At 40.4% G+C, this 57,671-nt stretch carries 39 protein-coding genes (1 of these 39 running past the window's edge); 19 read left to right on the top strand and 20 right to left on the bottom strand.

Annotated elements, in window-relative coordinates; translation table 11 throughout:
* Positions 1–68: 68 nt before the first annotated feature.
* The gene (locus VB693_RS16395; protein ID WP_323267186.1) at positions 69–2,009 is read right to left on the bottom strand and encodes an FAD-dependent oxidoreductase; all 1,941 of its coding nucleotides are present in this window, start codon (positions 2,007–2,009) and stop codon (positions 69–71) included.
* A 397-nt stretch (positions 2,010–2,406) separates the two neighbouring features.
* Between VB693_RS16395 and VB693_RS16400 the strand changes: the two genes are divergently transcribed.
* Complete coding sequence (locus VB693_RS16400; protein WP_323267187.1) at positions 2,407–3,879, top strand: BamA/TamA family outer membrane protein; 1,473 nt, start codon at positions 2,407–2,409, stop codon at positions 3,877–3,879.
* 172 nt (positions 3,880–4,051) lie between these two features.
* On the opposite strand, the gene VB693_RS16405 is transcribed toward VB693_RS16400, so the two are convergent.
* Positions 4,052–7,195, bottom strand: coding sequence for a DUF4912 domain-containing protein (locus tag VB693_RS16405; RefSeq protein WP_323267188.1), 3,144 nt, complete (start codon positions 7,193–7,195; stop codon positions 4,052–4,054).
* 551 nt (positions 7,196–7,746) lie between these two features.
* Entirely contained in the window at positions 7,747–8,823 is a 1,077-nt protein-coding gene (locus tag VB693_RS16410; RefSeq protein WP_190704132.1) for a PIN/TRAM domain-containing protein, read from the bottom strand.
* 250 nt (positions 8,824–9,073) lie between these two features.
* Between VB693_RS16410 and hemW the strand changes: the two genes are divergently transcribed.
* The 8 genes from hemW (at position 9,074) to VB693_RS16450 (ending at position 20,281) form a co-directional block, all read left to right on the top strand.
* On the top strand, positions 9,074–10,252 hold the full coding sequence (gene hemW / locus VB693_RS16415) for a radical SAM family heme chaperone HemW (protein ID WP_323267189.1): 1,179 nt from the start codon (positions 9,074–9,076) through the stop codon (positions 10,250–10,252).
* 1,247 nt (positions 10,253–11,499) lie between these two features.
* On the top strand, positions 11,500–12,738 hold the full coding sequence (locus VB693_RS16420; RefSeq protein ID WP_323267190.1) for a sedoheptulose 7-phosphate cyclase: 1,239 nt from the start codon (positions 11,500–11,502) through the stop codon (positions 12,736–12,738).
* On the top strand, positions 12,735–13,568 hold the full coding sequence (locus tag VB693_RS16425; protein ID WP_323267191.1) for an O-methyltransferase: 834 nt from the start codon (positions 12,735–12,737) through the stop codon (positions 13,566–13,568). The genes VB693_RS16420 and VB693_RS16425 overlap by 4 nt, the downstream gene beginning before the upstream one ends.
* 3 nt (positions 13,569–13,571) lie before the next feature.
* Positions 13,572–14,957: an ATP-grasp domain-containing protein gene (locus VB693_RS16430; protein ID WP_323267192.1), complete on the top strand. Its 1,386-nt coding sequence runs from the start codon at positions 13,572–13,574 to the stop codon at positions 14,955–14,957.
* 153 nt (positions 14,958–15,110) lie between these two features.
* The gene (locus VB693_RS16435) at positions 15,111–17,756 is read left to right on the top strand and encodes an amino acid adenylation domain-containing protein (RefSeq protein WP_323267193.1); all 2,646 of its coding nucleotides are present in this window, start codon (positions 15,111–15,113) and stop codon (positions 17,754–17,756) included.
* Between the two features lie 137 nt (positions 17,757–17,893).
* Positions 17,894–19,450 carry an alkaline phosphatase gene (locus VB693_RS16440; protein WP_323267194.1) on the top strand — a complete coding sequence of 519 codons (1,557 nt, stop codon included), beginning with the start codon at positions 17,894–17,896 and terminating at the stop codon, positions 19,448–19,450.
* A gap of 150 nt (positions 19,451–19,600) precedes the next feature.
* Entirely contained in the window at positions 19,601–19,942 is a 342-nt protein-coding gene (locus VB693_RS16445) for a DUF433 domain-containing protein (protein WP_190704151.1), read from the top strand.
* 3 nt (positions 19,943–19,945) lie between these two features.
* Positions 19,946–20,281, top strand: coding sequence for a DUF5615 family PIN-like protein (locus VB693_RS16450; RefSeq protein ID WP_323267195.1), 336 nt, complete (start codon positions 19,946–19,948; stop codon positions 20,279–20,281).
* 117 nt (positions 20,282–20,398) lie between these two features.
* Here the strand turns inward: VB693_RS16450 and VB693_RS16455 are convergent, their stop codons facing one another.
* Complete coding sequence (locus VB693_RS16455; RefSeq protein ID WP_190704154.1) at positions 20,399–20,806, bottom strand: universal stress protein; 408 nt, start codon at positions 20,804–20,806, stop codon at positions 20,399–20,401.
* 90 nt (positions 20,807–20,896) lie between these two features.
* Between VB693_RS16455 and VB693_RS16460 the strand changes: the two genes are divergently transcribed.
* A complete protein-coding gene (locus VB693_RS16460) occupies positions 20,897–22,099 on the top strand; it encodes a phosphoglycerate kinase (RefSeq protein WP_190704157.1) in 1,203 nt (400 codons plus the stop codon).
* A 353-nt stretch (positions 22,100–22,452) separates the two neighbouring features.
* Here VB693_RS16460 and VB693_RS16465 read toward each other — a convergent pair whose 3' ends face one another.
* Positions 22,453–24,447, bottom strand: coding sequence for a potassium channel family protein (locus tag VB693_RS16465; RefSeq protein WP_323267196.1), 1,995 nt, complete (start codon positions 24,445–24,447; stop codon positions 22,453–22,455).
* A 260-nt stretch (positions 24,448–24,707) separates the two neighbouring features.
* On the opposite strand from VB693_RS16465, the gene VB693_RS16470 reads away from it, so the two are divergent.
* The gene (locus tag VB693_RS16470; RefSeq protein WP_323267197.1) at positions 24,708–24,926 is read left to right on the top strand and encodes a hypothetical protein; all 219 of its coding nucleotides are present in this window, start codon (positions 24,708–24,710) and stop codon (positions 24,924–24,926) included.
* 156 nt (positions 24,927–25,082) lie between these two features.
* Here VB693_RS16470 and VB693_RS16475 read toward each other — a convergent pair whose 3' ends face one another.
* Entirely contained in the window at positions 25,083–27,008 is a 1,926-nt protein-coding gene (locus tag VB693_RS16475; protein WP_323267198.1) for a heavy metal translocating P-type ATPase, read from the bottom strand.
* A gap of 113 nt (positions 27,009–27,121) precedes the next feature.
* Between VB693_RS16475 and VB693_RS16480 the strand changes: the two genes are divergently transcribed.
* The 3 genes from VB693_RS16480 to VB693_RS16490 are packed head-to-tail and all read left to right on the top strand — an operon-like array spanning position 27,122 to position 29,888.
* On the top strand, positions 27,122–28,240 hold the full coding sequence (locus VB693_RS16480) for an ATP-binding protein (protein ID WP_323267199.1): 1,119 nt from the start codon (positions 27,122–27,124) through the stop codon (positions 28,238–28,240).
* Positions 28,227–28,772 (top strand): hypothetical protein, encoded by a 546-nt coding sequence (locus tag VB693_RS16485; protein WP_323267200.1) that lies wholly within the window; start codon positions 28,227–28,229, stop codon positions 28,770–28,772. The genes VB693_RS16480 and VB693_RS16485 overlap by 14 nt, the downstream gene beginning before the upstream one ends.
* Positions 28,773–28,775: 3 nt before the next feature.
* A complete protein-coding gene (locus VB693_RS16490) occupies positions 28,776–29,888 on the top strand; it encodes a precorrin-8X methylmutase (protein WP_323267201.1) in 1,113 nt (370 codons plus the stop codon).
* 386 nt (positions 29,889–30,274) lie between these two features.
* On the opposite strand, the gene VB693_RS16495 is transcribed toward VB693_RS16490, so the two are convergent.
* Together VB693_RS16495 and thrC are read right to left on the bottom strand one after the other, a co-directional pair.
* The gene (locus VB693_RS16495) at positions 30,275–30,550 is read right to left on the bottom strand and encodes a MoaD/ThiS family protein (protein ID WP_190704178.1); all 276 of its coding nucleotides are present in this window, start codon (positions 30,548–30,550) and stop codon (positions 30,275–30,277) included.
* A 79-nt stretch (positions 30,551–30,629) separates the two neighbouring features.
* Positions 30,630–31,934, bottom strand: coding sequence for a threonine synthase (thrC, locus tag VB693_RS16500; RefSeq protein ID WP_190704181.1), 1,305 nt, complete (start codon positions 31,932–31,934; stop codon positions 30,630–30,632).
* Positions 31,935–32,497: 563 nt separating this feature from the next.
* Here thrC and VB693_RS16505 point away from each other — a divergent pair.
* The 5 genes from VB693_RS16505 to VB693_RS16525 all read left to right on the top strand — a co-directional run bounded on the left by VB693_RS16505 (position 32,498) and on the right by VB693_RS16525 (position 43,735).
* The gene (locus tag VB693_RS16505) at positions 32,498–35,062 is read left to right on the top strand and encodes a hypothetical protein (protein ID WP_323267202.1); all 2,565 of its coding nucleotides are present in this window, start codon (positions 32,498–32,500) and stop codon (positions 35,060–35,062) included.
* A gap of 107 nt (positions 35,063–35,169) precedes the next feature.
* Entirely contained in the window at positions 35,170–35,736 is a 567-nt protein-coding gene (locus VB693_RS16510) for a hypothetical protein (RefSeq protein ID WP_323267203.1), read from the top strand.
* A 305-nt stretch (positions 35,737–36,041) separates the two neighbouring features.
* Positions 36,042–37,571 (top strand): hypothetical protein, encoded by a 1,530-nt coding sequence (locus tag VB693_RS16515; protein WP_323267204.1) that lies wholly within the window; start codon positions 36,042–36,044, stop codon positions 37,569–37,571.
* Positions 37,568–41,308, top strand: coding sequence for a TonB-dependent receptor (locus tag VB693_RS16520; RefSeq protein WP_323267205.1), 3,741 nt, complete (start codon positions 37,568–37,570; stop codon positions 41,306–41,308). Before VB693_RS16515 ends, VB693_RS16520 begins: the two co-directional genes overlap by 4 nt.
* Positions 41,309–41,347: 39 nt before the next feature.
* Positions 41,348–43,735: a hypothetical protein gene (locus tag VB693_RS16525; RefSeq protein ID WP_323267206.1), complete on the top strand. Its 2,388-nt coding sequence runs from the start codon at positions 41,348–41,350 to the stop codon at positions 43,733–43,735.
* A gap of 1 nt (position 43,736) precedes the next feature.
* Here the strand turns inward: VB693_RS16525 and VB693_RS16530 are convergent, their stop codons facing one another.
* From VB693_RS16530 to VB693_RS16585, 12 genes are all read right to left on the bottom strand, one after another.
* Positions 43,737–44,726 (bottom strand): NAD-dependent epimerase/dehydratase family protein, encoded by a 990-nt coding sequence (locus tag VB693_RS16530; RefSeq protein ID WP_323267207.1) that lies wholly within the window; start codon positions 44,724–44,726, stop codon positions 43,737–43,739.
* A 278-nt stretch (positions 44,727–45,004) separates the two neighbouring features.
* The gene (locus VB693_RS16535) at positions 45,005–46,006 is read right to left on the bottom strand and encodes a glycosyltransferase family 2 protein (protein WP_323267208.1); all 1,002 of its coding nucleotides are present in this window, start codon (positions 46,004–46,006) and stop codon (positions 45,005–45,007) included.
* Positions 46,007–46,008: 2 nt separating this feature from the next.
* Complete coding sequence (locus VB693_RS16540; RefSeq protein ID WP_323267209.1) at positions 46,009–47,049, bottom strand: polysaccharide deacetylase family protein; 1,041 nt, start codon at positions 47,047–47,049, stop codon at positions 46,009–46,011.
* Positions 47,050–47,057: 8 nt separating this feature from the next.
* Positions 47,058–47,783, bottom strand: a complete 726-nt coding sequence (locus VB693_RS16545) for a methyltransferase domain-containing protein (RefSeq protein ID WP_323267210.1) — start codon at positions 47,781–47,783, stop codon at positions 47,058–47,060.
* Positions 47,780–49,444, bottom strand: a complete 1,665-nt coding sequence (locus VB693_RS16550; protein WP_323267211.1) for a glycosyltransferase — start codon at positions 49,442–49,444, stop codon at positions 47,780–47,782. The genes VB693_RS16545 and VB693_RS16550 overlap by 4 nt, the downstream gene beginning before the upstream one ends.
* A 57-nt stretch (positions 49,445–49,501) precedes the next feature.
* Entirely contained in the window at positions 49,502–50,623 is a 1,122-nt protein-coding gene (locus tag VB693_RS16555) for a glycosyltransferase family 2 protein (protein ID WP_323267212.1), read from the bottom strand.
* 119 nt (positions 50,624–50,742) lie between these two features.
* Positions 50,743–51,771, bottom strand: coding sequence for a glycosyltransferase family 2 protein (locus tag VB693_RS16560; protein ID WP_323267213.1), 1,029 nt, complete (start codon positions 51,769–51,771; stop codon positions 50,743–50,745).
* Positions 51,772–52,055: 284 nt separating this feature from the next.
* Positions 52,056–53,069, bottom strand: coding sequence for a glycosyltransferase family 2 protein (locus tag VB693_RS16565; RefSeq protein WP_323267214.1), 1,014 nt, complete (start codon positions 53,067–53,069; stop codon positions 52,056–52,058).
* Complete coding sequence (locus tag VB693_RS16570) at positions 53,044–54,237, bottom strand: glycosyltransferase family 4 protein (protein WP_323267215.1); 1,194 nt, start codon at positions 54,235–54,237, stop codon at positions 53,044–53,046. The genes VB693_RS16565 and VB693_RS16570 overlap by 26 nt, the downstream gene beginning before the upstream one ends.
* 133 nt (positions 54,238–54,370) lie before the next feature.
* Positions 54,371–55,438: a glycosyltransferase family 4 protein gene (locus tag VB693_RS16575; RefSeq protein ID WP_323267216.1), complete on the bottom strand. Its 1,068-nt coding sequence runs from the start codon at positions 55,436–55,438 to the stop codon at positions 54,371–54,373.
* 328 nt (positions 55,439–55,766) lie between these two features.
* Positions 55,767–57,077 (bottom strand): ABC transporter ATP-binding protein, encoded by a 1,311-nt coding sequence (locus tag VB693_RS16580; RefSeq protein WP_323267217.1) that lies wholly within the window; start codon positions 57,075–57,077, stop codon positions 55,767–55,769.
* Between the two features lie 2 nt (positions 57,078–57,079).
* A protein-coding gene (locus tag VB693_RS16585) for an ABC transporter permease (RefSeq protein ID WP_323267218.1) crosses the window boundary here: on the bottom strand, positions 57,080–57,671 show its 3' portion. Its footprint extends 218 nt past the window's final position; the window shows 592 of its 810 coding nt (coding positions 219–810); its start codon lies off the right edge, out of view — the gene reads right to left on this strand; its stop codon occupies positions 57,080–57,082.

Below are 57,671 nucleotides of genomic sequence, written 5' to 3' on the forward strand. Positions count from 1 at the left end.
TTTTTAAATAAAACCTCCTAGCTCACATCATTGCTAGGAGGTTTTATTTTATCTTAAATTTAGAATAGTCATATTTGCAATAGTCCCTCTGGATTTACTGATAGAAGCGATCGCCTCTGCAAACCTTCGCGGTGTAAAATCTCATTGGCTGCTATTAATCCGCTACTAACGGCGCGTTCCATTAAACCGCAGGGGAAGGGCATTTTTACCCAATCACCAGCAAACAATAAATTGGTAATATCTGTACTAGTTTCTGGCCTGTCTGCATAACTATGAGGTGGATAACCAGAAAAATTACGTTGATTTACCAATTCTCGATGCAGTACCTTAGCTTGCTTTAACTCAGGAACTATCTCATAGAGTTCTTCTTCAAAGCTGGTGAACAAAGCTTCTTGGCTGGGGTATTCTTTTTCTTTATAACAGTAAGCGTGTAACTCAACCACACTACCACCAGTGCGTTGCGACCAATCAATGAATTGTTGTTGGATGCGATGATATAGAGTGATACTATCGGTTAACTGGTAGCCAGATAGAGACGTAAAATTACTCTGTTTCCATTCAAAGTCGCGGTCAAACCAGAAACGACATACCGCAAAAGGATCAGCGATACTCAGGTTTTCTACTTGCGATCGCACAGTTTGATCAAGATCGCCACTAATCTGCTTAAATAGTTGTTTAACTCCCGGCACATCAGTAGCAAAGACATAATAATCTGCGGTGATTGTCTGTGGAGCAGGTGAGTGAGAATTTATTGCTACTAATTGCAATTCATCATGTTTTTTATTCACAACTTGCAACTTCTGTAAATTGCGTTGAGCGGGGCCTTTCAAAACTTTACCATCAGCAGCAAATACTGCACCATGACAAGGACAATGAAACTTTCCATCTGCGGCTTTTTCGACAGTACAACCTTGATGAGTACAAGTTAAAGAAATTGCTTCTTGACTACCAGAGGTTAAAGCAAAAACTTCATCTGCTGCACCAAAGTATTCTGTGTTTTTATCAGATATAACTGAGTTAGGCTGCACCCAAAAGGGTACATGACGCTGATTGCTACCTAAATAATATTTTAAGCTGTGAATTTTACCATTTTCAGCGACGATTTCACTCACTGTTACATCAGTAAAAATTGTCCCTTTCTGCTTTTGTATTGATTTGATCATGGGTTGAATTAAACTTGTCCCCATATCATCTTTAGTACCACTAAAAGCCAAGCCTTCGGGGTTGCCAAAAAAATAAAAATGGAAGAACTGCATGAGTTCTCCCACACTCATCATATCGGGTGCATTTAAACTAGATTTGGCAAAGGGGAGAAAATACAAATCATATAAACCTTGAGGAAATTCGGTTGCTACCCAATCAGCAACCGAAATATTGTCAAAGCGTTGATAGTTTTTCTCTCGCTGAAATCCTGTAATGGCTTGGAATACTTGTAGATGTTTGATTTTAGTTAAATTAATTCCCCATTGCAAGCGATTGGGAGAAGCGATCGCTAAATCGATAATATTCCAAGGAAAGGCTGAACTACTAGGGCGAAATACTTCCGGCTTGTATTGATCACCACGATAAAGAACGGCATAGAAATTTAAAGATTGAAAATTATCATTTATGCCTAGTTCTGTAACTATGCTGTTTAAATTATAATATTGCGGAAAAAAGCCATGAAAGCCATGTTCCATCATAAAGGTTTCACCAGCCGCTTCTATTTGCCAACTAGCAATTTTGCCTCCAAGTTGGGGAGATTTTTCTAATAGAGTGACAGTAAATCCCCTGTGACTTAATTCATAAGCACAAGCTAAACCTGCCAAACCTCCACCAATCACTACTACACTTTTCGATTGGTTCAATGTCCTTGGTAAATTGAGAGTATCCTGTTGAAATACTGCTGGTTTAGGCTTGGTAAACCGGGAGTAACCCGTAACCCCTGCAATTGCACCTATACCAAACACCTTTAATAAAGTGCGACGGGAGATAGTTGAAGATTCCGGCGAATTAAATGGTAGACTCATCGGTTAAAAACTTAACTTTTCACTTCGGAATTACTGGGATGAAATGCTAGCTGTCAATCAGCAGATTTCTAGAGGATTTGTAACAAATCCTCTGAGATCGCAAATGGATTTATTTTTGCAGAATCGAGGAAATTGTCAACTCATACTAGTAATTCAAAATACAAAAAATAAAATGCAAACTTTGGTATTCTAATGAATAAATTGAGTATCTGCAAACCTTGCTTTTTTCAATGAATTTTGCTGAGTAGCAAATAATTGCTCAAAACGGCATTAATTTGCGTTGGCGTAACCGCCCACCGGAGGTGATCGCTATCTGAGTAATTAACCCAATTTGTACTGGGTAATTGCTTACACTGGAGATATAAGGCAAAATTAGTCACAGTAACTTGTTGCCAATATGCGTATTTCAACAGTTGTAGTTTTTATCGTGGGGATATTGCTGGGATGGGAACAGCTAGTCCTAGCGAACTCACCAGCAGATATTCCAAATGGGACTAGTGCTGTAGAAATCAACGGGTATGCTAAATATGGAGGCTATGTAGAAGTACCCACAACGATTGAGTTTTCCCAGAGAATTGTTCGAGATATTCAAATTCGCTTTATTGATGAACGGGATAGGTCGGTTGATGACCAAGGAAAACCGATTCGAGGACGTACACAAAGAGACTTTCTTCTGGGTATTTTAAAACTCAAACCAGGTGAAGTATTCCGGGAAGATGCACTAGAAGCAGACTTACAAAGATTGCGGACATTAGAATCTGTGGATTTTGTTAGGGCTTTTCCCCAAGAAAACAGCCTTGGTGTCAGCATCGTCTACGATATCAAAGAACGACGCTTTCCCACTTGGAATTTTGGTGCGGGGAGTAACAGTGATATCGGGCTTTACGGTCAAGTACGCTATCTAGATGCGAATATTAGTGGTGTCAATGACCAATTAAACACTACAGTTCAAGTTAGCGGCAAAGATGTTCAATATTCTAGCCAGTTTATTAGTCCTTACCGTGCAGCAGAACCAGAACGCTTTGGTTATAGTCTCAAAGTTTTTCGCGATCGCAAATTATCTCCAGTCTTCGATGATGATATCAGACTAGCCAACGGTGATCGAATCCGGGAAGGTAGATTTGGCGGTTCTTTGACCTTGTTGCGTTCCTCTGAGGATTGGGATACAGCTTTAGGTTTTAACTACACCAGAATTAGTCTGCGTAACCAAGATTATGATGTCGCCCCAGAAGATGAATTAGGAAATCAGCTTTCTGTCAGTGGTAAGGGGATTGATGACTTATTTACTGTATCTTTTAGTGTAAATCGAGATCAACGCGATCGCCGCAACAATCCGAGACAAGGATCAATCCTCACCCTCAGCACCGCCCAAGCAATTCCCATAGGATTAGGTAATATTTCTAGCAACCGACTACAAGGAAACTACATTCAGTATCTACCAGTAAATTGGCTAGGTAATGATAAGTTTTCTGACACTCCCGAAATGATAGCTGTAAATTTCCAACTGGGTACAATCCTTGGCGATTTTCCTCCAGCCGATGCGTTTAACCTTGGTGGTGCAAATTCTGTACGAGGTTATGGTTACGGAGAACTTGCCAGTGGTCGTAGTTATGGTTTAGCGTCTTTAGAATATCGTTTCCCGATTATTGAGTACATTGGTGGAGTTGTATTTACAGACTTCGCCTCAGATTTTGGTTCTGGTAAAACCGTCATCGGAGAACCTGGAGTAGTGCGAGATAAACCCGGAAGCGGTTTTGGCTACGGCTTAGGAATGCGCCTCAGTTCACCCTTTGGCATATTGCGTGGTGACTTAGGGGTAAGTGACCAAGGAGAAGTAAGATTAGAATTCACCACAGGTCAGAAATTTTAACATTTGAATTAATTACGAATTAGTATGAGGTATTGGCGTGAAGCCATAGCTTTAATACGACGCATTTTCACTCTTTCTCTTATTACTGCACCGATACTAACCTCTGTGCCTCCGTGTCTCTGTGGTTTAAATTAATTTATACTTACCACAAAGACACAGAAGTCAAGCAATTTTAGCTTTCCAAAGTTTCCTGAGAAAACTTCTTGTGCAGGCTAGTAGTTTGTTTCCCATTAGCAGCCGATACAGTGATGAGGTAATCAATTAAATCTTCTGAGAAGGGAACACGTAAATGGAATGTACCATCTGATTTGAGTGTGATAGGTTTACCCGCAATATTGACTGTTGCACCCGGTTCTGTTGCTCCGTGGATAATTAACTCAGCATCAGCTACAAACCAAAAGTCTCCGTAGGGACGACTAAAGACATGAACATTAGCTGAACGAGTTATATTTACCCAACGTTCCCCATCGGTAAAGTAGCCAATTTCTACCATGTAATCACGATCGCTATGGGGAATTGCTATGTAGCGATCGCGAATAATTTCTTCACATTCATATTGCTGTATTAATGGGGGAGTTTGATAACTCAGGTCGATATTAGTGACATCATACAGCCGTAGTGCCAATTGAGAAATACCCGCATCCCGCAACATTTGTTGACGCATCTCAGAAATTTGCCAGGAAACATAAGCCCATTTAGGAGTGCGAGAGATGAAGAAAATTTGACTTTCTTCATCTTCTATGGAGTCATCTACAACTAGATTTTCTATGTAAGGACGACTGAAGACACGCACAACATCGGAACGAGCTATTTTCACCCAGCGATCACCTGCTGTTATATAACCAATTTCTACCATGTAGTTGCGATCGCTCTCTGGAATCGATGCATAGCTATCAGTGATAGCTGCTTCATATTCGTACTGCTGTACCAAAGAGGGGTCTTGATAACTCAAGTCAATTTCTGTCACATCATAAAGTCGCAATGCTAATTGTGAGATGCCATTATCTCGCATTTGCTGGCGATCGCCGTGAGAAACATACCAAGAAACATAAGCCCATTCAGGACTACGGGGTTTGAGAAAAATACTGCTCTCTTCGTCGTTATTTGCGACGTTGGCAGGTACTACATCCACTGTTGGTAAACTTTCTCCTGTGGTATCTGTTGTTTCTGGGTCGGGAGTATCCTGAATCCCATAAATACCCACCGCCGCCGCCCCAATGCCTAAACCTAGTGCTGCTGCACTACCAGCTAAATTTTCTAAATTAGTTGGAGGAGTATATTCTGTTTCTTCAAGTGTCTCATAATCGGGTGGTTCAGCCTCATCTGCCACCAAATTCAACGCATCTTCTGGAATCTCGGCCAACTGGGGTGGAACAGTCGGTAAATCTTCCCCATCCTCATCAGATAATTGAGGTGCAATTAACTCAGTGGTAGCATCTGTCTCATCAAATAGGGAGGTAATATCAACATCGGTTGCGTCGTCTAGCTGGGTTTCGCTAGACCATTCTATCTGCTCATCTGCCGTGTCTAAATCGCCAGGTATCACAACTGGCACATCAGCAAATGTGTCTGTGACTGCTAATTCAGTAGTAGCTTCCGACTGCTCAAAGATAGATTCTATATTGGTTGCATCTGGCTGGGGCAATTCCGTGTTGAAATCACCAGCTAATCCTTCATCTACAATGTCTAAATTGCCTTGAGTCACATCTACATCTATATCAACAGGTGCATCCGTAATTGCTGGTGTTGATAATTCTCCTGCACCCGTAGTTTCTGGCTCTTCAGTCATAGCCCAGATGCTGGTTTCTATTTCCGGGCTAGCAGTAACTTCCGCCTCAATATTTGACTCACTCGATAAAGTCTCTGGAGTCTCATTTGTCACATCTTGAGTATTGCCAGTTTCTACGATTTGCGGATAGGAAGTGTTCACGATAGCAGCTGGTGCTTCCATATCCCAAGGAGATTGCTCTAACTCAGGCGGTAGGGGTAGGGGCGATTGAGTTACGTTGTCTTTAATATCTGAACTTTTGTCTGCATGGGCTAGAGTCCCCGACGCTGAGTCATTCAGAGTAGATTCTTCCCCAGATGCTGACGGTCGCCGCATAAACCACATTAGCGATCCACCAATAGCACCTATGGGTAACAGCAACCACCACAGCAAGTTTCGTCCATCGGTCTGGGGATTTTCAGGAGGTGCTATCACTGATGGCTGAGTGATGTTATTTACTGTAGAAGTGCTGTTACTATCCAAAAAAGGAGAAGCTGTGGCAGCTGGTGTAGTTATCGTCAAGGGCGCAGAGGTAACTTCCTCTGTGGGGGAATTAGTGGCTGCTGCGGCTTCTGTAGTAGCGGTTGGTGTTGTTTCCGGAGTGCTAGTAGGATTAGTAGCTGTGAGAAATACTGATGATTCACCTTTAGCGATCGCTTCTGCCTCAGCTATTCTCGCTGCTTCTATAGCCTGCTGTCCTTGGGGTGCTAAAGCAAATCCCAAAAAAGCTGCTACGCCAGGACTCGGATTTTTTTTGTAAACGTAAACAAAAGGCTGAGAAAAAGGATACTTCGGATCATCTGGTAAAGTGTCATGTAACTTCAGAACACGTACACCAGGGATTTTTGATACTTGATTAGCTCTGGCATAGCTAATCCCATCCTTACCCAATTGTTTAACAATTTCTGCGGTGTCATCCTGTGCTATTTGGGTAGCAGTCGCGCCTGTAGCAAACTTAGTACCTCGAAACACGGGATAGTTACTCAGTGCTTCCCGTGTGCCGCTATTATCTGGGCGATCAATTACCCGAATCTTACCGTTTGCGTTTCCCAATCGTGACCATCTCGTAATTCTTCCCTGGAAAATTCTGGCAAATTCCCGATCAGTCAAGCTGCCCTTAAAGGGATTGTCTGCTCCTACTATGATCGCAATTTTTTCTCGGTGCAATCGAGCTTGTTCCAAACCTTGAGCCTTTTCTTGTGGAGTCAGGCCTCGACCAATTGCCGCTATGTCGATTTGTCCATCTAACAGAGCTTTAATCGCCGCTTCCGTTCCATTGGCGGCAACTGCCACTTTTGTACCAGAGAAATTTTGCTCAAAACTCTGTTGCAAGTTTTGATTAAAGGCAGCAAAGCCACCAGAACCATCAATCTTCACCGTAGTCCCATCTACCACAGTTTGTGGCAATGGGAAAGAGGGTGTTTCAGTTCCAGATTGTGCCAGCACTGAGGCGGACACTAAAAGGTTTGTTGCTACGGGAGAGGTAGTTAAGGCTAGCAATAATGCCAGACGGACTATCCCACTATCTTGTTTTTCTTGTTGCCACATATGCTGCTTATCAAGGTACAGGAAACAGAAAGCCGACGAGTCTAAAATTCATATTTTCATGCAGGAGGAGACGCGCTCATTATACATCTGGTGTCAATTTTCTTTTAAGTCTCCCAAAATTTCTTTTAGTATAATTGAATACTTATGTTTTATGGGTATTAAGTAGTCTAATATAAAACTTTTGCTTATTATAGACAGTTAAATTAATTATCATAATCTAGAATAAGCGAGGAAAATCATCACAATTTTTATCATCTCTACTGTTCTGTTAAACCTACTTTGACGGTTGGAGAGACGCGATCAATCGCCGTGTCTACAGAATATCTATCTATTCATCAATTATTTCTTGACAGACTACTACTTCTTGCGCTTCTGAGCTTTCCACGTTCCACCAAAAACGTAAAATGGGTTATTCTCACTCGCATCAGTCCAACATTCAGGACAGACAAAAACCCACTCTCCGCCTGCTTCAATTTTGACCCTATACAAAATCGGTGCAGGTTGACTGCACCGATTGCATAGTTTAACTCTATTTCCAACAGACATTTCCCTCACGCCAATGCTGAAGCTTGGGGTTTGGCGAAAATCATCCGTCCGGCTGTGGTTTGCAGTGCGCTGGTGACTACTACCCGCAGTTCACCACCTACATAGCCTCTACCTTCTTCGACGACAACCATTGTGCCATCGTCTAAATAACCAATACCTTGGCTGGGTTCTTTACCCTCTTTGAGAATTTTGAGGTCGAGATTATCTCCAGGTAAATAGGTAGGACGGACAGCGTTTACTAAGTCGTTCACATTTAACACTGGCACTTTCTGCACGCTGGCAACTTTAGATAAGTTGTAGTCATTGGTGAGGAGTGTGCCGTTAATTTCTTGGGCAAAGCGCACTAATTTGGCATCTACCGTAGGAATATCGTCATAATCAGATGGGTTGATAATAATTCGATCTGGATATGATTCCTTAACGCGGTTCAATATTTCTAGTCCACGCCTTCCCCGCACCCGTTTTTGGTCTTTACTCGCATCAGCGACTTGCTGCAATTCTTGTAAGACAAACTGTGGAACGATGATTTGGCCTTCTAGAAATCCGGTTTCTAGTAGTGTTTCAATCCGACCATCAATAATACAACTGGTGTCTAAAACTTTGGTGCTAGCGGGTTTGAGTGTCCCTTCCGCTACCATTGTTTCAACAGTATTAGGATTAATAAATCGCAATAAACCCCGTCCGTGGGTGTCGGCTAAATTCATGCCGGTAACGGATAGGATAATACTACCAACCACTGCTACTAGTGGTTTAATAAAACTAAAGTCTGCTGGAATGGGCAGTAAAAATAGCGGTGCTAGCATTAAGTTTGCTAACAATAACCCAATGACTAAGCCAATAGCACGGGTTAAAATTACTTCCAGAGGCATTTCTCGGACTTGGGTTTCTAAGCGGCGGTAACTTGTTTGAAAACTCAGCCCGATCGCACCGCCAATGATGGCGGCAAAAACTGCAACAGTTAGGCGTAGAGCGTCCAGATTCGTAACGCGATCTAATGACCCAGTGGGTAGTAAATCGGTGCTGTAGAACCCGATGCCTGCTGCTGCCAGGATAAATGAGAGAATGATAATGGCATCAAGCATGGTTATGATGTATTCCTGCGACTGTTTTACCTAATCGAATCCAATATTGTAAATTTACTCCTTGAGAGAAACTAATCAATATTTACTTAGACTAGGGTTTGATGCAGGGAATGTCTGCAAATATTATAACTAAAGTGCTTTCTCTTAATATTTTTCATAGTTTTGTTAAAAACCGATAGAAAGTTGTAAAGAAACTACGCATTCTCATTATTTCTAATTTTCTGTTAATTAAGTGAATTTTTTCATTAATATGCCAAAAGTTAATAACTCTAGCATTGTCAGTTCTGCCTATGTACACATTCCGTTTTGCCGACGGCGGTGCTTTTATTGTGATTTCCCGGTGTTTGTAGTGGGCGATCGCTCGCGGGGGGAAACGTCTGGTACTATCTCTCAATACGTTGAGATGCTCTGTCAAGAAATTTCTACTTCCCCAGCCTTTGGTCAACCTTTAAAAACAATTTTCTTCGGCGGTGGGACTCCCTCACTGCTATCCACGCCTCAGTTACAAAAAATTATAGAGGTGCTAGAGAAGCGGTTTGGTCTGGCTGCTGACATGGAAATTTCTATGGAAGTAGACCCAGGAACATTTGATTTAGAGCATATCACAGGCTATTGTAGCGCAGGCGTGAATCGTGTAAGTTTGGGTGTACAAGCGTTGCAAGCAGAATTGTTAAAATTGGCAGGGCGATCGCACTCGGTAGCAGATATTTTTGCGGCTGTAGAATTAATTCACCAAACCCAAATTACCGAATTTAGCATAGACTTGATTTCTGGGTTGCCGCATCAGTCTTTGGATCAATGGCAGGATTCTCTCACCAAAGCAGTAGCCATTAACCCTACTCATATATCTATATATGATCTCACCATTGAACCAGGAACTGCTTTTGGTCGTTACTATCAACCTGGAGACAAACCTTTACCCACAGATGAAACCACAGTCACAATGTACCGCATGGCGCAACAAGTCTTAACATCTGCGGGTTATGAACATTACGAAATTTCCAACTACGCCCAAATCGGGCATCAATGTCAACATAATCGTGTCTATTGGGAAAATCGACCCTATTACGGCTTTGGGATGGGAGCGGCGAGTTATCTAGAAGGTAAACGCTTCACTCGTCCCCGTACAACTAAAGAGTATTATCACTGGGTAAAAACTGGCTGTGTGATTGATTGTGAAGTCACACCCCCAGAAGAAATATTATTAGAAACTTTAATGCTGGGATTGCGTTTAGCTGAGGGTGTGAGTTTACCCGCACTCACTCAGAAATTTGGTCAACAGCAAATAGAAGCAATTCATCAATGTTTACAACCTTATTTTGCCAAAGGCTGGGTAGAAGTTGTAGACGATAGATTACGTTTACTCGACCCAGAGGGGTTTTTGTTTTCTAATGTAGTGTTAGCAGATTTATTTAATCAGTTGGGATAATCATACTCAATTGTGTATAGTATCTAATTTGTCAATAAGCAATAATACTTAAAACAGTGTTTAATACTATTGAAGCTGTAAAAATCATCAAATTTTTAAATTCTCAGGTGTAGGGGCAATACGTTTCGGGTAAGATAATTTGCCAAAATAATAACGCCTGTAGAGACGCTGCATTGCAAAGTCTCTACCCAACCCAGCCATAACGTTAACCGAACCGTATTGAGTGTAGGAGTGCAAGATATACCTTTGGTCTAGGTGCAATGTTTTACGAACAATGTTATGTTTAGGAATGTAAAGTTACTCTTAAGCTATTCGGGCAGTTATAAAATCTGCTCAATGGATCTGAAAACCATGTCCCAAAGTATTTACAGCCTGTAATTTCTTTGGATTCAGTATGGTATTCTTGGCTTAAAAATGAGGGTTAATTCATAAAGTTTTATTGCATATCTTTGCTGAAACTTTAACCATACCTTAAAGTTCATAACTCCTTGTCTGTATCAACCAAAATAAAGACGCGAAATATTCTAGTGTTTTATCTTGGTGTAGATAAGTCTATAACTGTAATCAAATGTAGCAAGAGTATCCTCTTTTTTTAATTTAATTGGGGTCAATTTATGCTGCAAATTTGCAGGAAAATATTCTCTGAATTAGATTCAAAATCTATCATTTAGCAAATCCTAATTTTGTTTGAGGTGCTGGATAAAAAGTATGAAAAAGCTTGGTTATAAGTTCCTGAAAGTTCAGAATTTTTAATATATCCTATAGAAAATATCCGAAAAATCGATCCAATATTTTACAAACAATGTTATGTTTAGTAATGTAAAGAAAACTTAAGTGATTCGGGCAGTTTAAAGATACTGTCACAAGACTCTTTACAAAAGGTCTAGAGCTAAAAGTCTGTTTATTTTGACTACAGCCTAGTAACCAAAAATTAAAAGGAAGAGAAAATTAACGCAAGTTTTCTTATCCAAATTACAGGAGCGACTAAGTTTAACCAAGACTTAACATAATGATTACTATTCCTTTAAGAGCAAACTCCATATGAGTTTGGGAATATTTATTGGCATGATTTAAGTCTTGGATATCATCAGCAACTGTTACGCAACGCCTTGTTTTATGAACTTAAGGTGTTGTGTATAATGCGAATTTCCAGCAAGCTCTGCTTAACTAGAAGCCAATAATTTTTAGTTAGGACGAGTGTATTAACCCAGTAAAACAGGCTATTTTTGTATCCAAAGGACTAAAAAATGAGCATCGTCCAAGCAAAGTTTGAAGCTACAGAAACAGCTTTCCATGTAGAAGGCTACGAAAAAATTGAGTACGATTTAGTGTATGTCGATGGAGTTTTTGCCATTAAAAATCAAGAACTTGCAGATGTCTATAAAAGTTTCGGGCGATGTTTAGCTGTTGTTGACGCAAATGTGAGTCAGTTTTACAGTAGTCAAATGCAGAAATATTTCCAGCATTATGGCATTGAATTGACGCTGTTCCCCATCACAATCACTGAACCAAATAAAACTATTCAAACTTTTGAAAAAGTTATAGATGTCTTTGCAGATTTCAAATTAGTTCGCAAAGAACCAGTCTTAGTAGTGGGTGGGGGTTTAGTTACAGATGTTGTCGGTTTTGCTTGTTCTACCTACCGACGCAGCAGTAATTACATCCGTATTCCTACTAGCTTAATTGGACTAATTGATGCTAGTGTTGCCATAAAGGTAGCAGTTAACCACAAGAAGCTGAAAAACCGTCTAGGTGCTTATCACGCTTCTCGCAAAGTTTTCTTAGATTTTTCCTTCCTGGGTACTTTACCAACAGACCAAGTACGCAACGGTATGGCGGAATTAGTCAAAATCGCCGTAGTTGCTCACAAAGAAGTATTTGAGTTGTTGGAGAAGTACGGGGAAGACTTACTACATAGTCATTTCGGCAATCTTGACGCAGCTAGTCAGACGCAAGAAGTAGCACATCAAGTCACCCATAAAGCTATCAAAAAGATGTTGGAGTTAGAAGTACCTAATCTCCATGAATTAGACCTAGACAGGGTAATTGCTTATGGTCACACTTGGAGTCCGACATTGGAACTTGCGCCGCAGATACCCATGTTCCACGGTCACGCAGTCAATATTGATATGGCTTTTTCTGCCACCATTGCAGCACGTAGAGGCTATATTACCACTCAAGAACGCGATCGCATTTTAGGGTTGATGAGTCGCATAGGTCTAGCACTAGACCATCCCCTGTTGGATGTAGAGTTATTATGGCGTGCAACCCAATCAATTACTCTGACTAGAGACGGGTTGCTCAGAGCTGCAATGCCAAAACCTATCGGTGAATGTCACTTCGTCAATGACCTAACAAAAGAAGAATTAGCCGCCGCTTTAGCTGAACATAAAGAACTTTGCAGCAACTATCCCCGTGGTGGCGAGGGTGTAGATATGTATCCCCTCAGCAGCCAGAAAGAACTCGTAGGGAGTGCTAAATCATGACTAATTTGATCGCACCACCGACAGCTAGACCTGTCACACCCTTGGGAATCTTGACCCAGAAGTTAGAAGCCATTGTTCAAGAAGTTAACCAACACCAAGATTTACCTGCTGATTTGGTAGCTGAAATTAACCAAGCATGGCAGTTAGCAGCAGGTATCGACCCTTATCTAGAAGAATGCACCACCGAAGAATCAGTAGCCTTGGCTGTACTGGCAAAGATAACAGCCATAGAAGCTTGGGGTGAACGCTTTACCGCAGGTGCAACTGTACGACCTCTAGAACAGGAAATGCTCTCTGGTCATATAGAAGGACAAACCTTAAAGATGTTTGTTCACATGACCAAAGCGCAAAGAGTTCTAGAAATCGGGATGTTTACCGGTTATTCTGCCTTAGCGATGGCAGAAGCCTTGCCAGCAGACGGTGTATTGGTGGCTTGTGAAGTAGACCCTTACGCAGCAGAAGTTGCAAAGACAGCTTTTGGTCAATCTCCCCACGGTGCAAAGATACGTGTGGAATTGGGTGCAGCCTTAGCAACCTTAGAGAAACTAGCGGCGACTGGAGAAACTTTTGACTTGGTATTTATCGATGCCGATAAAAAAGAGTATATAGCTTACTTCCAAATGCTGCTAGATACGAGTTTGTTAGCACCGCAAGGTTTTATCTGTGTCGATAACACACTCCTACAAGGAGAGGTGTATTTACCTGCGGAACAGCGTAGCGTCAACGGTCAAGCGATCGCTGAATTTAATCATACCGTAGCCCTCGACCCCCGTGTTGAACAGGTTTTACTTCCCCTGCGCGATGGTTTGACGATTATCCGCAGAGTGTAAACTATGACACAATCTATTTCATTTAATTCCTCCCCTGCTACGCCGTCTCTAGGTTTAGAGATGAAAATAGCCGCAATTATCCAAAATATCCTGACTTTGGCTTTGTTATTATTAGCATTGCCAGTCAACGCTGCGATCGTTTTTATATCTTTGTTTTTGGGTGCTATTTTGCGTCCCAAAACTGCGAAAACCAGCAACCCCAAAAATATCCTCATCAGTGGCGGTAAAATGACCAAAGCTTTGCAACTAGCAAGGTCATTCCACGCGACTGGACATCGGGTTGTCCTCCTGGAAACCCATAAATATTGGTTAACTGGCCATAGATTTTCTCAAGCGGTGGATAAATTTTATACAGTTCCCGCACCAGAGAAAAACTCAGAAGCCTATATCCAAGCCTTAGTGGATATAGTCAAACGAGAAAACATAGATATCTATGTTCCCGTCACCAGTCCCATCGGGAGTTACTACGACTCCCTAGCCAAACCTGAGTTATCGCGTCATTGCGAAGTATTTCATTTTGATGCAGATATCACCCAAATGCTGGATGATAAATTTGCACTAGCGGAAAAAGCGCGATCGCTTGGTTTATCAGTACCCAAATCCTTTAAAATTACCTCTGGCGAACAAGTCATCAACTTCGACTTTTCCGGCGAGACCCGCAAATACATCCTCAAAAGCATTGCTTACGACTCAGTGCGGCGTTTAGACTTAACCAAACTTCCCTGCGCCACCCCAGAAGAAACAGCCGCCTTCGTCAGAAGTTTGCCAATCAGTCCCGAAAAACCGTGGATTATGCAAGAATTTATCCCTGGTGAAGAATTCTGCACCCACAGCACCGTTAGAAATGGCGAACTAAGACTACACTGCTGCTGCGAATCATCAGCGTTTCAAGTCAACTATGAAAACGTTGAAAACCCTCAAATCATGGAATGGGTGAAACACTTCGTTAAGGAACTCAAACTAACAGGACAGATTTCCTACGACTTCATCCAAGCTGAAGACGGTCAAGTATACGTCATCGAGTGTAACCCCCGCACACACTCAGCAATTACCACCTTCTACAACCACCCCCAGGTTGCACAAGCCTATCTGGGAATAGAACCAATAGGTGAAACCTTACAGCCATTAGTAACCAGCAAACCAACTTACTGGACTTATCACGAAGTCTGGCGTTTGACTGGTATTCGTTCCTTCACTCAGTTGAAGAAATGGATGCTAAATATTTGGCGTGGAACTGATGCAATTTTACAGTTAGATGACCCCCTCCCCTTCTTGATGGTGCATCACTGGCAAATTCCTCTGTTGTTGTTGAATAATCTCCGTCAACTGAAAGGTTGGACGCGGATAGATTTCAATATCGGTAAATTGGTGGAATTAGGGGGAGATTAAGAATTTTCATTTCACGCAGAGACACGGAGGCGCGGAGGAGAGATCAAACTCTCTTTCTTCATTCTTACTCTCTGCGTCTGGTGCGCCTCTGCGTGAGTAAATAACCCCCCAATTCCACAAAGCCGTTAACCGACGTTCTTCCCCTCATCAAAAATGCAAACCACACAAATAAATCTCAACGCCACACAAAGAGACTACGACCTATCTCAAAGCTTACATGAGTTATTGACAGCACAAGTAGAACGTACCCCCAACGCCATAGCTGTAACATTTGAACAGCAACAATTAACATATCAAGAATTAAATACTAGAGCTAATCAACTAGCACATTACTTACAAACACTAGGAGTCAAACTAGAAACATTAGTTGGTGTTTGTGTAGAACGTTCCTTAGAAATGGTTGTGTGTTTATTGGGAATTCTCAAAGCTGGTGGTGCTTATATACCAATTGACCCAGAATATCCCCAAGAACGCATAGCATATATGCTAGAAGATTCTCAGGTAAAAGTATTACTAACTCAAGAAAAATTACTCACTCAAATTCCTCAACATCAAGCTCATACTATTTGTATAGATACAGAATGGAAGAAAATCTCCACACAACCAAATACTAATCTTGAGAGTGACGTAAAACCAGATAATCTTGCTTACGTTATCTACACTTCTGGTTCTACTGGTAAACCCAAAGGTGCAATGAACACCCACAAAGGTATATGTAATCGCCTACTGTGGATGCAAGAAACTTATCAAATTAATTCTACAGATAGTGTCTTACAAAAAACACCATTTAGCTTTGATGTGTCTGTTTGGGAATTCTTCTGGACTTTATTAACAGGCGCACGTTTAGTAATTGCTCAACCGGGAGGACATCGAGATAGTAGTTATCTTATTAATCTGATTATTCAAGAGCAAATCACTACTTTGCATTTTGTCCCCTCCATGCTGCAAATCTTTTTAGCTAGTCGTGGTGTCGAAAAATGCACTTCCATTAAGAGAGTAATTTGTAGTGGCGAAGCCTTACCTTTAGATTTACAAAATAGATTTTTTGAGCGTTTGGACTGCGAATTACATAACTTATATGGGCCGACAGAAGCAGCTATTGATGTTACTTTTTGGCAGTGTCAAAAACACAGTAATTTAAAAACTGTACCAATCGGTCGTCCCATTGCTAACACCCAAATTTACATCCTTGATGAGCATTTACAGCCAGTTGATTTCGGTGCGATCGCTGAACTTTATATTGGCGGTGTAGGTGTAGCGCGAGGTTATCTCAATCGTCCAGAATTGACTGAGAAAAAATTTATTCCTAACCCATTTAAAGATTCAAAAATTGCATCAAAATATCTCTATAAAACTGGTGATTTAGCTCGTTATTTACCAGATGGTAATATTGAATATCTTGGTAGAATCGACTATCAAGTAAAAATCCGAGGCTATCGTATTGAAATTGGCGAAATTGAAAATGTTCTCTCTTTACATCCGCAAGTTAGAGAAGCAGTAATTATTGCGCGTACTGATAACACAGCAGAGAAACAACTAATTGCTTATATTACCTACAATTCCGAAAAGCCAACACTCAATAGCTTGCGCTATTTCCTGAAATCAAAGCTACCTGATTTTATGATTCCCGCCGCTTTTGTGATGTTGGAAACTTTACCTTTAACTCCCAGTGGAAAAGTAGACCGCAAGGCTTTACCACAACCCGATATTTCTCATTTCAGTGAAAATAATGATTTTGCTGCTCCTCGTAATCAGGTAGAAGCGCAATTAGTCAAAATATGGTCAGAGATTTTAAACTTACCACAAATCGGGGTAAAAGATAACTTTTTTGCTTTAGGTGGTGATTCCCTCAAAGCACTGCATTTAATTTCCCGAATAGAACAACATTTTTCTAAAGAAATACCTCTGGCGACACTTTTAACGAATCCACTTATTACAGATTTAGCAATAGTTATTCAAGACTCTAATAATCAGATTCGTCATTCACCTTTAGTCCCAATTCAACCACAAGGTAAAAAGCAACCCTTCTTTTGTATTCATCCTGCCGGTGGCCATGTTTTGTGCTACTTCAAATTAGCTCATTACATAGGAAATGAACAACCATGTTATGGTTTGCAAGCTCAAGGATTTTATGGGGAAGAAGAACCCTTAACAAGAATTGAAGATATGGCCAGCCTTTATGTTAAAACTATCCGTGAATTTCAACCCCAAGGGCCTTATCAAGTTGGTGGTTGGTCATTTGGGGGAGTTGTCGCTTATGAGGTAGCACAGCAGCTAAAAAGGCAAGGACAAGAAGTGTCTTTGTTAGCAATACTTGATTCTTATGTCCCGATTTTATTAGATAAACAAAAACCAATTGATGATGTTTATTTAGTGGGTGTACTTTCTAGAGTATTTGGGGGAATGTTTGGTCAAGATAATTTAGTTACACTTGATGAAATACAAGATTTAAGTTTAGAAGCAAAAATCAACTACATCATCGATAAAGCGAGACAAGCTAAAATCTTTCCTCCTGGTGTAGAACGTCAAAATAATCGCCGCATTTTGGATGTCTTAGTGGGAACTTTGAAAGCAACTTATGCCTATAAAAGACAGCCATATCCGGGAAAAGTGACTGTGTTTCGAGCCAGAGAGAAACATATTATGGCTGCTGATCCGACTTTAGTTTGGGTAGAGTTATTTTCTGTCATGGCGGCAGATGAAATCAATATTATTGATGTACCAGGAAATCATTATTCGTTTGTTTTAGAACCTCATGTACCAGTTTTGGCACAACGTTTAAAAGCTTGCATGAATTAATGAGTAAAGATCACAACTTTGTGCTGCCTTAACATTTTCTTAATCAGACTTTGATTCTAGGTTGGTAGGTTATTTTTACTTGATTGCAAGGTAAGTTAAAAATTGCCCCCCATATCTAAATCTTAGTAGGAGTGAGTATGGAATTTATTGGCGATCGCCTGCTCAAACGGCGTAATTTTTTGCTAGGTGCAAGTTTTCTTACAGGTTTAGCCGTAACTAGCCAATGGCAGCCTGTAATGGCGCGAGGACGGTTTTCTGACTATCCCTTCAAGCTGGGTGTCGCTTCTGGTGATCCTCTACCGGATAGTGTGGTTTTATGGACTCGTCTCGCACCAGCACCTCTGAATGGCGGCGGTATGCCATCCGTAAATGTACCAGTGCGATGGCAAATTGCACGGGACGAAAAAATGAGACAGGTTGTGCAGAGAGGCACGGTTTTGGCAACACCACAACTAGGTCATGCTGTCCACGTTGATGTGCAGGGGCTAGAGCCTAACAGTTGGTATTGGTATCAATTTACAGTTGGTAGTGAAGTTAGCCCCATTGGTCGCACTCGTACAGCCCCCGCACTTGATAGTTCAATTCAACAGCTAAACTTTGCCTTTGCTTCTTGTCAAGATTGGCAAAATGGTTTGTACACAGCCTACAAACACATGGCTAAGGAAGACCTAGATTTAGTTGTACATCTAGGTGATTACATCTATGAGTATGGCCCCAGAAATGGTGCGCCACGTCAGCACAATAGCCCGGAAATCATTACTTTAGCTGACTACCGCAACCGTTATGCTTTATACAAAAGCGACGTAAATTTACAAGCGGCTCATGCTAACTTTCCGTGGGTAGTAACTTGGGATGACCATGAAGTAGATAACAACTACGCCAATTTAACCCCTGAAGATAATCAAAGTCCAACAGCCTTTGAACAGCGACGAGCGAATGCTTACCAAGCCTACTATGAACATATGCCGTTGCGCCTATCGTCCCTACCAACGCAATCAAGTATGCTGCTGTATCGGCGATTAACCTTTGGTAATTTAGCAGAGTTCAATGTTTTAGATACTCGCCAGTACCGTACAGATCAACCTTGTTATGACGGACTAAAACCCCTGTGTGATGAAGCGTTAGATCCCCAAGCGACGATGACCGGCGCAGCACAAGAAGATTGGTTACTGCAAGGACTAGAAAAATCACAAGCACGCTGGAATGTAATTGCCCAGCAAACTATATTGGCTCAATTTGATTTTAATCCCAATCCTGGAATACAACTGTTTAATGTGGATCAATGGGATGGTTATGTAGCTGCGCGTAAGCGGTTGTTGAACTTTTTAGAACAGCGCAAACCTTCTAACCCAGTTGTGATTACTGGCGATATCCATTCCAGTTGGGTACACGATTTAAAAGCTGATTTTAATAATCCCCTATCAGCAACCGTAGGTACTGAGTTTGTCGGAACTTCCATTTCTTCCGACTTTCCAGCTAATTTTATTGCCCCAGTACAAGCTGCACTCAGCAGCAATCCCCATACAAAATTCTTTGATGGTGCTTACAGGGGTTATGTGCGTTGCAAATTGACTAAAGACAACTGGCAAACTGATTACCGTGTTGTTTCCAGCATTCTTGATCAAAATGCTACTATCAGCACCCTAGCTTCCTTTGTAGTAGAAAATGGACAACCAGGCGCACAAAAAGCTTAATCATAAATTTTAAATTAACAGAGAAGGGAAAGCGATCGCCTTTCCCTTCTTATATGCTTGTAGTAAGGACTTTAGTCTTAATCATATTTATTTTGAGTAATCAATCGCTAACCAAAGATTAGAATTTTATTTACCTAGACAATATTAACTATGACACTCAAAGAATTAACAATACAACTCCAGGCATTAAACCCAAGTGAAAAAGCAGAAGCAATACAAATATTAACTAAAACTCTCAGTAACGGTTCACTAGGAATCACTAAAACTCCAGGTGTATGTGGTGGTGACGCTTGTATTGCTAATACTCGCCTACCGGTTTGGATATTTGTGAGCTTACGCCGTCAAAATACAACTGATGCCGAAATTCTAGAGATGTATCCTCATTTGAGTGCTGCTGATTTAGTAAATGTCTGGGCTTATGCTGATGCACACGCCGATGAAATTGAAACAGCACTCCGCGAACAAGATGAAGCTATGGAACAAGAAATATAATCTATGGCTAATCTCTATGCTGACGAACAATTCCCTTTAGCCGTTGTGCAGTTACTCCGCACTTGGAATCATGATATTTTGACAGTTCAAGAATCAGGGAACTCTGGAATCTCTGACCCAGATGTGTTAGCTTTTGCAATAAATCATGAGAGAGTAGTTTTGACACAAAATAGGCGTGATTTTATCCGTTTACACAACAGAATATCTGACCATGCTGGCATCATTATTTGCACAGAAGATAGAAACTTAGAAAGACTAGCGAAACGCATTCATGAAGCGATCGCTGTAATTGAAGTTTTCACAGGAAAATTGATTCGAGTTAATCGTCCAGCAAAGTGAGTAATATTTGTCAAAGCAGTTGAATGCGGTGCGTCAAACTTCAATCAACGCACCACTAAGCACCCAACACTCAGCACCGGCTAAACGCCGCGCTACCGCTAACAGCACTCACCACTCTCAAGGCACAATCAACACTGGACAAGGTGACAGGTTAATCACGCGAGTAGTAACACTATCAGTTGCCCCCTCTTCAGTTAAGCCTAGTCCCCGACAGCCCATAATGATTAAATTTGCCCCAATTTCATCGGCGACATCACAGATAGTAAAGGCTGGTTTGCCTTGCTTTTCCATAATTTCCGATGGAATACCTTGCCCAGAAAATAAAGCCTGAGCATCGGCTAAGAGTTTAGCAACCGCCTCTGGTGACACCATTGGATCAGTTTTAGCTTCATCTGCGGCGGGTTCTTCCACCACAGATAGCAGCACTAAACGACTACCATATTTCTGCACGACATTAGCCACCACATCAGCAGCTTCCCGTGCTTCCCGACTTTGATCGATTGGAAATAAAACTGTGTTGAACATATATCTCTCCTCAGCACCCCGTACTCCGGTAAAATCTTGATGGTTATACTTTCAAAACGATAACAAAAAGGCAATCAGGAGGGTTTGGTAGTGTCCAAAAAAACTTTAGCAAGTTTATCTGCGGCTGATATTTCCGGTAAACGCGCCTTTGTGCGGGTTGATTTTAATGTACCTGTGGATGACCAAGGCAACATCACAGATGATACTCGCATTCGTGCTGCTCTACCAACCATTCAAGATTTAACGCAGAAGGGTGCTAAGGTCATTCTAGCAAGCCATTTTGGTCGTCCCAAGGGTGTAGATGACAAACTGCGCCTGACTCCCGTTGCAAAGCGTTTATCTGAGTTGTTGGGTCAAGAAGTCGTTAAAACCGATGACTGTATTGGCGACGAAGCATCTGCCAAAGTGGCTGCTTTACAAAATGGCCAAGTGCTGTTGCTAGAAAATGTCCGTTTTTATAAAGAAGAAGAAAAGAACGATCCAGAATTTGCCAAAAAACTGGCAGCTAATGCCGATTTTTATGTAAATGATGCTTTCGGGACAGCACACCGCGCCCACGCTTCTACTGAAGGTGTGACTCATTATTTGAGTCCTGCTGTTGGTGGTTATTTGATTGAGAAGGAATTGCAGTATTTGCAAAGCGCAATTGAAGAACCCCAACGTCCCTTAGCAGCGATTATTGGTGGTTCTAAGGTTTCTAGTAAAATCGGCGTAATCGAAACCCTACTAGAGAAGTGCGACAAGCTAATCATTGGTGGTGGGATGATTTTCACCTTCTATAAAGCCCGTGGTTTGAATGTTGGTAAGTCTCTAGTAGAAGAAGACAAGCTAGAACTGGCGAAGTCTTTGGAAGCTAAGGCTAAAGAACGTGGTGTCACCTTCTTGCTACCTACAGACATTGTATCGGCTGATAAATTTGCCCCTGATGCCAATGCTACCACCGTCAGCATTGAAAATATTCCTGCTGATGGCATGGGTTTGGATATTGGCCCTGACTCTATAAAAGTCTTCCAAGCAGCTTTGGCTGACTGTAAGACCGTGATTTGGAACGGGCCGATGGGTGTATTTGAGTTTGATAAATTTGCTGCTGGTACAGAAGCGATCGCTCATACTCTAGCAGAAATCAGCAAAACTGGTACAACCACCATCATCGGTGGTGGTGACTCTGTAGCGGCTGTTGAGAAGGTAGGTTTGGCTGATCAAATGAGCCATATCTCCACTGGTGGCGGTGCTAGCTTAGAGTTACTCGAAGGTAAAGTCCTACCCGGTATCGCTGCTTTAGATGAAGCGTAATTAGGGGGACTGGGAATTTTAGATTTTGCGGAAAGTTCTGTAGGCGGGTTTCCCGCCGTAGGAAACTTTTCAAGACGGATTTTAGATTTTGGATTGAATAATACGCCTTATGTGAGTTAAAAATTCCTCAGCGATATCAAAGGTTTTAGCCTTTGCTTTCATGATCAAATCCGGCTTTATGAACGAAACCGTGTTCTTTCAGCCTCTAATTCACATAAGCCGTATAATCTAAAATCCACTCATTGCAAATCCAAAATTGCAAGGCTGGGGACTGGGGGTAAGGAAGTAAAAAAGCAAAAGAAAAAATCTTTTAACTTTTTTATGCCCAATTCCCAATTCCCAATTCCCAATGACTATTGACTATTGACTATTGACGCTAAAACTTGGCATTTAATTAACTCATTCACTAGGCGATGGGCTTGATGTTTATAAAGGGGATACTGTAGAGTTCCTGGTAGTTGATTCATCAGGGTTCTGGCAATATACATATCACAACCAGATATCCGCGAAATTAATGCAGCCCCTTCAAAAACCGCTTCTTGTGACACTGCCTTTTCTACCCGTACTAAGCATTGACGAGGAAGCATCGTTCCTAGTTCTACCCGTTGTAGTCCTTCAATTGTTGCGAGAACTATTAGGCGATCGCCTACAGCCAACCTGATATCATCAGAGGGCATAAACTTTGGGGCGCGTTGGCTATTTCTAGCATGGAGAATCGGCACAACTCCATAGCCGTAAGCAATTTCCGCTAATAGTCGGCCGTTGAGTGTATCGTGGGCTTCAATTTGATATTCAGTGACTAATGTGGTTTGGTTATTGAGGCGAAACAAATTGAGGATATTTTCTCCAAAGGCTGCCCCCACAAATGCCTCGGCTGCTAGTTCATAAACTCCCAAAACTCTGGCGTAAGGCAGTAATCTGGCGACATTCTCACTAAAACGGGGGTCAACGGTGCGAATGACTACACAAGCTTTGGGGTTTGCTGCATAGGTCATCAACGCAATTTCTAAGTTTGTGACCTCATCATCGGTGACAATAATTACACTTTTGGCGGTGGTAATATTAACTTTGTTCAAGGCATTTTTGATATTGCCGACAATTAACGGTATAGGTGGCAATAAATTGGGGTCTAAGTCATGAGGATGGACTCCTACTAAGGGTTGTTTCATTTCTTGGAGTAGGTGCGCCACTAGTTTCCCTACTCTGCCTAAACCAACTAACACTACATGATCAGATTTAGGCACAGGTAAACGGCGCATCAAGAATTGAAATCTGGCAGCTAAGATGCGTTCAGTCATTACTGCGTAGAGAATACCTACAAATACTGTACCTGCCACAGTCTGACTAATGCTGAATAAATGTAGCCACCAAGGTATGCTAAAGGGCAATTCTCGTCCGCCAAATAGGTCGCCATAACCCCCCAGACTGAGAACTAAGGAAAAATTCAAGGCTTCCTGACAGCTAATTTGCGGATATTGCAGTTTGTACAGGAATGCACCACCTAAGAACAAACTCGCCATCACCAGACTACTCATTAAGACTACACGGCGAGTTTGGCTACTCTCTGCCCAAAATAGGGTGAGTTGATAACGCAGATTTGCCCAGGTGATGGTTTTTAATACTGTCCGCCAGAGTTGCTTGATATTTTTGACTGGTCGTTGAGAACGAGAAACTAGATTTTCAGTGACTTCAATATAAGTAATTGTGTCGCCTGACAAAATGGGTGCATCTGGTTGCCATTGATAGAATGTCTGTGCTAGAAGTTCTCCGGCTCGGTTATGGGTGAGAATTCGCCGATGAGTAGTGTTTATTTCTTGGAGTTGTAGAAAATTTCGCCAACGATGTCCAATATGAATTGAGACTTCCATGACTTGGAGGAAATGATTTTCTAAACTAAAAAAGCCTGTAGTTTCACTTCCCAAAGCTGCCAAGGCAAAGCTTTTGGCTGGTAACTGCGTAGCTTCAAAGGCGACAAAATTACCTAGACTTTCCCTCAGTAACTCGTTGAGGTTATCTTGGGAGGAACGGATGACTAAACGCACATCAGGATTTAGCGATCGCGCGGCAAATGCCCCGGCAATATTCATTCGCTCATCACTGGTTACAATCAAAATGGCTCGGCACTGGCGAATTTTTGCCTGTTCTAATATTTTGGCTTGGCGACAGTCACCAATGATTAAGTCATCAATTAAGTCAGGTAGGTCAGGAATTTCCCATTTTTGAGGATTTACTGCCTCAATAGCGTTGACTTTTACCCCGAACTCTTTCAGCACAGATACACAGTATTGCCCCAAGCTGCCCAGCCCACAAACCAAGAAAGTATCTGCATTGACTACATTTTGTCCCATGTTCAACGCTCGTGCAGACTACTGAAAATTTAAACTTTTTATGGGCGAAAGTGAATAATGTAACAACAGATGAAGTAATGTACCTCACCAATGAATCATAGTCTAATATTTTACCGTAGGCTTTACCAAAATATTTTTAATAGTAACAAAATTGATACCAACCTGATGGTGTGGACTACTGCAAGGTTTGATTTACACCCATTTTCACTAAAACTATAAATTTCACTTAGTTCTGGAGATTTTTAAAAGGGTATCAGGGTATGATTTCTCAAGATTATAATGCAATTGATTTTGTCAACGAACTGATCAGAAAAATCAGAGTCAAAGAAAAACAGCTAGAAATTGCCAAGGCATCTCAAATGGACTATGTGGCTGAAGCAATAGAGACTCAACTCTTAGAGTTAAGAAATCAGTTATCTCAGTCGCCAACAGAAGAGCCTGAATTTTACGCATTGATGAGTTTATTAGAAGATTTTTAGAAAAAAGTACCGCTACGCAAAATTCAAAAGTTAAAAATAAAAAATAAAAAGTGCTGAGTTAAAAATGCTATGAGCTTAGTGGGGCATAATCTTACTTTACTCAGCACCGGCTAAACGCCGCGCTACCGCTAACAACACTCAGCACTCAGCACTCAGCTATTTTAGTAATCTCAGACCACTCAGAGTAACTAACACCGTAGAACCTTCGTGTCCAATCACACCGATGGGGAGATTAACGTTGCCGAGAAAGTTACCAACCAACAGCAAAGCAATAAACCCCAAAGCAACGACTATATTTTGTTTGATTATATTTTGCGATCGCCTGGCTAATTTGATAGCTGTGGCCATTTTGTCTAGTTTGTCTGCCATTAATACTATGTCTGCGGTTTCTAAGGCAACATCGCTACCTGCTATTCCCATTGCAATCCCTACCGAGGCTTGAGCTAAAGCTGGTGCATCATTAATCCCATCCCCCACCATTGCGACGGTTTGATACTTCTTCTGTAAGTTCCGAATCACATCTAGTTTGTCTTCTGGTAGCAGTTCGGCAAATACTTGATCAATCCCGACAGCTTGGGCGACACTATGGGCAGTGCGTTCATTATCGCCAGTAATCATGACAATTTGTTCTATTCCCATTTGCCGTAAATGGGTGAGAGTGCTAGCAGCTTCTGGTCTGATTGTATCTGCAAGCGCGATCGCACCCATTATGTAATATTCATCTCCCCTGCTCTCCATTTGCGCCACCCAAACTACCGTATTACCCTCTTGTTCTAAAGATGCGGCTTTTTCTAGTAATTCTTCTGGTAATTGGACAACATACTGTTGTACAAAAGCCGCATTCCCTACAATCACCGATTGATTGTTAACTGTGCCAAAAATTCCCTGTCCTGGTATGGCTTGTACCTCAACCGCCCTCACCCAGTCTAAATCACTAGCTGCCTGGGTGATAGCTTGACCAATGGGATGTTCTGAGGAAGATTCCAAAGCGGCTGCGGCGATCAGTACATCTTGTTGTGTATATTTACCCGTACTGAGGACTTGAGATACTCGTACCTGTCCTGTAGTCAGAGTACCAGTTTTATCGAAGGCGATCGCTCTCACTTTCCCAATTTTCTCCAACTGTGCGCCATTTTTAAATAAAATGCCCTGTCTTGCACCATTGGCAATTCCCGATAACAATGTAGGCATAATGGCTGCCATTAATGCACAGGGAGAAGCCACCACCAAAAAAGTCAAAGCCCGATAAATTGTCGTTTCCCAGTCCCAACCCCACAGAAACGGCGGTAAAGTTGCTAGTAATACCCCAGCAATGACGATAACTTTGGCATACCCCCTTTCAAAATTTTCAATAAATTCCTGAGAAGGCGGTGCTTCTGTTTGGGCTTGTTCCACCAACCGAATCACTCGCTGAATCAAACTGCTGGCGGCTGGTTTGTGTAACTTCAACTGCAATGCACCATAACCATTAATTGTCCCCGCAAAGACTTCTTCACCCACTGTCTTTTCTACAGGTAAAGATTCCCCTGTAATCGCCGCTTGATTGATGGTGCTGTAACCAGAAATAATCATGCCATCTGTAGGAATCAATTCACCGGGTTTAACAACAATTTCATCGCCGACTTGCAGCTGGCTAATCGGAATAGTTGCTTCTTCTCCCTGTTGTAAAATCCTCGCTGTATCTGGTGTCAAACTCATCAAACTGCGGATACTCCTCTCAGTTCGCCGCATGGCGTAACCTTCCAATGCGCCACTGATAGCAAAGATGAGAATTAAAATTGCCCCATCAATAATTAAGTGGTATTCCCTCCGCCACAAACCCAAACTAGCTGCACCAACAGCAGCCACAATCATCAGTAAATCTACATCAAGTTCTTTTTCTTTAATCAGCGTCGTTAGTCCCTCACGCGCACTGTCGTAGCCACCAATGACATAAGCAGCCGGTAACAGTAGTAAAGCCCATCCTAGCCAACCTAGATGTAAGGCAAACCATCCCAAAAATAACAGCACTCCGCAAATTAGGGCGGCTAAGGTGTCTGAGTGTTCTGTGGTGAATTGGTTAAAACGCTGGGGGTAAAGCATGAGCGTGGAATCAGTGATAACTACCCTCACCCTAAACCTTGACATTAATGTTAATGTCAAGAGAATGGATTAAAACCTAGTTCTTATAAAATTCTCAATATAAGGTAGAAAATATGTTAAAGCGAATTTATATTGATAACTTTCGATGCTTGGTAAATTTTGAACTTGACTTTAACTCAATTAATCTCTTTCTCGGTGGTAATGGGTCAGGTAAATCAACTGTCTTTGAAGCTTTACGGAGACTGCAACTTTTTATAATTGGTGATTATCCAATAGCAGATGTTTTTTCTTATTTTGAATGTACTCGTTGGCAGAATTTATCAATTCAGCGTTTCGAGTTGGAAGTAGATGGAAATCATGGAAATTATAAATATGAACTAGCTATTGCACATGATCAAAATAAAAGCCATATTCACTATGAACGTTTATGGTTTGATCAGCAACCATTACTAAAATATGAAGCAGGTGAAGTAGAAATTTTTAATGATAATTACTCACCCAGTCCAAAATATCCATTCAATTTTTCTCAATCAGTTTTATCTTTACTACAACCCAGCCAAGATAATACAAAACTAACTTGGTTTAAATACCGTATTGAGAGATTAGTTATTGTACAAATCACGCCTGTATTAATGAACAATAATAGTAAACAAGAAGAAAAAATACTGAGTTACAAAATGGAAAACTTTGTTTCTTGGTATAGATATATTTCACAAGATCAGGGAAAAGTATATGAACTAATGAGTGTTTTGCAGAATGTATTAGAAGGATTTTCAAATTTTATAATTGAAAAATTTAGTGAACAAGACCGCACTTTGAAATTGAAATTTAAATCTCGTGATGACACCGAGAAAGCAATTGAGTATTACTTTGGAGAATTATCCGATGGGCAAAAAGTACTACTTGCCCTTTACACTCTGCTTTATGGTACTCAATCTGAAGACTATACATTATGTATAGATGAACCAGAAAATTTTTTAGCACTGCCAGAAATTCAACCTTGGTTGATTCAACTTTATAATTTTTGTAGTGAACAAAAAATGCAGGCTTTACTCATATCACACCATCCAGAACTGATTAATTATCTTCTAGCATCACCTATAGGTTATTGGTTTGAGCGTCAGAGTAATGCACCTGTAAGGGTAAAAAAAATTAGTGATAAAAATTCTGAAAATACTGGATTACCAATTTCAGAATTAATCGCGCGGGGATGGCTGCATGAGTCAGCGTAGGATTCAGATTGTGATTTTGTGTGAGGATAGACAACAAGAGGTTTTTGCTCGCTACTTTCTCAAAAAAAGAGGTTTTACGGGGAATATTAGAACTAAATTTTGTCGTAAAGGCGCAGGAGAACAGTTTGTGAGAGAAAGTTATGCGGCGGAGGTGAAGGTCTTCCGTAGCAAAAACTATATCTCAGGAATTTTAGTTGTTCTGATTGATGCAGATACAAAAACACTAGAAGACAGGCTGAAACAATTAGATGATGTCCTAATTGAAAATGAGCAAAAACCTCGTCAAGCTAATGAAGCTATGGCAATGTTCGTACCTAAAAGAAATATTGAAACATGGATACATTATTTGCAAGGAGCAAGTATTGATGAAGAAACAGTATATGCAAAATTCCTCAATAATGAATCAGCTTGTAAACCCTATGTTGAGAACTTGGCAGATAAATGTCGTCAGGGAAGTTTAGAGGCTAATGCACCGCCATCACTTCAGGCGGCTTGTGGAGAATTGCAAAGAATTTTAGGTTTGTTGGGGTAAACTATGAATGCTGGTTGCTTAACAATTAAAGAACTGACGGAAGCGGTGGGAGGTGGAATTACTCCCCGGATGGTGCGACATTACCATGAATTAGGGTTACTGCCGCAGCCTGAGCGATCACCAAGTAACTATCGTCTCTATACTGAAAAAGATGTGATGAGGCTACAAAAAATTGTCGCCCTGAAGCAACAAGGCTTTCAAATTAACCACATCCGCCAAATTTTGGAAATACAACCAGAAACCGACACCAATAGTCATTTAATGGCACAGTTGCAACAGCAATATCGCGCCGTCATGCAGCAAATTGCCCAACTGCGTCAAACAGCCTCAGCTTTAGAAGGATTATTAGGACGCGATCGCCATTGTCAAATCATGCAAGCAGAAGTCTTGGCACAAGTCAAGTTACTAGACGTAGAAACCCAAGCCGGTTTAGGAGATTTGGCAAAGCTGTGGAGTGGTTTAGATGCAGAAGTTCACACTCACTCGGAAGTTTTTGCAGAATCTCTACAACACTTGCTACCTGACTTATCAAACCGTTCTGAGATCGAACAACATTTAATTTCTCAGCTGGTTTTGTCCTGTGGTGATGTTAGTTTAGTGTCTTTTGTGAGAGTTGGTAAAAATGCGATCGCGGCTAGTCGTGCAGCCCTGAGTTCTGGTTGTGAAATTATAGTTGATATCCCCACCATTGCGGCGGCTGTAGATCAAACAAGATTAGTTCATCTGGGTTGTCGAGTCAAAACTTTAATTGATAACCCCCACGTTTCCACCGCCACAGAAGCGGAACTAGAATTTTGGCAGCATCAGGAATGGCGACAAAGATTAGAACAAGCTAGCATTGGCTGTATTTTAGTTATTGGTTATGCTCCCTCAGTGCTATTAGAAGTTTGTACCCTGATTAATCAGCAAAAAATTCAACCTTCCCTAGTTATTGGAATGCCGATTGGTTTTAGTCACGCGCCAGCCGCCAAGCGTCAACTCAGGCAACAAGAGTTACCCTTTATCACTATTGATGGGACAATTGGTGGAGGATTACTAGCTGCAACTACGCTCAATTCCCTGGTGGAGTCATTGATTGAAAAACCAGATTGTCATTGTTATCTTGGTAATTCGTAATTAAGATTGGGCGTTGGATATGAGATTTTCCCCCTCTGCTTCCCCTTAAGTTTTAGGCAAAAAATCCTCCTACTCGTTTCCCGACAACAGATTAATTTCTCTTCCTATCTCAAAATAAGCGCGCGTACAGTATTCAACCTGTGAGGGTAAATTGAACACTGTGTAGCCACGACTTCTAGTCGCCCTGAAGTTCAACACAAAAAGCACGAGTAATAAAGACTACTCATGCTAATAACAGTTGACATCTATCGTCTCTCTAGAACTACAAAGCAAAAGAAAAAACCGCTTTTTACCTTTTCTCAGATCATGGTTTTATTTCTGCTGTAACTTACTAGATATAGTACCGGAGAGACTAAAACTATCTTGTTTGACAAATTTGTATTACATCAACCACCTGCGACAGCCGGGACAATACTCACTTCATCCCCATCTTTCAAAGGTGTAGCTGTACCCTCCAAAAAGCGAATATCTTCGCTGTTGACATAAAAATTTAAAAAGCGTCGTGGCTGTCCCTTTTCATCGCATAACCGCGATTTAATCCCAGGGAAGCTTGTTTCTAAAGAGTCTAAAAGTTCAGCAATGTTGCTCCCACTAGATTCTAGCGCAGCTTGATTGTTAGTGAAATTTTGTAGAGGGGTAGGGACTAAAACTTTTACAGCCATAGTGAGTTAATAGTGGTCAGTTGTTACAAAGAGGTTGTCAATAGCCATTAGCAGTTTACTAATGACTATCGACTATTAACTAAACAAGAACTTGTTGCCATTCCAAGCGGTCTAAAGTACGCGATCGCTCTAATGCACGTTCAAAGCTATCGAGTTTGGCATCAATTGTCAAAGGTTCGCCAATATAGCCTTGTATTGCTTCTTGGGTTTTTAAACCGTTGCCAGTGATGTAAACCACAGTCGTTTCATCTGGATCTATCTTGCCAGCTTCTACCAATTTTTTCAGTACAGCAACAGTAGTTCCGCCAGCTGTTTCTGTGAAGATGCCTTCTGTTTCGGCTAGCAACTTCATGCCTTCGATAATTTCTGCATCGTTGACTGATTCAATATTACCGCCAGTCTTCTTGGCAATCTCAACGGCGTAAACACCATCGGCTGGGTTGCCGATCGCAATTGATTTGGCAATTGTATTCGGTTTAACTGGTTTAATAAAGTCGCGGTTTTCTCTAAATGCTTCGGCGATTGGTGAACAACCTTCTGCTTGTGCGCCACTAAAGCGGACGTTTTTACCTTCTACCAAACCAACTTCGACAAATTCGTTGAAACCTTTATAGATTTTGGTGAACAGTGAACCAGAAGCTAAAGGTGCAACTATATGATCTGGTAGTTCCCAACCCAATTGTTCAGCAACTTCAAACCCTAGTGTTTTAGAACCTTCAGAATAGTAGGGACGTAAATTAATATTGACAAAACCCCAACCGTGTGTATTAGCAACTTCCGAACAGAGGCGATTTACTTGGTCGTAGTTACCTTTGACAGCCATCAGAGTGGGACTGTATACCAAGCTTCCTAATACTTTACCAGCTTCTAAATCTGAGGGGATGAATACACAACAGTCTAAACCGGCATGAGCTGCGATCGCAGCTGTAGAGTTTGCCAAGTTACCGGTACTTGCACAAGAAACTGTTGTGAAACCCAACTCCCTAGCACGGGAAAGAGCAACGGACACCACCCGATCCTTAAAGCTCAGGGTGGGCATATTTACCGCGTCATTCTTTATATATAGTTTGTTTAGACCCAGGCGGCGGGCTAGACGATGGGAACGTACCAGGGGAGTCATACCTGTTCCCACATCAATTACATTGTCAGTTGCGACGGGCAAAAAGGGACGATAACGCCAAATTGAGTTCGGGCCAGCTTGGATGGTTTCGCGGGTGACAGTTAGACGCAAAGCATTGTAGTCATATTTCACTTCCAAAGGCCCAAAGCATAACTCACACACATGAATGGCTTTGAGTTCATATTCCGCGCCACATTCTTTACATTTCAAAGCACTAAAGGTGGCGTTGCTTGTTTTGGTAGGAGTTGATACTGCCTGAGTCATAGTAACTATCTTTCCCTGTTTGTCCGTCAACTGTGGCTGAATACTAACACGAGTAAAAATACCAGTCAAACATACCCGACTAAAATTATCGGGTATTTTATAGCGTTACCTAAATTGGTACAAGCGCAATCCTACGCTTTTGCACCACCGTATTACTGAATGGAAATAATAATTTTGTATAAAAAGATAGATAAGTTTTTAAGATTGCCTCTGTGAAAAAAAATAATTGTTTTTGAACTAAATCTTTAAAGACTGGTATTTTAACGGTTTTTAAATCTATTTTTTTTGGTTTAAGGTTGTGATTGTTATGCGATCATCCTGTAACAATAAATTAACTCTATTTCGATAAATTAAGCTTAGTCAATCAGCAACTGGTTGTGCCAAAGCTCATATATGAGAGCCAACCCATATTCCAAAGTGATTTAGATTGCTTTGGAATCAGTTTTCTATGGAAAGAAATAACTGCAACATACATCAAACGTAGATTTCAATGACTCTGGTGTATTTTGCATTTGTTCTCATCGAAATTTACCAGGCAGCACTTTACTCAGCAAATACACCAAATGAAATCTCGGCATAGAATTAATCAGACGAAGAAGTCCAGACTTTACCGCGCTTTAGTCGCAACAGTATTCCTAGCTAACGGGATTTTCCAATTTGTTGCACCTGTACTAGCTGAAGGAACTACGGCTGGTACATCTATTAGCAACGAAGCCACAGCCACCTACGAAGATCCTAATGACCCTGACAAACCACTCAACACTACTTCTAACACAGTAACCGTCACTGTCGCGGAAGTTGCAGGTATCACAGTTGACTATACAGGTTTGGTAGATAGTAACGGTGGTAATGTTACAGTTGACGATTTATTAATCTTCAATTACACCATCACCAACGTCGGTAACGACCCCACCGGCTTCCGCATACCCAACCTTGCTAGTACAACTGGGCCAGCCACAGTTTCTGGAACATTGCCTGATGGCGGCACAGCAAATAACCTGCAATATAGTATCAACGGCGGGACAACTTGGGTTAACATCACTGGTTCAGACGTAATTGTACCCAATATTCCTGTAGGGGGTCAGGTCTTAGTCAGAGTACCAGTTACTGTACAGCCAGGCGCACAACCTAATGACACGATTACCGTTAAGTTGGGTAATACTCCCGCCAATGCTCAAAACGTCCTACGAAGTCCTGATGGTGGTGACGTTTACACTGTAGATAACCCAGATGGTACTCCTACTGATGCAGAAGTAGATGGTGTTCCAGTGAACGGTACTAGAGAAGCTAGTGATACTTCTATAGATGTGAAAGTGGGTGCAGTTGTTAAGACCTACTCTTTAGCGACTATTCTCAAGACACGTACTGGTTACAACGCTGGTACACCTAACTTAATTACAGATGACACGATCACCTATGGGTTGAGTTTACGAGTTGAAGGCAATGATCCCACAGGAAAGGGACTGACACCAGCCGCCTTGGAAGGGACAGATATTCAACTTAATACAGGTTCAGGTACAACTACTCAAAAACGCATCTTAATTTCCGACGCGATTCCTGCAGGTACAGATTTAGCAGCCATACCAACTGCCCCACCTGGATGGATACAAGTTTATACTACAGATGCAGTAACCACAGATGCTAATGCTGCCGCATGGACGATAACAGCACCCGGTACTCTAAGTACAGTCACCCGTGTTGGTTTTATCAACAACCCCGCTACGGTTACTTCTGTTGCACCCAATCAAACGGTAACTGGTTTTTCCATTCAATTAGCCGTTGAATCTAGTGCATCTTCACCCCTGCAAGTTGCTAACATCGCCCAAGTATTTGGTCAAACCCCTGGTACTAATGTGCCTGTATACGATGAATCTGGTGATCAAAATCCCAGTAATTTCGATGGTCAACTGGGCAACATGAAACTACCTACAGTTACGGATACCAATGATGATGGTATTCCTGATATTGTCGATAGCAATAGTGATGGTATTCCTGATAATTTGAGCGTTGATGATGGTTTTGTGAATAACCCCGCTACGCCCGAAACAGGAGTTGATGGTAATAACGATAACACTGGTGTTGGCACAGGTGGTGAAGCCAACATCTTTACTGTAGAAATTCCTGTAACTTCAGCAGTTCTCAATGGCCCTGTAAATGCTCCTGCTGCCATTGGCCCATCTGGTACAACTAATGACGACTTCACTAACAAATCTTCTTTAGTACCAGCAGGTACAGTACCAGGTGCGACACTTAACCCGCAAGCAGTAGCTTTCACTAACACGATCAGAAATAATGGTACTAACACCAGCAGTTACTCCCTTGTTCCTACGCCACCTGCAACGGCTAGTCATTTACCCACGGGTACATTAGTCACCATTACCTACGGTTCTGAATCTAGAACCTATGTTTGGAATGGTACTAATTTCCTCTTTAATAGTGATCAATCAGCTATTGATGCCCTAAGTAAATACATTACTATTCCTAGCGTCCTAGGTGGTACTAATATCAACTACGGTGTGGAAGTTGATCTACCTGCTGGAACTCAGTTATCTACAGATATTGGCAGAGGTTTCCCTGTTCCTATTACGGCTTTTGTGGATGATACTAATGCTGGTTTAGGTTCTGAAACTGTCCGTAATACAACTATTAACCGTGTATATACTGGTTACTTGAAACTGGAGAAACTCTCCAGAATCTTAGATGCAAATGGACAGCCAGTAGCAGGTGCTGATGGTCAACTTAGCACTGCTGCCAAGAAACCTGTACCTGGAAATATTATTGAGTACGTAATTCAGTACAGTAATATTTCTGAGCCACAGTCTGGTAACGGTAATATTATTTTGAATGCCAGTAATGTGGTGATTAATGAAAATGGTGTGGTATCTCCTAACAACTGGGCATTAGATAACGATAGTAATGGCCAGATTGATACCAGTAACATTATTGGTTCAGCCACTGATCCGAATGGTAATATCCAGTTCTTTAACGGTAATCCAGCTACTACCTCTGGTAGTGACCAGACTGGAACTACTTTAACTACCGACGTGACTAGATATGTCAATACTGTAACTGGTCAGGTAGCACCAGGTCAGCTAAGAACATTTACCTTCCGTCGTAAGGTTAACTAGAGTTTTGCAGAGTTTGTAGTAAGTATTTTAGTGCTGAGAAATTCAGGACTAAAGTCCTTACTACAAACATGGGAATTATATATCTAAGAGTTTTTGAGGCAATTTAAATGAAGGGTATTTTTATTGCAGGTATGGGAGCATTTGCTCTGATTGCCACTGTACCATTTATCGATGATGTACCAGGAGTAGCTGCTTTCTGGTCATCTAGCAGTGTGGTGGCGCAAAATATTCAAAATCAACCACAATTGCAATTGCGCTTAGAGGCACAAAAGCAAGTTGTGACTAAAGACCAACAAGGTAAACAAAAGGTCGCATGGCAAGCGTTACAAGGTAAGGCTGTGGTACAACCGGGGGATATATTACGTTATACATTGAGTGGGGAAAATAAGAGCGATCGCCCCATTAAAAATCTCACTCTCAATCAACCCATTCCTCAAGGGATGATGTATGTGTTGAAGTCTGCCAATATGAGTAATAAAGATGCCAAAATTACCTACAGCATTGATGGCGGACGTAGTTTTGTAGATAACCCCACAATTAAAGTTACCCTCCCTGGTGGCAAAGTTGAAACCAAACCAGCACCAGCAACTGCTTATACTCACATCCGGTTGCAACTTCCCTCTGTAGCAGCAAAAACTACAGTTCAAGCAACTTATCAAACTCAGGTACGCTAACTGACTGGTTTTGTACTGTTTTTGGGCAACATTTACTCATTAGTCAGCCTTTGTTTATTAATTGATCGTGATGACATCTGTTGACTAGATAATTCGTAGTTCATAATTTGTAATTCGTAATTGATGAAAAATCTACATCGTACATTTTTTCAAGATGCGATTTATCGCATCTTTAGATGAAGCTTTTTGTCTTGACCTCTTAATTGGGGCTTCTGATGTCTTTGGGCTGGAGATAATTATCACTTTTCAATAAATGTCTTTATTAATAAATGTAAATATCAGGGCGTGTCTGAGGAGATAAGTCAGTGAACCGTCCTCGTAACAAGAAAAAAAATACTTTTGGTAGTAAATTCTATCAACAGTTAACAGCAACAATCCTGCTTGGCAGTTTGTTACAAACGACCATATTCATCCCAGCCACTGCACAAGATGCTCGTGTGGTCAATCTCACAAATCAAGCTACTTATACTTATCAAGATACTGCTAGCAATAATCGATATGAAGGACTTACTAGTCAGATTAATTTAAATCCTGAGCCATTAGTTGACCCATTAGGACGCATTTTAGGTTGTGGAGGTGCGCTTTTACCAGATTACACAGGTTTTTCTGTGGGTGTATATGAACCTAATCCTAATGATCCAACGGGGACAGAATTAGGGCAATTAGTTTCTCTAACCCGCACAGAAGTTCCTGATATTCCTAATAATAATATTCCTGGTGGTAAAGCACCAAATAGTGAAAATATTAATCCTTATTTCATTACTAATAATCCGGCTGGTGTCTATAATTTCTTACTTGATCCAAATAAAGGTCAAACTGATCCAGGTAGGACTTATATTTTTGTAGTTAATCCCCCAGCTAATTCTGTTTATCAGCAACGACGCATCAAGATTGAAATTCTTGATAGCGCAGGTGCAGTTAATAACAGTATTGTCCGTTATATTGCTACCTCTTTAGATGGTCAACCAATCAGTCTCACTGGCGAAACCAGAGTAGAAAGCACAGTGGTCTTAGTTCCAAATGCAGAAGTAGTGGGATTGGACTTATTAGCTTTTGAATTTACTACTAATATGTGTCAAGCCAGTCAGATGCAGATCATCAAAACAGGCGATCGCGCTGCGGCTGAACCAGGCGATACTGTAATCTATCGCCTATCAGTCCGCAACTTATCTGATGCGGCTTTAAATAATGTAGTTGTCACCGATAATTTACCTTTAGGATTTAACTTTTTACCTAAATTTGTCCGGGGAGAAATTGATGGTCAGCTAGTCGCCATCACTTCTACACGTAATGGTAGCACTGTCACCTTCAACACAGATGTCAGTATCCCCGTCGGGAAAGTGCTAAATATTGCCTACGCAGCACAATTAACGACTGACTCTCTGCGCGGTACTGGAAGGAACAGTGCGATCGCCAATGCCTTACGTGCTGACAATGGTTTTAGTATTAAAGATGGCCCAGCTACCCATCAATTAAGAATTCGTCCAGGCATAGTTTCTGACTGTGGCACAATTATCGGTCGTGTGTTTGTTGACAAAAATTTCGATGGGGAACAACAACCAGGAGAACCAGGAGTTGCCAACGCGGTAATTTTCTTACAAGATGGCAACCGAATTACTACCGATCCCAATGGTTTGTTTTCCGTAGCTAACGCCTTACCTGGAAGTCACGCCGGAGTATTAGACCTCACCAGTGTTCCCGGTTACAAACTCGCGCCCAACAAAAAATTCCGTGAGCGTAATAGTCAATCTCGCCTAGTGCGCTTAGAACCAGGAGGCTTAGTACGGATGAATTTCGCCGTTACTCCGATCGCTGAGGAGGTAGTTAAGCCATGAAACCTGTAACTAATTTCAATTTGAGGTTCATGGGAGTGATGGTAGGGGCTTTTAGCTGCGTTTTGTATCCGGCTATAGCTCATAGTGCAACTGCTGATACTAATAATCACCCAGAATTTTTACCAGAGTTAGAAAACCCCTCGCCTTCGACAAAACAAGAAGCTTTAAATATCCCCCCTTCCCTAGTAGGGAAGGGGGTTAGGGGGTTAGGTCAAATGACCACTCAATCAAACGAGCCAGTTCCCCTAGAAGCAGGAAATAAAGAAATACACAACGAAAATATTCAGATTTCTGAAAACGCCATCCCACCATTTCAACCATCACCAGATATTGAAGTACCATTAGGCTTAAGCAAACTCACCGTACCCATCCCAGACAAACTTCAAAAAATTCCCACCTTCCAACCAGCCGACGAAACACCGTTACCTAGAAGCTTAAGTAAGTTAATAGCAGCAGAACCAGAAAAGAATGGTGAAAGGGCAGAAAATACTTCCCAATCCCCAATAAAAATCCTCACCCCCACTGCTGACAGCGTTGTAGATGTCCCAGCAACTACAGTAACAGTGCAGTTTCCTGTTGGTAGTCAAGTAGAACTGCGGGTAAATGGTGCATTAGTCGATGCTTCTTTATTAGGAAAAACAGAAACCGATGCGAATACAAACTTAGTAACGCAGACATGGTATGGAGTCTCCCTTAAAGACGGCGAAAATACTCTCTCTGCCCAAATCATAGGAAGTACAGAGACACCTGTCACAACCAGGGTAGTAGTGAGGGGAACAGCCAGTAAATTAACGATAGAAACCGTTGAGTCTCGTATCCCGGCTGATGGACGTTCAATTGCGACAATCAAAGGTCAACTGCTAGATATAAATGGAAATCGATCGAATCAAGATGCGATCGCTACTTTAATCCCTACGGCTGGCGAGTTAGTAGGGGCAGACTTGAAACCAGAACAACCAGGGTTTCAGGTAGAGGTGAAGAAAGGAGAGTTTACAGCTCAATTGCGTTCTGATCTCAAAGCCCAAACTGTGAGAATTAGAGCGGTAGCCAATGATTTAGAAGCCTTTACCCAATTGCAATTTGAAACAGCACTGCGTCCTAGTCTAGTAACTGGGGTGATAGATGTGCGTTTAGGTGCAAGAGGGACAGACTATTACGGTAGCTTCCGAGATTTTCTCCGTCCCGATCAAGATACAAGCACCCAATTAGATTTTAAATCCTCTATCTTTGCTACGGGTACTCTGGGCGACTGGTTATTTACGGGTGCGTACAATAGTTCTCGCAGCCTCAACGAAGATTGCAACTGTGATAATCGACTGTTTAGGAGTCATCAATTTAGTGAACAAAACTATCCTGTCTACGGTGATAGTTCCAAAGTTGATGTCGTTGCACCTTCTATTGATAGCCTATATCTACGCTTTGAACGTTCCACTCGTATCCCTGGAACTGCGCCTGATTATGCGATGTGGGGTGACTACAACACAGAAGAATTTGCTCGTTCTTCTCAGCAGTTCACCGCTATTACTCGCCAACTCCACGGCTTTAAAGCCAATTACAACTTAGGAAATCTGCAAATTACAGGTTTCTATGGTAATAATTTAGAGGCTTTTCAACGAGATGCGATCGCACCTGATGGTACTAGCGGTTATTATTTCCTCTCTCGTCGGCTATTAGTTCCTGGGAGTGAGAATGTTTTCATTGAGTTAGAAGAATTAAATCGCCCTGGTTCAGTATTACAACGGGAACAACTAAATAGGGGGAGAGACTACGAAATTGATTACGATCGCGGTACTCTAATTTTTCGTGAACCAATTCTGCGTACAGATATTGACGAAACGGGACAAGTTCTCGTCCGGCGCATTATTGTTAGCTATCAATACGACGGTGACAACACTGATAGCAACATCTATGCAGGCCGTCTGCAATATAACTTTTCCCGCACCCTCAATCAAGAAAGTTGGCTAGGGGCTACCTATATCCGAGAAAACCAAGGAGTACGCGGTTTTGAACTTTATGGCGCAGATGCCATGATCTCTTTAGGTTCTCAAGGTAAGTTAACCGCAGAATATGCACATTCCACCAATGATTCTGACATTATGGGACTGGTAAGCGGCGAAGCTTACCGCTTAGAAGCCCAGGGAGAGATTTTTAAAGGTTTACAAGGTCGCGCCTATTATCGCCACGCCGATACAGGTTTTGCGAATAATGCCACTATTAGCTTTGTTCCTGGTCAGACTCGTTATGGCGGACAGTTAACAGGGAGAGTTTCTCAAACTACCAATATTCGGGTGCAGTACGACCATGAAGATAACTTTGGGATTGCACCGCAACCCCTAGATACCTTTGAAGAATTATTTTCACCGCGCTCAGAAGCTATCCCCGGTAGTAAAGTTGATAATTCCCTCACAACTATTTCTGCGGGAATACAACAACGTTTGGGTAAAGCTATTGTAGATGTTGATTGGATTCATCGCGATCGCCAAGACAGGATTTCGACTAACGCCTTAGAAAGTACATCCGATCAATTGCGTAGTCGTTTCACCTATCCCCTCACCAATAAACTAACTTTCCAAGCCCAAAATGAACTCACCTTATCTTCCCAAAAAGATATAGTCTACCCAGACCGCACTATCTTAGGACTAAATTGGGCTGTTGTTTCTGGTGTAAATATTAGTCTTGCCCAACAATTTTACACTAGCGGTCAATTAGAGGGAAATTCCATCACTAGTTTAAGTGTCAACGGCGAACATAAACTAGGTTCAGATACTACTTTAACTGGTCGTTACTCCATTATCGGAGGGGCTAACGAACTGACTACCCAAGGTGCTGTAGGTTTAAAAAATCAGTGGATGATTGCTTCTGGATTGCGGCTAAATCTGGCTTACGAACACGTCTTTGGTAACTTCTTCAACCGCACCGCCGCCGGTCAACAATTTGCCCAACCATTTGCACCTGGACAAATTGCTGCTGCTATTGGATTTAATGGTGGTGATAGTTACAGTGTTGGCTTGGAATATGCTGATAATCCTGAGTTTCAAGCTAGTGCGCGTTATGAACATCGCACTTCCTCCGGCGGTTCTAATACCGTGATTTCCGCCGCAGCTTTAGGTAAAATCTCCCCTGCGCTGACGGCTTTGGTGCGTTATCAGCAAGCCAACTCTTCTAATCAAAAACTCTCTGGATTGGGTGATACGGTGAACTTGAAGTTGGGTTTAGCTTACCGCGACCCCACCGACGATAAATTTAATGCTTTGTTGCGTTATGAATATCGTCAAAACCCGGCGATTATCCCCGACACGATTCTGTTAGGTAGTGGTACGGGTTCTCAAGACCATACCTTTGCTGTAGAAGCAATTTATGCACCTAATTGGCAATGGGAATTTTATGGTAAGTATGCACTGCGTAATAGCACTTCTTATTTAGCGAATGACTTGGCGGGTACAAGTACAGTAAATCTGGGACAATTGCGTGCTACTTATCGCTTGGGATATAGCTGGGATTTAGTCGGTGAGGCGCGTGTAATTAGTCAAGCTAACTATACTGAGACGGGTTTTGTTGTGGAAGCAGGTTACTATTTGAGTCCTAACCTACGTCTTGGTGCTGGTTATGCTTTTGGGAAAGTTGATGACCGTGATTTTTCTGGTACGCGATCGGCGGGGGGGCTTTATTTGGGTTTGACGCTTAAATTGAATGAATTATTTGATGGGTTTGGATTACAGAAACCTGTAGCGCGTTGACGGTAAATGTTGGGACGTTGCTTTTATAGAAATTTATTTATGAATAATTATCAGAAAAATATTCAAAAATTCGGCGGGTTATTAATAAGTACAACATTGGTACTACAACCTACTTTAGCTCAAGCTCAGATCCAGCGATCGTTTCTTAACCCTAGTTTTGAACAACCTGTTTTTAGTAATAGCTGTTACATTCAAGTGGATGAAAGCCAGATCCCTGGGTGGACAACAACCCATAACACCAAGCAAGGGACAGCTACTTGTGCAACTACTGGTTTTACCACATTGGGCAAAATCATTGAGATTTGGACAAAGGGATTCAGTAGTGTTAACACAGCAACTGGTGCAGGAAATCAATTTGCTGAGTTAAACGCTGAAGAAGAAGCTTCTCTTTTTCAAAAAATGTGTTTAATCCAAGGAGAAACTGTTAATTTTTCTTTGTTACACCGTGGGAGAGGTAATGCAAATGTTCCAGATGTAGCCACCTTCTCAATTGGTGCAACTACTTTTGGAACATTTTCTACAACCAATAACGGAACAGTACCTAATGCTACGCCAATAGCAGGAACTAATACAACTCTTACTTCACCTGTCTCTGCTGGTAATGGTTGGGTGCGTTACTCTGGTACTGTTATTTACAATGGCACAAACGGTATTCAAGATGTGGGATTCAAAGCCGTATCCACTGGAAGTGGTAGCAAAACGGTGGGTAACTTTCTTGATCAAGTAGATTTCTATGGTTTACCTTTTATTGAGTTTACTACTGGTTCAGGGGGTAGTCCTGAATCGGAAACTACACCTACTACCAATCCTGCCAGAATAAGGGTTGTTGGTTTGGTTACATCGAATATAAATGTTCCTATTAAAGTCACTGGTGGTACAGCAATTCTGGGTACAGACTATACCACGCCGACTGGTACAACTGATTTTACTGTATCTATTCCTGCTGGTAATTACGATGGAGGCAGTGGCAGTATTTTTACTATCCCAGTCACAATCACTAATGATGACATTTCTGAAGGTGATGAGACAATTGAATTCACAATCCTATCTTCCAGTCAATATATCCAGAGTTCTACAACAACTTGTGGTGGTGCGCCAATACTCACATCTACATACACAATGTTCGACGATGATTTCATCACTGGTAAGGTATGGGATGATGCAGATGGTAGTGCTAACAATACGTTCAACAATATCAATACTGGCACTGAAGCAGGTACTAATGCTGGTGGGTTAAATGCGATTTTGATCAATGCTAGCGGTAATGTGATTGCAAGCACTCCCATTAATGCAGATGGCACTTATCTTTTTAATAATCTTTCCGGCAATCAAAACAACGTCAAAATTATTTTAAGCACAACTACTGGCATAGTCGGTGCTGCTGCTCCTGCACCATCGCTACCTGCTAATTGGACAAATACAAGTCCAGTAACAACAGCACCTTTCAATACTCTTAACACTAGCATCACTGGTAAGGACTTTGGGATTGAGCAGTTGCCCAATACTAACAGCATTAGTGCATCTCCACAAAATAACCCAGGCGGAACAAATAAAGTGCAAGTACCAACCCTATCAGGAACTGACCCTGAAGATGGCAATCTTGGCTCTGGCAAAAGCTTTAAGATTGTAACTCTGCCAACTAATGGGACACTGTACTACAACAACATAGCTGTGGTAGCTAACCAGGTAATTAATAGCTATGATCCAACCAAACTGACACTAGACCCAAATGATGGTGCAATCACAGTTAATTTTACCGTAGCAGCAGTGGATGCGGCAGGAAAAGAAGATCCTACGCCTGCAACAGTAACTATGCAGTTTACATCTGCTACAGTTGGTAATTCTAAATTACTATTAGTCAAACGTATCACCCGCATTAACAACCAAGACTTCACTAATATTGTAGATGGTAGTAGTAATGTAAATAATACTGATACTAATTATGTAGCTGCACCACGGGATACTGATGATAATGATTCCAAGTGGCCAGCTAATTATTTACGCGGTTTAATTAATGCTGGGACTGTTAAGCCAGCAGATATTTTAGAGTACACTATCTATTTTCTTTCTAGTGGTCTAAGTAATGCAGTTAAGGTTAAATTATGTGATTTAGTACCTAATAATACGACATTTTTGCCTACTGCGTTTAATGGTTTAACTCCCAATGATGGCGGTTTAGCTGATGCAGATCAAGGGATGGCTATGGCAGTGGATTCTACTACCCCGACAGTATATTTTAGTAATGTAGCAGATAGCGATCGCGGCACTTTTTACCCAGCGAATGATCCCAATACACCCAGTTTCTGCAATAACATTGGTAATAATACTAATGGGGCTGTAGTAGTAGAGATTACCCGCAATTCTATTTTACCTACCTTATCACCAGATTCTTACGGCTTTGTACGCTTCCGGGCTAAAGTCAAATAAATTAAATTACCTGTTTATTTGCTAATTCCAGTGATTTTTTTTCAATTGTGAGAAATTGAGGAGATGTCTCGAATAATTTAATGAAAGTCTGTAAACCAGATTTTAGAGACCACTGAGGTGTAAAATCTAAAAGTAAAGATGCACTTGAGATATCAGCTTGTGAATGCTGAATATCTCCTGGACGAGCAGGCATGAAATTAGTTACTGATTGGTGATTAGGAAAACAAGTCTTGAGAATATCAACCAGTTCAATCAAAGAGGTATTTTTTCCATTACCTAAGTTACAAATTAAAGAAGATCCCAATTTCAAGGGAGTCATTAAAGCTTTTGTAAATCCATTTGCCACATCTTTAACATATATAAAATCTCGTGTTTGAGTACCATCTCCATAAATTGTTATGGGTAAACCTTGCTGCATGGCATCGATAAAGATGGAAATTACACCAGAGTATTGGGAATTAGGTTGTTGTCTGGGGCCAAATACATTAAAAAGGCGTAATCCTACAAATGAAAAACCTAATTGTTTAGCAAATAATTTGGCATATTGTTCGCAGACCAGTTTTTGTAGGCCATAGGGAGAAATGGGGTAAGTCTGCTGATTTTCGGAAATTGGTAGTTGCGTTGGATTGCCATATACAGCTGCGGAACTGGCAAAAACTAGTCTGGGAATGTTTAAGGCTTGGCAAAGTTGAATTATGGCGATCGTTGCTGAAAGATTATTGTGATGAGCCTTTAGTGGTTGCAGCCAAGATTGAGTAACCGATGGAGTAGCTGCTAAATGAGCAAGTCCATCAATCTGCTCGATAAAATCCTGGGGTTGACATCTGGATATATCTTTTATTAGTAGTTTGAGATGAGGATGCTCAGGTAGGTTTTGTAAGCTACCTGTCGATAGGTTATCAACTACAGTGACATGATGACCATCTGACAAAAGTTGTTCTGTCAGATGAGAGCCGATAAAGCCTGCTCCACCAGTGACAATAAAGTGCATAATTTTGGAGTGTGTTTAAAAACAAATATTTTCATCAGGTTTGGAGATAAACTTACGTTCATCTCTGCATTACTCTGTTTCCTATCGGAGCGGGCAGAGCTTATTTATATGGTGAAACGCCACACCAAATCTATGATTTGGTGGTCTACTCTAAACTAGGGATCTACAGAAACAGTTATCACCAACGATTTTTCATGATGGGTCTGAATCCTCACTAATTGTTTCTAAATCTTGAATTCTTTATTGAAGAAGGCGATCGCAAATCAATTTTCTGTAACTTATTTCGTCCCATTTCTATTCAAAGTAAGTAATTTGTAGGAATGGACAAAATTAATAACTCTGGTAATAAGAAGTTGTTGCAATTGACCAAATTTTTTAATTTTCCACTGGAAATACCTGTTCTTCTGAAATAAAAAGTACAAAATTGGATGAACAACTAGTAGTCTTTCCTTTCTGAATACCCGCCATACTTTGCTGTCTTTGATACCCTGTTCAACTAAATACTGTCTTACCCAATTCAGGAAAGTGAAACGTGCAGCATATTCTTTACCTTTTTGCTCTACTGCTGCTTGGCAACAACTACTAGGATGTTGTCGATATTTATACCAAGACTGACTTGCTACGAATACAGGGAATTGAAGACAAACCTTTGTACAAAAAACTTGATCTTCATATAGACCTCGAAATATTTCTTCAAAGCCAGCAACTTTTTCTATGACCTGACGGCGTACTAACATTCCCGATATGCCAATTTTAATTTGTAATAAGAGTAAGAACAGCGTTGGTGGCTGGATTAGAGTATTAATTTGTACTCTAGAGTCTTCCATAGACACAATAGGAGTGTCGAAAAAGTCATGTCTCATATCTTGAGGATTTCCAGTCCAACTGTACCACCACTGAATTGGCCCATAAACCATAGCAGCTTCAGGATGGGAATCTAAAATAGCGGCTTGTTCCTCTAAAGTATTTGGTATCCAAATATCATCGGCATCTAAAAAGGTAATATATTCGCCTTTGGCGTGGCGGATACCTAAGTTACGAGTTGCACTCATGCCGCGATTCTGATGTCCTTCATGTTCTAAGTAACGGACTTTTTCAGGATATTTCTGTGTGTAGCCTATAGCAATTTCACTACTACCATCGGTAGAGCCATCATCGACTAGTAATAGTTCCCAGTTCTCATAAGTCTGGGCAAATATGCTTTCTATTGCTTCTACAAAAAACTTCTCACCAGCATTAAAGAAGATGATGATGCAAGAAATCAAAGGTTTGCTAGTCATAATTAAAAAAACCTTGATAACCAATGAGCAAAGGTTTCGCCGTCCCAATCTTCAACTACGAAACGAGGTAAGAGAAAAAAGTTACTATGCTGCTGAACTTTACCAACAATGCTAGAACACGCACAGGTAAATCCAGCTTCTTTGACAATGGAAGTAGTCTCAGTGGTGTAACTCCCATTAGGATATGAAAAACTCGTGATTAGATGCCCTAATATTTCCTCCAGGTGGTTTTTACTTTGCTGAATTTCATCCCGTTGCGAGACTATGGGAAGTTTAGAAAGAAACGGGTGTGTTATGGTGTGTCCACCAATTTCGATCAATCCCCCTGACTCTAATGCAAGTATTTCTTCGTTGGAAAGGGAGCGATGGGTTGATCGACCTACAGGTTCAGCGTTTGCCCAGATAGCTAGTTCATCTAGTAACTTACTTCGCTCATTTACAGATAAAAACTGCAACAGTTGATACAGTGAGCGATAGAGAGTATGTCGTAGAGTAGGACATTCTCTGAGTTTTCTGCTTATCCGCCAATGGCGATCGCGCTGACGATCTGCTTCACTGTAATGTGTTGCTTCTCCTAATTCCCATTGGTAGCTTCTGCCATTAATATCTAACTGGAGTAAGTCCGGTAATGTAACAGGTTGCAATAGCAGTCTGTCTAGCTCATCCCACCAAAATTCACACTTTTGGTCAATACCACCAGTGGTCACAAAAACTGTTGCTGGGATATCATATTTTTCTAATAAGGGTTTGGCATGATAGAAGTTATCTGCGTAACCATCATCAAATGTAACGACAATTGACCGGTTTATGTATTGGCGATCGCCAAGTCTTTTTGTCAATTGCTGTAAATGCAGAGGATAGCCATATTGTCGTAAAATCTCTAAATGTTCGGTAAAGTGCTTTGGTGTTACACATAATGACCAAGGGTCTGAATTTACTTCAGCTACACGGTGATACATTAAGATCAGCGCACCAGGGGAAATTTTATTTTTTAGCTGCCCAACAGTGTGTTGAACTTTGTTGTTGAGTCTGCCTAGAATCATTGGTTTCACTATTTCACGGCTCTAGCAGTAATTAAAACCTGGTACTCAGGGTTGTGATAGTCTAGCTTTGATTGCTCTAGTTCTTCAGTTACGATACCGTGCAAAAAAGCGATCGCACTCAACACGTTTCCATAGGCTGTAACTTCTATTTTCTCTTGGTCAAAAGCTTCCTCAAATAATCGTTGTGTAGAGAGCGTTGTGAAACTCCAGTATTGACCCCAACGAGTCATATCGTCATGACTGATTTGGGTAATACCTGGTACAGTAGCAAGTAAAACACCCCCTGGCTTGAGAATGCGGTGAAGAGTTCTAATTGCGGCTCGTACATCGTAGATAAATGGCAGTGTTTGAGTCAGAATGATACAGTCAAAGGTGTTAGAAGGTAGATGATCTGCCTTAGTTAAATCTGCGACAATAGTTGCCTTTGGATTACCTACTTCTACGTGAAGTACGTCACTTTTAGTAATGCGATCACCACCAAATTTGTCTGTGTAGAGGGGTTCTTTAATCTCTAGTACGTGTCCTTGAATAACTTCAGCATAACGAGCCAAAAAATTTTCAATATAGTAGCGGTCAATAGCTAAACCCCGATCTAAACCGAAGTTAGCTCTAATGGGCTTGACTCGTCCTAAGCTACCAAAGTTTATCTTTCCCACTGGTGAGCAACCATAGCGTATATCTCGTAGCCAATGGTATACAGGAGTTGGCAATTTTTTAACCAAGCTGATATTCATGATGCCACCTCTGGTTTTACTGTCCTAACAGTAATTAATACTTGGTATTCATCATCTTGGTAATCGAGTTCTTTCTGGCGTAAATCTTTTACAGCAAGTCCTTGCAAAAAGGCGATCGCTGCTAGAACGTTACCATGAGTTTCAACTTGAATATTGGTTTTAGGAAACTTCTCTTCAAATAACAACTGTGCTGATTGAGCCGTTAACGCCCAACACCAATCATCACCCCATTCGCATTTGACTACTTGGCTAATACCAGGAACGGTTACTAGCAAAACACCACCGGGTTTCAAGATGCGGTAGAGAGTTGCTAGAGCTGCTTGCATATTGTAGAGAAGGTGTAATGTCTGCGTTAGAACCACACAGTCAAAAACATCTGATGGAATATGGTCTGCGTTAGTCAGATCGCCGATGATAGTTGCCTCTGGGTTCCCTTCGATTACATGTAGTACGTCACTTTGAGTAACGCGATCGCCACCAAATCTACGTGTATATGATGCGTCGCCAATCTCCAATACTCGTCCTTGGACATCATTAGCCTGACGCTCAAGAAAATTTTCTATATAGTAGCGATCGATGGGAAGACCTCGATTGTAGCCAAAATCCCGACTTATAGGAGTCAAACGTCGCAGAGAGCCAAAATTTACCATTCCTGTTGGTGGACGATATTTCTCACCAAATAATTGAGAACCTAACCAACGATGGAAAGGTGATGGTAATGTTTGCTGTGCTATTTGCTTCAATTGTTTTTTATTCATGAGAATTAGGTTTTTAAAATTAAAACTCATCCGTTCTACAAAATGTTGGGCACGCTTTGTTAGTTTTGACAAAACTGGATAGTGATAAGGTAATAACTGTTCTTGAAGAGCTTGCCAGACCTCTGAATCTTTGACTCCCTGTTCAGTCAAATGCTTCTCTAACCAGGTCAAAAAAAAGAAACGTCCTTCATATTCCTGCTCTGTGTTCTGGGTAATAGAACAGCAGGAGTTTGGATGTCTTCGATATTTTGCCCAACATTCATTCGCTACGAATACAGGCGCTTTAAGACAGACTTTGGCATAAAAGACTTGATCCTCATAGAGTCCACGAAATCTCTCTTCAAATCCACCGATCACCTCTAGTATTTCACGTCTGACCATGAGACTACAGGTACAAGGTACAGCACCGCCATTTTGTAAAAATAAGGTTAGTAGTGTTGGAGGTTTGAACAAAGTATTAGGTTTTTTAGTTAGTTCTGCCACTTCGTCACAAAATTCTTTTTGAGTATCCTCTGGATTTCCTGTCCAGCTATACCAATATTGAGTATTGCTATAAACCATACCAGCTTCAGCGCGAGTATAGAGTATTGCTACTTGTCGTTCCAAATTTTGCGCTAACCAAACGTCATCAGCATCTAGAAAAGTGATGTACTCACCTATAGCGTTACGAATGCCCAGATTGCGTGCAGCACTCATACCTCGATTCTGGTGACCTTCATGTTCTAGGTAACGCACTTTCTCAGGATATTTTTTCGCATATTCATGAGCAATTACAGTGCTGCCGTCCGTAGAACCATCATCGACCAATAATAGTTCCCAATTTTTGTAGGTTTGGGCAAATACACTTTCTATTGCTTCTTGAATAAATAACTCAGCATTTAAAAAAATGGTAATTATAGACACTAATGAATTGCTGTTCATTTCATTATCGCAAAAGATATTTTAGGTTTCATTACAAATTCAGTTCTGTTCCAGTTTCAGTTTCTCTTGAGTTATGTATTGAATCTCTCTTACTAGCCGCGATCCTATAATTAACTTAAGAAATAAGCGCATAACTTTTTTAGTCAGCAAAATTCTAAAATTCAGGCAAAAAGCTCTATTTAAAAGCTGCCAAGTATTATACTTATCTTGCTCCAAGTAGTAGTAAGCTAGCTCTAATAGCTGATTAATAAGTTGAGTAGAAACTTGGTTACGATGTTTTTTACACTCTTCCCGGTCAAGATTGTAGTAATTGCAAAAATCTTGGTGTATCTTGAAGATTTCTTCTATAGTTTGATTCAAATATTGTAGATTTAAATCTTTTAGCTCATCTGGAGTTCCTATCCACAACAATGTCATTGCTTTAAAGAATACGCCATCACTCCACGCCTTGGCTTTTTCCCACCCCAGTAAATGTCCTATATTATTACACTTTATTTGCAGTGGCTCATCATCAACTATATTTCCATAAGTAGCTGTCATAGAGCAAGGATTTATTCGCAGCTTAATGAGATATTCGTTTAGATTTGCAACTTGTAGGTGGCGGGCGATTCTCCACCACAAATCATAATCTTGTGCATAAGAAAAAGCTTCGTTGTAAAACCCAATGTGTTTTCCAATGGTGTATTTACGAAACATTATACCACTATGTACAAAAGGGCAATAAAACAAAATATCCCAACGAATTTGTATGCTATTACACGGTAGATTGCACTCTCCAATTAAACTTCCTTGTGGATCGATATCTTTGTACCATGTACCTACTAATGCTACTTCAGGGTGTGTTTCCAAAAAAGCAACTTGTTTAGCTAACCTTTCAGGCTCTGAAATATCATCTGCATCTTGACGAGCAATAAATTCTCCTTCAGCTAATTTCAATCCCTTATTTAAGCTTCGCGTTAAGCCAAGGTTGTAATCGTTATCTATCAACCGAATACGTGGATCATCATAGGAACAAATGATTTCTCGCGTGCTATCTGTAGAACCGTCGTTAATAATTAAAAACTCAAAATCCTGGAAGGTTTGGTCAAGGATGCTATCTATCGCTTCTCTAAGGTAGAGTTCTCCATTATAAACTGGCATCAACACTGTAACTTTAGTCATGTATCAGCACCTTGAAAATAGTAAAAATATTATCCTCTTGGTTTTTTATGATTTTTTGAGCATATATTCAGTGAGCAACTTCAATAATGATGTTTTATTGTTTAAATCTCTACTAACGCTCACTGATGAGTTTTCAAACTCATTTGGTACTTGATTACTTTTTTTATCCAGAATTTTCCACTTTGGAAAATAGTGCGGCTCATTTCTATCAAGACTTTTTGAGAATAACTACACTTTAATGCTTCTTGAATTTGAGTAGTTGCAGCCGTAAAATCGCCAAGGGTTAACATCTGTAATACTAAATCTTGAACAGAGTAAAGAGCGATATTTTCCTTAGCTTTGTTAGATAGTTTCCTAGCAACTAATGTAGGTAAGTAAGTTTGCATAATCTCAGTTGCCATACGTAATTCTTGAGTATCTGCTGCTGTACGGGTAGATATCCGACTAAGAGAGTTTGAATGGATACGATATAAAGCTAGAGGTTCAACTTCATACCACACTGGGTATTGCGCTGCAATTCGTACCCACATCTCCCAATCTTCACCACAGCACGAGAATCGGCGATCGAACCCTCCTAGCTTTTCATATACACTCCGCCTCACGACAATTGAAGGCGTTTGAATGCGCTGTTCAATTGCAATTCGCTCTAACCAGTTGCTCAGAATTCCACTTTCAGGTTGCTCTAAGGCAGAACTTCCTTGATAATGACCATTCTCATCCATATAAAAATGACGGCAGAAAGCAGCACCTATTTCTGGGTTATCTTCAAAAGCTGATTGCAGCTTGCAATAAAAACCCTTTTTTACACAATCATCGCCGTGTAATAAATGAATTAACTTACCTCGAGATCGCTTTAAACAAGTTTCAAAGTTTTTTATATACCCGACATTCTCTGGCTGTCGATAGAAAGCAACGCGCCCTCGACCCAATTCTTCAACCACTGCTTGTGGATCGTCTTTAGTAGAGCAATCATCAATAACCTCTATCTGCATGATTTCCGAACCAGGGTCTTGAGCTAACACGCTAGTTAGTGTTTCGCGCAGATATCTGGCACAGTTGTATGTCGGAATCATAACCGACCAAAGAGGACGGGATACTACCTCTGGTACGGCTAGAATAGTTGCACGGTAAGGATGTGGTTGACTCATGTAATTTTCTCTAGATTAACTAATGCGATAAATGATATAGTCTGGACTGTCTTGAATAACTAGACTATTGCAATTTTGGCACTTCAGTAATGGTATAGGAATAGGTGAAAACCTCTGTTCTATATACTCAAACAATTTTGGGTTTTTCTTAAAAATAAATATTCACGCCGACCTGGCTTGAAAATGCTGCTTCGATGAATATATATAGATATTTTCACACCCATTTTTCATTTGTTTTAGTAACGAATTTGCCGTGACTGCTACTTAAATTGTATTACTTTAAATCACTTTTTTAATTTATGCTTGACAAAATCAAATGTATTGAAAAGCTTTTTTTTGAAGTCAAAATTAAGTTTATTAATTGTAGAATGTTGGTTTTCTATTTTAGTCATTAAATCTTCACAAACAACAAATTTCCTATCATAAGCATCATAGTGTAATTTTGATGCTTCAACTATTCTTGCTGTCCAATCATTTGGAATATCTTGAATATTAAGTTGCTCAAAATCCGATACCAAATTAGATTGGTCAAAAACTAACCCTTTCCAATTTGCTTGTGCTTCGTGACAGAATCCCGACCTGTTTACTATAGCTTCACGACGAGTGTCTATCCTCTTTTGAATTTGCTGTGGAGAACGATACTGATAATGTTTCAGCCATATCCTAACTGGATAGATAGGAGCTTGCCATACGGCTGATGGCCAGCCCCCATCATTTTCGCGCCAAATCCAGTTTTTTTTATATCTAATGAACCGTGCTTCTGACCAGTTATTGATGTAGTAGCGACACTTTTGCTCAACTAGCACATCATCTGCATATAAAGAGGGATTATGATTGTAAAGCTCTAAATCTTTATCTGTGAAGTAGTATTCAAAGCTAGCACTGACAACTAGAATATATTCCTGAGGGACTTTGGCTAGAAATATTCGGGGATCATCTATATAAATTTCATCACCATCCAATCGGCACCACCAGTCTTCTTCAGAGCTATTTGTTCGATAATGATTAAAAATCTCACTTCGTAGATCATCACTAAAAGGACGGCTTTCCTGTTTATAAGGAATAATTTGCTTATATATTTTGGAAAGTTCCAATACTCGCTCCCAAGTTCTATCAGTGCTGCCATTATCATAGACATATATATAATTACACCATTCAGTAGCAGCTTTAAGAGTTTGTGCAATAATATCGTCTTCATTTTTGACTAAACACATGCCGTAAATATTCATATTTTTCAGATTGTCTCTCGTATTTTTAAGGAATTTAAGCGTATTAAATAGTTCTATTAATCCTGTCATAGTAAATCAGGAGTTCTTTCACTGTATTTTCAATAGCAAATTCTTGAACCTTTAACTTTGCTGCTTGACCAATTTCATCCAACCTAGGGTGAATCCATACTTCATTTATTTTGGTAGCTAGTGTATTTACTTCACCTATAGGTACAAGAAAGCCTGTCTCTCCCTCAGTCAGCAGTTCATCAAAACTAGCACCAACTGTTCCAATAATAGGTTTACTCAATGCCATAGCTTCTAAACAAGCATTGGGTAAGTTGTCAATTAGAGAAGGCAAGACAACAAGTTTAGCTCCAGCGATGACCGGATAGAGCTGGGTATGGGGTATCCGATCAATAAAGATGAGTCGTTCTGTATAGTTACTACACAAGGAAAGAGCATATTCCTTCATGGAAGGTGCAAGAGACGATGGTACATCCAGCCCTACAAAGACAGCATGACAGTCTGGATGCTTTTCAAAGACTTGAGGTAGAGCTTGAGCTAATATATGAAATCCTTTATGGAGTTGAAAACGACCGAAGAATAGTAGATATTTTTTACCTTGTAAATATTCATTGAAGATAGATGAATCGCAATCCGAGGTTTCTAAGTAGAAAGGTGTGCGAATGACCTGAACATGAGTTATTTTGGCTTCTTCAGCCAATAGTCGCTTCAGAGTATAACTTGGTGCATAGATATGTTTGATCAGGCGCATCTGTAGCCATTCTAAACACTGCATAATTTGCTCATCGAGAGCGCATGAATCTTCATACATTTCCATCCATACTGGTCTATATGCAGAAATACGTGTTACCTGTGGAATAGGCAAAAGAAGACTAGAAATCACACCACAAGCATTCCAGTCTGGAAACTGAACAATATCGAAAGGCTGCTGTTTGTGTAATTCTAAAAGATTGTGATAAACCTGAAGGCTAAAGTCTAAACATTGTAATGTTTCACTTATATGGTATTGACTTAGTTTATTTAGTATTCGTTGTATTTTTCCTAAGGTTAGGCGATGAATCTGAATACCTTCGTGTTCAAATTCAGATCGATCAATTTCTGAAAGCACTACAATATGAACCTCATGTCCTAAAGACAACAATGCCTTGGCTACTCGATGTAGATAGTTCGCCAAACCACCACTAAAATTTTTTTCAGTGACATATTCTGTCGTCGCAAATCCAATACGCATATTTATGAGTTCAATTAATTTTTTATGAAGATATAGTGGAGACTGAATGCTCTAAGTGTTTTTTTACGTGCTGAATCCTAGTTATACCAAAAAGAATTCCTAGTTATTTTAGATTTGGACAAAAATACTTTTACTATTCTTTTAAAAAGAAGTTGAGAATATCTTTTGCACGATGTGACCAAGTAAAATTATTTACATATTGTCGTGCATTTTCAGCAATTTGGTTGGATAGAATATAGTTTTTTTCAAGAATTTTTAAGGCATCAGCAATAGCCGTGGCTGAATCTGGTTCAACTAAAAAAGCATTATCTTTATGCCGAATAACTCCTTGGAGGGCAGGAATATCAGAAGCAATAATTGGGCGTTGAGCAGCCATATATTCAAACAATTTTAAAGGTGATGTTGTGTAGGCTTGTTCAAAACGACCAGAGTTAGGAAGAAGAAGAAAATCAGAAGCTGCAAGATATTTATATACTTCTTTGTTAGGAACAAAGCCTGCAAAATATATATTTTTTAATCCCTCAGCTTGCTTTTGACATCGTTCGATATCATTAGGCCAACCACCAACTAAACAAAATAGGATATCTGGCAAATATTTTGCAGCCTCAATAACATAAGAAACCCCCTTGTATTCATAAAAATGACCGCAATAAGTTACGATTTTTCGTAAAGGTGGCAAACCTAATTCTTCTCTTGATAACTGCTTGCTAGGAACTTTTATAGTAATTTTATCTACATCAATTGCATCAGACCAAACTAAAATTTTTGTGGCAGGTATACCAGTTTTAATATAAGTATTTTTTAGATATTCGTTTACAGTTACTATTCCAAGTAGATTGGGATCACGAGAAATATTTACAATTTTTCTAAGCTCCCGTGAATCCGCACTAATATGGGTTTCAATAATTGTCTTTAATTTAAGTTTGACACAAATATAACCAGCATCTAATGAACGAGTAAACACTATATTTGGTGATTTAAAGCGAGTATATAATGAAGCACATATATCAAATCGTAAATAACGCCAATCTTCAAAAAAGCATTTATTTAAGAATATGTAAATAGGCAAATGAACTATTTTAAAAGAACAAGGTACTCCGTACCATTCTACTAAATCTACAGATGATATCTGTGAAGGTAAGATACTTCCTGATGTTAGCAAAGTTAAAGAATCTACTTCTCTAGCTAATGCTTCAGCCATCTTCATTGCCTGGAAAGTATGGGCCCATTTGGAAGGTATATTACCTTGGGAGATATAAATTAGTTTCAAGCATTCCTCCTAATATATCATTTGTAATCTTAATTATTTTCAATTAAAATCTTGATTTATAGCTTCATAAATTACTTCAAAATTCTGCTCTTCAAACATTCGCCGAATACAGGTTTATGTATATCTGTAAAAGTCTTAATTTTCTTCATTTTCATGCTGGATTTCACTATAAACGTGCCAAGCAAAATTCACGTTCTATTTGATTTTAGTTCCATTATTTTAAATGAAGATAATTGGGCGATTGAAATTTATTGATACACTAAGGATTAAAGTTAATGTTGCTAACTAATTGCCATTCCCTTGGTTGATAAAATTGACATTCGCTCATTTTACTATCTGCATTTACTACAAATTTAAATGATTCAATAAAATCAAGAGTATGTATAGGTCCTTCTTTTAACTTGATATTTATTGTATATAAGCCAGGCTTCAACCCGACAAAAGGCATTTTTAGCTGTATTTCATGCTTCCCGGTATGTACTTCAAATGAATTTTTATCGTTAATACTACTTAAAAATAATACTGTTTCACCCTCTCCAGCAAACTCTGTAATTTTTATATGTAAACAGATATTCTTAAAATTTTTGTGAGCCTTAAATTTTATACTCAATATTGCTTCTTGTCCGCTTAAAAGAGATTTAAGACTATTGTTATTATAATCCATAAATGCAAGGGAAATAATATCTGCACCTTCGCTTTCATGGATTAATTTTTCTGGCTTTAATTGTAATAAATATGAGTCATATTGATTGTTTAATTCAAATGAGAAAAGTTCTTTTTCATACAATGATGTAACTTCATAAGTGTTACCATAACTTATAAGGTTACCTTGCAACAAATAAACTGAAATGTCACACATTTGTATAATCGATTGTGTATTATGAGAAACTAAGACAAATGATGTTCCAATTTTTCGTAGTTCAGCCAATTTTCTATAACATTTAGCTCTAAACTTAATATCTCCCACAGCCAATACTTCATCTAATAAAAGAATATCAGGATCTGTATGAATTGCACTCGCAAATCCTAACCTAGCAGCCATTCCAGAACTATAAGTCTGCACAGGGGCATCAATTGCATCCCCAATTTCTGCAAACTCTATAACTTCATCAAATCTCTCATCAATTTCCTTTTTAGACAATCCCAAAATTGCCATATTGGCATAAATATTTTCTCGCCCAGTCAAAATAGGATTAAATCCTGCTCCCAAGGCAATTAATGGTGCTACTCGACCATTAATTTCTACACAACCACTATCTGGCTTAATCAAACCAGCAATAATCCGCAGTAGTGTTGATTTTCCACTACCATTTTTGCCAATTAAGCCTACTGCTTCACCTCTTCGCAATTTAAAACTGATATTATTTAACGCCCAAAATTCTTTTTTTCGTAATTTATCAGTCTTTCCCCGGAGTCCTAATAGCTCAGAAGTAATATCCTGCATACCATACATCAAAGATAGCTTGAAATCTCGACAAAACTTTTTAGAAACTTCATTAACAGAAATCACAATATCATTTTCGTTATTCTGTGACTTGGCTGATATTTCTTGCTGATTTATAATAGTCATAATTACGAACTAATCCTCTCAATTACAAATGGCATCGCTAGACGATAGATAATCCAAGCTAATAGCAATCCTAAAATTGCAATTAAACTTGCTATCCAAAATCCCTGTGGGTCTGATATGACACCTGTCGTTGCTAATTCTCGCGTTGTTACTAACAAAGGTGTAACCGGATTTAGCTTCACAATACTGCCAAATACTCCATGACTGGGAACTGGATAAACTACTGGTGTAAGAAACAACCAAAATCCAGTAATTAAGGTTAATCCTCTAGAAAAATCCTGGTATAAAGCACCCATTGGTGCTAACAACAAACCAATAAATGTTCCTAGCAAAACTAAATGAATTAATGCAACTGGGGCTAAAATTAGGCTCCAAGTAACTGGGATATGAAACCAGGTAAATAAACCCATAATTAATATGAGCTTGATACCAAAGTTAAAAAATACTTCTCCTAGTTTGGCAAGAATTAGTGCTTCATGGGGAAAGTTAATTCTTGCCAACATTGACTTGGCATCATTCACTGCTTGGAGTGGCCCATTCAGTGCCTCCGTGAAGGTTTGCCATAGTGTCATACTGAACATAACATAGGCAGGA

It is taken from the genome of Anabaena sp. UHCC 0399 (assembly GCF_034931465.1).
In the GTDB taxonomy this organism is placed as follows: Bacteria; Cyanobacteriota; Cyanobacteriia; order Cyanobacteriales; family Nostocaceae; genus Trichormus; species Trichormus minutissimus.

Excerpts from the sequence above, each read along its gene's own strand:
- VB693_RS16395 (WP_323267186.1), bottom strand. The coding sequence starts at position 2,009 with ATGAGTCTACCATTTAATTCGCCGGAATCTTCAACTATCTCCCGTCGC.
- VB693_RS16400 (WP_323267187.1), top strand. The coding sequence starts at position 2,407 with ATGCGTATTTCAACAGTTGTAGTTTTTATCGTGGGGATATTGCTGGGA.
- VB693_RS16405 (WP_323267188.1), bottom strand. The coding sequence starts at position 7,195 with ATGTGGCAACAAGAAAAACAAGATAGTGGGATAGTCCGTCTGGCATTA.
- VB693_RS16410 (WP_190704132.1), bottom strand. The coding sequence starts at position 8,823 with ATGCTTGATGCCATTATCATTCTCTCATTTATCCTGGCAGCAGCAGGC.
- hemW (WP_323267189.1), top strand. The coding sequence starts at position 9,074 with ATGCCAAAAGTTAATAACTCTAGCATTGTCAGTTCTGCCTATGTACAC.
- VB693_RS16420 (WP_323267190.1), top strand. The coding sequence starts at position 11,500 with ATGAGCATCGTCCAAGCAAAGTTTGAAGCTACAGAAACAGCTTTCCAT.
- VB693_RS16425 (WP_323267191.1), top strand. The coding sequence starts at position 12,735 with ATGACTAATTTGATCGCACCACCGACAGCTAGACCTGTCACACCCTTG.
- VB693_RS16430 (WP_323267192.1), top strand. The coding sequence starts at position 13,572 with ATGACACAATCTATTTCATTTAATTCCTCCCCTGCTACGCCGTCTCTA.
- VB693_RS16435 (WP_323267193.1), top strand. The coding sequence starts at position 15,111 with ATGCAAACCACACAAATAAATCTCAACGCCACACAAAGAGACTACGAC.
- VB693_RS16440 (WP_323267194.1), top strand. The coding sequence starts at position 17,894 with ATGGAATTTATTGGCGATCGCCTGCTCAAACGGCGTAATTTTTTGCTA.
- VB693_RS16445 (WP_190704151.1), top strand. The coding sequence starts at position 19,601 with ATGACACTCAAAGAATTAACAATACAACTCCAGGCATTAAACCCAAGT.
- VB693_RS16450 (WP_323267195.1), top strand. The coding sequence starts at position 19,946 with ATGGCTAATCTCTATGCTGACGAACAATTCCCTTTAGCCGTTGTGCAG.
- VB693_RS16455 (WP_190704154.1), bottom strand. The coding sequence starts at position 20,806 with ATGTTCAACACAGTTTTATTTCCAATCGATCAAAGTCGGGAAGCACGG.
- VB693_RS16465 (WP_323267196.1), bottom strand. The coding sequence starts at position 24,447 with ATGGGACAAAATGTAGTCAATGCAGATACTTTCTTGGTTTGTGGGCTG.
- VB693_RS16470 (WP_323267197.1), top strand. The coding sequence starts at position 24,708 with ATGATTTCTCAAGATTATAATGCAATTGATTTTGTCAACGAACTGATC.
- VB693_RS16475 (WP_323267198.1), bottom strand. The coding sequence starts at position 27,008 with ATGCTTTACCCCCAGCGTTTTAACCAATTCACCACAGAACACTCAGAC.
- VB693_RS16480 (WP_323267199.1), top strand. The coding sequence starts at position 27,122 with ATGTTAAAGCGAATTTATATTGATAACTTTCGATGCTTGGTAAATTTT.
- VB693_RS16485 (WP_323267200.1), top strand. The coding sequence starts at position 28,227 with ATGAGTCAGCGTAGGATTCAGATTGTGATTTTGTGTGAGGATAGACAA.
- VB693_RS16490 (WP_323267201.1), top strand. The coding sequence starts at position 28,776 with ATGAATGCTGGTTGCTTAACAATTAAAGAACTGACGGAAGCGGTGGGA.
- VB693_RS16495 (WP_190704178.1), bottom strand. The coding sequence starts at position 30,550 with ATGGCTGTAAAAGTTTTAGTCCCTACCCCTCTACAAAATTTCACTAAC.
- thrC (WP_190704181.1), bottom strand. The coding sequence starts at position 31,934 with ATGACTCAGGCAGTATCAACTCCTACCAAAACAAGCAACGCCACCTTT.
- VB693_RS16505 (WP_323267202.1), top strand. The coding sequence starts at position 32,498 with ATGAAATCTCGGCATAGAATTAATCAGACGAAGAAGTCCAGACTTTAC.
- VB693_RS16510 (WP_323267203.1), top strand. The coding sequence starts at position 35,170 with ATGAAGGGTATTTTTATTGCAGGTATGGGAGCATTTGCTCTGATTGCC.
- VB693_RS16520 (WP_323267205.1), top strand. The coding sequence starts at position 37,568 with ATGAAACCTGTAACTAATTTCAATTTGAGGTTCATGGGAGTGATGGTA.
- VB693_RS16525 (WP_323267206.1), top strand. The coding sequence starts at position 41,348 with ATGAATAATTATCAGAAAAATATTCAAAAATTCGGCGGGTTATTAATA.
- VB693_RS16530 (WP_323267207.1), bottom strand. The coding sequence starts at position 44,726 with ATGCACTTTATTGTCACTGGTGGAGCAGGCTTTATCGGCTCTCATCTG.
- VB693_RS16535 (WP_323267208.1), bottom strand. The coding sequence starts at position 46,006 with ATGACTAGCAAACCTTTGATTTCTTGCATCATCATCTTCTTTAATGCT.
- VB693_RS16540 (WP_323267209.1), bottom strand. The coding sequence starts at position 47,049 with ATGATTCTAGGCAGACTCAACAACAAAGTTCAACACACTGTTGGGCAG.
- VB693_RS16545 (WP_323267210.1), bottom strand. The coding sequence starts at position 47,783 with ATGAATATCAGCTTGGTTAAAAAATTGCCAACTCCTGTATACCATTGG.
- VB693_RS16555 (WP_323267212.1), bottom strand. The coding sequence starts at position 50,623 with ATGACTAAAGTTACAGTGTTGATGCCAGTTTATAATGGAGAACTCTAC.
- VB693_RS16560 (WP_323267213.1), bottom strand. The coding sequence starts at position 51,771 with ATGAGTCAACCACATCCTTACCGTGCAACTATTCTAGCCGTACCAGAG.
- VB693_RS16565 (WP_323267214.1), bottom strand. The coding sequence starts at position 53,069 with ATGACAGGATTAATAGAACTATTTAATACGCTTAAATTCCTTAAAAAT.
- VB693_RS16570 (WP_323267215.1), bottom strand. The coding sequence starts at position 54,237 with ATGCGTATTGGATTTGCGACGACAGAATATGTCACTGAAAAAAATTTT.
- VB693_RS16575 (WP_323267216.1), bottom strand. The coding sequence starts at position 55,438 with ATGGCTGAAGCATTAGCTAGAGAAGTAGATTCTTTAACTTTGCTAACA.
- VB693_RS16580 (WP_323267217.1), bottom strand. The coding sequence starts at position 57,077 with ATGACTATTATAAATCAGCAAGAAATATCAGCCAAGTCACAGAATAAC.